A 56,142-nucleotide genomic window follows, 5' to 3' on the forward strand; every position below is an offset into this window, starting at 1 on the left:
ATTGACAGGCGGATGCTGGTAGCCCCAGCATCCGTTTTTGTTTGTTGGTTTATGAATACGTGGCCACAGAGTATCATTTGGCACAACGTGAATAGTTTTTGCCTGGATTATAGGAGCGCGACTAATGGACGGCGTTAAACATATTGTCGCAGTGGCCTCGGGAAAAGGTGGGGTTGGTAAATCGACCGTCACCGTTAACCTGGCGCTGGCACTGTCTGCTCAGGGTTATCGTGTGGGCGTACTGGATGCGGATATATATGGCCCAAGCCAGGCGCAAATGCTTGGTGTGAAGGAGGGTGTCCGCCCCGAAGCGACTGACAACAACCAGTTTTTACCGTTGAACGCCCATGGCCTTCAAGCCATGTCGATGGCCTTTTTGGTCAATACGCGTGAAGCGATGGTCTGGCGGGGGCCAATGGTGGTGGGGGCTTTTCAGCAAATGCTCACACAAACACAGTGGGATAATCTTGATTTCCTACTGATTGACATGCCCCCAGGCACCGGCGATATACAGCTGACACTGGCGCAAAAAGTGCCAGTAACGGGGGCGGTTATTGTGACCACCCCGCAAGATATCGCGCTGTTGGATGCGCGTAAAGGTATCGAAATGTTCCGCAAGGTGAATGTTCCGGTGCTTGGTGTGGTTGAAAACATGAGCCTTTACCACTGTGAAAACTGTGGTCATGAGGCCGCAATTTTTGGTACAGGAGGAGGGGATAGCATTGCCGAAGAGTACCAGACAACCGTACTGGGACGGCTGCCATTGACGTTGTCCATTCGAGAGCTGGCAGACTCGGGTACTCCAAGCGTTATCTCAGAGCCTGATAGCTCGGTAAGCCAAGCGTTTGCAGAGATTGCCAGGCAAGTTGCCCAGTCAGTAAATGGCAGCGAAAGCGATGGGCCCACTATTTCTTTTAGCGAGTGATGAAGTAACACATGAGTATCAAATCAGATAAGTGGATTCGTCGCATGGCACAAAGTGATGCCATGATTGAACCGTTTGAAGCAGAGCAGGTTCGCTATGTTAATGATCAGCGAGTGATCTCTTACGGCACATCCAGCTATGGCTACGATGTCCGCTGTGCCGATGAATTTAAAGTGTTTACCAACATTCATTCGGCCATTGTTGATCCTAAAGCGTTTGACGAAAAAAGCTTTGTGGACGTAAAAGGTGATGTTTGCATTATTCCGCCTAACTCGTTTGCGTTAGCTAGAACGGTTGAGTATTTTCGTATTCCGCGCAGCGTGCTGACTATTTGCCTGGGCAAATCAACCTATGCGCGTTGCGGTATTATCGTGAACGTCACGCCGCTTGAGCCGGAGTGGGAAGGGCATGTAACGCTTGAGTTCTCTAACACGACCAATTTGCCAGCCAAGATTTATGCTCACGAAGGTGTGGCGCAAATGCTGTTTTTAGAGTCCGACGAGGAGTGCGAAACGTCGTATAAAGACCGAGGCGGGAAATACATGGGGCAGCGTGGTGTTACGTTGCCGCGCACGTAATCGATACGCCTGTTAAGTAGCCCTAAAAGTAAGGCCTTACGGTTTCCCGTAAGGCCTTACTTTCTATTTACTGTGCGCGTTTCTGCGAACAGTAACCGACAGGTCGATCAACTACACGTCGCTGTCTTCATCCAACTCTTCATCAAGCTCTTCAGCGGCATCGGCATGAGAAAGACGCATACCATGTTCAGGCAGAAGATGACCGTCCATTTTGGCGCCTTCTGCGCTGTACTGTAGCCGCCCCTCTAAAAACCACTGTACGGCGATTGGGTAAATCAGGTGCTCGCGGGCGTGGACCTTCTCTTTAAGCGTCTCTGCGTTATCCTCAGGAGTGACCGCTAATTCTGCTTGCAGAACTACGGGGCCGCCATCCAGCTCTTCGGTAACAAAATGCACGCTGCAACCATGGCTGGTTACTTTGTCGGCCAGCGCCCGTGCATGGGTATTTAACCCTTGGTACTCGGGCAGCAGTGAGGGGTGAATATTCAGCATCCGACCCAAAAAGCGTTGTACAAAGCGCGGCGTTAAAATACGCATAAAGCCAGCCAGCACAATCACGTCGGGTTCATGACGCTCAATCACCTTAATCAGCGCGCCGTCGTAAGCCTCGCGGTTGTCATATTCACGATGAGGCAGGGCGACGGCCTCGATGCCGGCCTCGTGGGCGCGCTTCAAACCATAAGCGTCAGCCACGTTGGAGATCACCGCCACAATCTCGCCGCCTAAACGGTCATGCGACTGCGCATCAATCAACGCTTGAAGATTACTGCCACTGCCTGAAATCAGCACAACGACCCGCCGTGGCCCGGTAGGTTCTGGTGTCATGTCGGTAATCGTGTCGCTGGGATATTCGGTACCACTCATGCTGACAGGTTCTCCAGCACCACCGCTTCTTCCTGACGTTGGGTAATATGCCCGATATGATAAACCGTTTCGCCTTGAGCTTGAAGGTGGGCCATGGCCTGGTCAGCTTCAGCCGCAGGAATCACCAGTACCATACCGATGCCGCAGTTAAGCACGCGGTGCATTTCGACTTCGTTAACATTGCCTTGGGCCTGAAGCCAATCGAAAACCGCGGGGCGCTGCCACGTATTAATATCAATATGTGCTGCTAGCGTATCAGGCAGTACGCGCGGAATGTTTTCCAGCAGGCCGCCGCCGGTAATATGGGAAAGCGCATGCACCGGAATAGAGGTGCCGCGCATTAGTGAAAGTAATGATTTGACGTAGATACGAGTCGGCGCCAGTAATGCATCACCCAGTGGGGCATTATCTACCTGGGTGTCGAGAGAGGCATTGCTGACGTCAAGGATCTTACGAATCAGGGAGTAGCCATTGGAGTGAGGGCCTGAGGAGGCAAGCCCAAGAAGAACATCGCCTTCTGCCACTTTACTACCATCAAGAATTTCGGATTTTTCCACCACACCAACGCAAAAACCGGCTAGATCATAGTCGCTGCCTTCGTACATGCCCGGCATTTCGGCGGTTTCACCACCCACCAGAGCGCAGCCTGCCAGCTCACACCCCGCACCAATACCCGTGACAACATCTGCCGCGATATCCACATCCAGCTTGCCCGTGGCATAGTAGTCAAGGAATAACAGCGGCTCAGCACCTGCAACAATCAAATCATTAACGCACATGGCCACCAGGTCGATGCCGATAGTGTCATGTTTGCCAAGGTCCATGGCGAGACGTAGCTTGGTGCCTACGCCATCGGTGCCAGACACCAGTACAGGCTGCTTGTAACCTGCTGGCAGCTCGCATAGTGCGCCAAAGCCGCCTAACCCGCCCATTACTTCGGGGCGTGTGGTACGTTTGGCAACGTGTTTAATGCGGTCAACTAGGGCATTTCCGGCATCAATATCGACACCTGCATCTTTATAGCTGAGTGAAGGAGTAGCCGGAGAAGTGGAAGTCTCGGTCATGACAGTTCCTGTGAAGCCTATAGCAGTACGGGGTAGTGCTGGCGAAATGGCCAGTGCTGGGCAATAACTGCAGAAGATTGTAACACCCAGCGGCGTGGGTCGCATCGCCGGTATACATGTTGGGTCAGTGTTCCTCCAACTTTTGTTATTATTAAGCGTACAAAGCGCTATTGATGGATCCAGGAAGGAGAGTCATGTAATGCGAAATTCATGGTTAGGGGTTGGCCTGCTCGCGATTTTCATTGGGCTGGTGTATGTACTTAATTCGGTGTTGATGCCCTTTATTGCCAGCATGGTATTAGCCTATTTAGCTGACCCGCTGACTAACTACTTTCAGCGGCTTGGAATGAAACGACCTTTCGCCGTGAGCCTGGTATTTCTGGTGCTGCTTATTGTATTAACGGCGAGTCTATTGATTTTTATTCCGCTGGTGATTCAACAAATCAAGCAGCTAGGGGAAGTGATGCCTGACATGTTCATGTGGATTGAGAATGTGCTGGCGCCACAGGTTCAGGAGTGGACGGGCTACGATTTGCGTGCCGAGTTAATCAATGTGCGTGAAGTATTGGTGGAAAACTGGCGTGATGCGGGAGGGTATTTGGCTCAAGCGCTAGGCCAAATTGGCCGCTCAGGTATGGCCTTTATGACATGGATTACTTATATCGCTTTGATTCCTGTCGTGACGTTTTATTTACTCCTCGACTGGAAGCGGATGCTGCGCAATCTTGCAAGCCTGGTGCCAAGGCAATGGGCTGATGATACGTTTCGCTTAGCACGGCGTTGCGATGAAGTGCTGTCCTCTTTTTTACGCGGCCAGCTTTTGGTGATGTTGTGCCTGGGCGTTATTTACGCGACCGGTCTTACTGTGATGGGGCTTAATTTTGGTTTGTTGATAGGGTTTGTGGCCGGTCTGGTAAGTTTCGTACCCTTTTTGGGGTTTATTGTTGGCATTGCCGTCGCCTTAATTGTTGCATTATTTCAATTCGGTACGTGGTGGGCGGTGCTCGGTGTGATCGTGGTATTTAGTATCGGTCAAGCTGCAGAAAGTGTCATACTGCAGCCCAAACTATTGGGCGATAAAATTGGTTTGCATCCTGTCGCCGTTATTTTTGCTGTACTGGCGGGTGGAAATTTATTTGGGTTTACCGGTGTGCTGTTAGCGTTACCCGTTGCAGCTGTTTTTATGGTGCTGCTTAGAGAGCTTAATGATCGTTATAAACACAGCACCTTTTATAATGCAGAACAAGGCTCGCTAACGCCTTTAAATCACCATAATGAGCTGGGGCGTCACGACGAAAGGGAGTCACCATGAGCCGAGTGCCGGCACAGCTGCCGTTAGGAGTAGGGTTGCGCGATGATGCAACCTTCAATAACTATTACGCTTCAGGCGCGAATGCTCCACTGGTTGAACATCTGACACAACAATTTCAGCCGAATGCAGAGCCGTTTATCTATTTATGGGGTGCGCAAGGCAGCGGCAAAAGCCACCTGCTTCAGGCCGCCTGCCATGCGGCTTCCGATGCGGATATGCGGGCCTTGTATTTACCGTTAGCTGACCTGGGGCATTTTCCGCCCCTGATGCTTGAAGATATAGAGCGATTGGATTTAGTCGCGATTGATGATCTTGAGTATGTCGTTGGCCGCAAACGGTGGGAAGAAGCCCTGTTTCATGCGTTTAATCGCCTGCGCGATGCTGGCAAACAGCTTGTTATCGCCTCTAACACACCTCCGCGCCAGCTTGAGGTTGTGCTTCCGGATCTTGCTTCACGCCTTACCTGGGGAGTGACGTTTCATTTACACCCTTTGGATGACGAAAGCCGTTTGGCCGCGCTTAGGCTGCGCGCCAATGTCAGGGGAATGCAGCTACCCGATGACGTAGGGCGCTATATTTTGCACCGCGGACCTCGCGAATTAGGCGATTTATGTAAGGCGATTGAAACTCTGGATCAGGCTTCCTTGTCGGCTAAGCGTAAACTGACAATCCCGTTTGTTAAGTCTGCACTTGGCTGGTAAGCAAAAGCCCGCTGAGTGGATCAGCGGGCATCTAATGATTAAGTGTTCAGAACTTAAAAAAAATCAGGTCGTTTGACGCATCTTGCCAGCAGCAGCTTGTGCTTGTTTCACGTTTTCTTCGGTTAGTTTTTGGCTTTTCTTGAAATAATCTTGCTGAAGCGAAACCACTTTATCGGCATCGCCTTTCACACGTTCCGCTAGCTGCTTAACAACCTGCTGTTGGCCTTCCATATAATTACGCAATCCTTGCGGATCTTTAACGCTGGTTAGCTGGCGCAATTGATTAATACCCGTCTCAGCATAAGCCTGGTTTGCTTCCACCTGAGCGTTCAGCATCTTTTCGGCATAATCAATCGTTAGCGCAGCATAAGCGCGTGCAGGGGCCATAAAGACGTTATCAAACTGCTGGTTCATTTCATTTGTGTTGAATGCATTCATTATGAAACTCCTGCCTGAACAATAAAAATGTCATTAGTTTAGCGTTTCTGCAGTGCAGCATAGCAGTCGTTTTTGTGCGCTGCAATATAAAGAGGCAGGCTTAATGTGAGCATGATGGGACATGACGGTTTACCTGGCCGGTTGGAGCGTCTAGTTTGAATAACGGCAGCGGTTGAGAAGGGATTTGCCCACGTGATCGCTTGTAGATAAGGTTGATTACCACTCAAAGGAGAGAATCATATGGATACTCGTATCGAGCGCGATAGCATGGGTGAGCTTGAAGTGCCTTCTTCCGCGCTTTATGGCGCTCAAACGCAGCGGGCCATTAATAATTTTCCGGTGTCTCACACCCCTATGCCCCCCGCGTTTATCCATTCCGTAGCGCGGATAAAGCTGGCTGCAGCGCGGGCTAACCAGCAATTGGGCCTGTTGGATGATGCTAGAGCCAAGGCTATTCAAAACGCAGCACAGGCTGTAATTAACGGGCAGCACGACGACCAGTTCCCGATCGACGTTTTTCAAACGGGCTCGGGCACTTCTACCAATATGAACGTGAATGAAGTATTGGCTACCTTGGCAAGCCGTGAAGGTGTCGATGTGACGCCTAATGATCACGTGAATATGGGGCAATCAAGTAATGACGTTATCCCAACCGCCATACATGTGTCAGCAGCGATTGCGGTTAATGAGTCTCTCAAGCCAGCACTTGAGCATCTAAAGACCTGTATTGATCAGCGTGCCGAGGAGCTAAAAGATGTTGTCAAAACGGGACGCACCCATTTAATGGATGCGATGCCGTTACGTATGGACCAGGAACTCGGGGCCTGGTCGAGTCAATTAGGGCAGGCTATTGAGCGATTCGACAGCGCGATGAGCAGGCTATGCCGCTTGGCGCAGGGTGGGACAGCGGTTGGTACGGGTATTAATGCACCTGAGGGATTCGCTGAGCAGGTAGCCAAAGAGCTAAGCGAGCAAACCGGGCTTAATTTTGCACCCAACGATAGTTTTTTTGCCAGTCTTTCATCTCAGGATGCCGCCGTTGAACTATCCGGGCAGTTAAAAGGCCTCGCGTGCGTCATTATGAAGATTGCCAACGACTTACGCTGGATGAACTCAGGCCCCTTGGCTGGGCTCGGCGAAATTGAGCTTGAGGCGCTTCAGCCGGGTAGCTCCATCATGCCGGGCAAAGTTAACCCTGTGATTCCTGAGTCGGCAGCGCAGGCGTCAGCCCAGGTGATTGGGTTTGATGCCGCCATTACCGTGGCAGGCCAGAGTGGTAATTTTCAGTTGAACGTCATGCTGCCACTGGTGGCAACGAATTTGCTCATGGCGATTACGCTAATGAGTAATACGTCACGGCTACTGGCGGATAGAGCAATTGCAACGTTCAAGGTGCGAGAAGATAACTTGCAAGTCCCCTTGGCTCGAAATCCTATTCTGGTGACCGCACTTAATGTCGTGATTGGCTATAATGCCGCGGCGGCAGTGGCTAAAAAAGCCTACCAGGCAGGTAGGCCTATCATTGATGTTGCTGAGGAAGAGACGGATCTGGACCGTAAAACGCTGGAACGCCTTTTGGATCCAAGCGTATTGACCCAGGGAGGCGTTCCGGAGTAACCCGTCGATCAGGTTAGTTGCTTCTCGGTTTTGCCTTTTTGAATCGTTTCGCTGGCTTTTTGATGCTCTTCGCTGTCTGCTTCGGGTCGCTCCTGCTCATTTTGGCGAGAGGGCTGATAGCATAGGGTGGCGAGAATAGGAAAGTGGTCAGACCCAAAGGCATCAAGGCGCTGCATGTTGACCAGGGTGAAGTGGTTGGTTACAAAAATGTGATCAAGAGGCCAGCGTAATAAGGGGTTCTTGGCGTGGAAGGTGCTAAACATGCCCCGTCCGCGCCTGGGGTCAAGCATGCCGCTAACCCTGCAAAATAGTCGAGTGGTACGTGACCAGGCGACGTCATTCAGATCGCCGGCGACCAGGGTGGGCTGGGACGTTTGATGTACCTCTTGGCCCACCCATAAAAGTTCGGCATCACGCCATAACGACTTTTCGCTTTCTGATGGCGCAGGTGGGCGAGGGTGGACGGCATATAGGCGAATATAATCGCCGCTTTCAAGCTGCACTTGGGTGTGAATGGAAGGGATATCCTCCTGAATTAGCCACTTAACGGAGGTGTCTTTCAGCGGCAAGCGCGAATAAAGATGCATGCCGTACAAGTTATCTAAAGGCACTTTAACGTTATATTTCCAGCGTTCTGCTAGCACGGGGTCGAGCTTATCCTGCCACCACTGATCTGACTCAAGGGTTAAAATGATATCCGGCTGGTGTTGCTGGATCATCCCCAATAATCCTTCCGTGTGCCGATTAGGCGTCAGCACATTGGCAATTAAAAGCGTAATGTGCTGTTTGCTGGAAGACTGTTTGGATGCGTTTTTAACGTCCACTGGCCATAGCCGAGTCCAAGGCAAGATATATTGGCTTTGTAAAGCGACGGTGATGAGAACGATAATCCAAGTCGCGGTACGCCAATTGCTAGGCGATAGAAAGACGAGAGCGGATACCCCACAAAGCAGCGACAGAGTTGCTATTTGAACGCGAGGAAATTCAAAGCAGCGGACCCACCACCAGCGAAGAGGGATGCGTGCAATCAGTGTTGCAAGCAGAGGTATTAACGCTATGCACGCAAGGAGGGGGGTAAGGAGAGGGGCGAGCATTATTGGTTTCCTGCTTTAGAAAGAGGGGTGGACGGTTTAAAACGCTGAAAATTTAAATACTCACTTACGTAGCGATTTTATAGCGAGATGGGCGTGAGTGGGTTGTTCAGAAAGAAAAAATTAGCTTGCAATGCAGTGATAAATAAGTAGAATACGCATCCGTTGCACGACAGGACCATAGCTCAGTTGGTTAGAGCGCCACGTTGACATCGTGGAGGTCGGCGGTTCAAATCCGCCTGGTCCTACCATCATCGCAACCTTTTCTATTTAGGACCATAGCTCAGTTGGTTAGAGCGCCACGTTGACATCGTGGAGGTCGGCGGTTCAAATCCGCCTGGTCCTACCAAATTGTTAGCCCCGTGCTTTTTAAAGCACGGGGTTTTTTTTGTTTAGCGTCGTTCTCATGCCGTGCACGTTTATTGCGCGCAGCATTGCTATTCAGACACAGCTTACCTTGTCGGGTGTAACGCCCAGTGATCAGGAGGTTGGTACGCTGTGTCTTTTTGCGTGAGATGGTATCTGTCACGATAACGTCATGCTTCATAAAGTACAATATTTGTATAGCTATCGGCGTGGCGCTATGCGGGAATTCGCGCTGTGATGAACAACTCTCTCCATGAACATGATTCAAGGATGAAGATATGTATCTTAATTTATTGCCCCGTTGGGCCTCAGATTTTGGTGGCTTAAAGTTAGGCCGTAAATCTGCAAATAAACCGCCGCTAGTGAGCGATAATCGTGAGAGTGTGGAGCTTGATGAATATTTTCATACGGCTCAAGAGCTAGGGTTGAGCCGCTATAAGGCAGAAGAAATATTCAATCAAACGCTAAGAAAAGCGCGCCGCCGCTCTGAGCTATCCATGAGCGACGTTATTTTTCGCGCTTACTGCACCATTCATCTACATGCTTACCACTAGCGGGTCGGTAGATCTGTTTGGCGCTGAAAAGTCGCTATTAGCGCTTCGATTCCTGCCTGATCGTCTGCGGTAAAGCGCGCAGGTAGTGGGCTGTCCAGGTCTAGAACGCCCCATAGAAAGCCTTCTATCACGATGGGAATGACCAGCTCGGAACGTGAGTCGGCATCGCAGGCAATATGGTCTGCGACGGCGTGTACATCATCGACCCGCTGTGTCTGCTGCTGGCGCGCTGCGGCTCCGCATACGCCTTTGCTAAAAGGGATGGGGTGGCAGGCGGGCTTGCCCTGAAAAGGCCCTAACCCTAGGGTCTCGGGTTGACGCTGAAGATAAAACCCCACCCAGTTTAGGTCAGGTACTTCCTGCTGAATAAACGCGCACATTTGAGCGCTGTTGGTAAGCCAGTCGCGTGTATCAAGCAGGGCTTCGAGCTGGCGGTTGAGTAGCGCGTAATTAATGGTTGGCATCATTATCTCATCATAAACGCATCAGGCCGACGCTAAGGCCGGCCTGATGAGGTGCTTGCTGAAGGGGTTATTCAGTCCAGCCCGGCACGGCAGCGCCTTTAAACAGCTCTTCTGCTTTGGCTGCTACTTCGTCGCGCTGATAGGCATCCACTAGTTGGCGAATATCTTCACGCTCTTCATCACCGCCGCGTACGGCAATAAGGTTCACGTAGGGAGACTCAGGCCCTTCTTTGATCAGGGCATCGTCAAGCTTCAAGCCAGCTGGCTGGGCGAACGTGTTGTTGATAAACGCCATGTCGACATCGCGCAATACACGGGGCAACTGGGCAGCTTCAATTTCACGGAAGCGGAAGTTGCGCGGATTCTCGGCGATATCGATCGGCGTGGCTTCCAGATACTCCGGGTCGTTTAGTGTGATCAGGCCTTCGTTATGCATCAAAATCAACGCACGACCTTCATTGGAAGGGTCGTTGGGCAGTGCAATCTGCGCGCCGTCGGGCAGATCTTCAATGCTATCGAATTTTTCTGAATAAGCACCGATCGGATAAACAAAGGTATAGCCTGCAACGGCAAGGTCATAGCCGCGATCGCTGACCATGGCATTCAAGTAAGGGGCGTGCTGGTAGGCGTTGGCATCAAGGCTACCGTCGGCCAGCGCAACGTTGGGCGTTACGTAGTCGGTAAATTCGATAATTTCGACATTAAGGTCATACTCTTCTTTGGCAATCCGCGCCGCCACTTCCATGACTTCAGTTTCGGGGCCAGCAACGGTACCCATTTTCAGCGTGCGGGTTTCTGCGTTTGCAACGTTAACGGCCAGTGCCAAGGCTGTCAGGCTACCAATTATTAGTTTTTGCATGATAAGTCTCCTAATACGTTGTATCGTCATTTTTTAATAATATTGGAATAAGAAAAATAATTCTAATGTTTTTTTGTTATAAGAGAGCGTGGCCAGTTGCGACCACTATTTGCGATCACTTTTGCGCACCAGATAGTCGCCCAGGCTTTGAAAGCCTTGCACCATGACCACTAAAATAATCACGGTAATCAGCATAATAGTGGGGTTAAAACGGTTGTATCCATAACGGATGCCCAGGTCCCCCAAGCCGCCACCACCTACCGCACCCGCCATAGCGGAGTAACTGACTAGCGTTACCAGCGTAATGGTTAAGCCTGTAATGATGCCGCCTCGCGCCTCTGGTACAAGTACCTTGCGAATAATCTGCCACGGGGTTGCGCCCATGGACTGAGCAGATTCTACCAGGCCCGGTGACACCTCATTGAGTGCGCCCTCTATCAGACGCGCCACAAAAGGGATGGCCGCAATGGTTAGGGGAACTGATGCGGCGTTGATGCCTATCGACGTGCCTACCAGCATACGTGTGAACGGGATGATGGCTACCATCAAAATAATGAAAGGAATCGAGCGGCCAATATTAGTAATAATGCTCAATACCTGATTAAGCACTGGCTGGGCTAGAATTTGCCTTGGCCGTGTCGCGTACAACAATACGCCTAATGGTAGGCCGAGCAGTGTCGAAATGACGCCAGAGATGGCCACCATATACAGCGTATCCAGCGTGGCCTGTAAAATAAGGTCAAACATTGCGCTGGACATAACCAAGTACCTCGACTTCTAACTGGTGAGACTGAAGATAATCCATTGCCTGTTGCGTCTGCTCTGTCGTGCCAAGCAGTTCTGCAATCATAAGCCCTAAGGTGCGGTCCTGAATGGACTCGACTTTGGCCTGTAAAATGCTGACATCCACATTGCACTCGCGGGCCAGGCGGGAGATAAGCGGTGTTGAGACGGCATCGCCAGAAAACGTTAGACGTACGACGGGGTGAGTGGTCTCTCCTGGCGTATCGCTTAAGCGTTCGATCAGCTCTTTAGGGGGGCTAAGCTGGAGAAAATCGTTCAAAAATTCGCGGCCAAGCTGAGTGCTGGGGGCCGTGAAAAAGTCGCCGACTTCTGCGTCTTCCACTAGTGTGCCGTTGGAAATAAGGCTTACGCGGTGGCAAATTGACTTAACCACTTCCATTTCATGGGTAATCAACAAAATAGTGATACCCAACTGGTGATTAATATCACGCAGCAACTCAAGAATAGAGCCGGTAGTTTGTGGATCTAATGCCGATGTTGCTTCATCACACAGCAGCACATTGGGTTGGCTGGCTAGAGCGCGGGCGATAGCAACACGCTGCTTTTGGCCACCCGAGAGCTGCGCGGGATACTGTTTGGCTTTGTCCGCCAGCCCGACCATTTCCAGTAGCGGGAGTACGCGGTGTTGAATGGCGCTACGTTTTTCACCCATCAGTTCAAGCGGCAGAGCAACGTTATCAAACACGTTCCGCGTAGTAAGCAAGTTGAAGTGCTGGAAAATCATGCCAATGCGGTGACGTGCCTGGTTTAGGGCGCCGCCGTTTAAGCGAGTCATCTCTTGGCCATCCACGGTCACGCTGCCACTGGTTGGCCGCTCAAGTAAGTTAACGCAACGGATTAGCGTGGATTTTCCAGCGCCGGATAGGCCGATAACGCCGTGAATAGCGCCTCTAGGTACGTGCAAATTAACATCTTTCAAGGCGTGAACGGCGTTATTGCCGCTGCCATAAGTTTTACTGACGTTGCTAAGTTCAATCATAGCGTCTGCCTTAATAGGAGGCCAAAGACGGAGTGCAAGGGAGCAAGCGTAGGGCGAGGAATAAAAAAAAGGCCACCCTTTCGGGTGGCCATCAACGCTGGACACACCCTTTTAGCTGCACTTCACCAAACCTGTGGCTTGGTGGGCGCCCGCAATATGGGTACAAATCGGCGCCATTACATGGGCCGAAAGTCTAAGCAGCCCCTTCCTCTTTGTCAATTGAAACCGGCTGTTTTACGCGTGTGGCCGCTTGATTAGGCGCAGTCGTGCGTTTTTAAACGTTTTTAGGCGTACTGCACTTTGCTTTGCGTCCATCAAGGCATTTGATTAGCGTCACGCATGCTGCTCATCATACTTTCCCGGGTGCGGTGTGCGCATTGTTAACTTCTCACGGATAAACTTGCGCCGGGTTGATTTCGTGTTTGAATAGGCGCTTTCACAGTGACGTAGTAAGGGTGGATTATGTTTACCGGCATCGTACAGGGCACCGCAAGTATAGTAGAGGTGCATAAACTTGACGCGTTTCGAACCCATGTAGTGGCATTGCCACCCGAAATGCGTGAGGGGTTGGAAATTGGTGCGTCAGTGGCCCATAACGGCGTGTGTTTAACAGTTACTGCTATTGAAGGCGATAACGTTAGCTTTGATTTGATGCGCGAAACCCTGCGCTTGACTAATCTTGGTGCACTTGAACCGGGTGGGCGCGTCAATATAGAGCGTGCTGCACGGTTTGGCGACGAGATTGGGGGGCATTCGATGTCCGGCCATATTATCTGTATGGCCAACGTCGTCGCGATAGAAGAAGCTCCCAATAACCGTCGGCTTTGGTTTTCTCTACCCGACACGATTGGCCGCTTTGTGTTTGAAAAGGGGTATGTCGGTGTTGATGGTATCAGTCTGACGGTCGGAGATGTGCGTCGCGCGGCAGATGATAGTGGCATTGAGTTCAGTGTGAATCTGATACCCGAAACGCTCTCACGCACCATGCTCAAAGAGCGTCTGCCTGGCGATAAGGTCAATATTGAAATTGATCCGCAAACACAGGTGATTGTCGAAACGGTCGAGCGCGTGCTGGCCAAACGATTATAAGAAAGCAGCGGGTGGTTGGCTGACCTGCTGGTTCGCTGATGGCCTGAAGATTGCTAGCGTTAGTGTCAGTGGAGGTGGCTCCGCTTAAACCGGCTGTGCGTTAGGTACTCGCATCGCGCGGGAGCTTTCGGTAATATGTGCGGCTTTTCTCGCTCCAAGGGGACGCATACTGCGTTTGCGCGAAGGATAAAACATACATGAAACTTCTGGATAAGTATTTCAAGCTCACTGAGCTAAATACGAATGTGAAAACAGAGGTGGTCGCCGGGATCACAACGTTCCTGACGATGGCTTATATCATTTTCGTAAACCCTAGCATCCTGTCGGAAGCGGGTATGGATTACGGTGCCGTCTTTGTCGCGACGTGCGTGGCGGCAGCGATTGGCTGCTTCGTGATGGGGATTTGGGCTAATTACCCCATTGCGCAAGCACCGGGGATGGGGCTTAACGCCTTCTTCACTTACGGCGTGGTGCTAGGTATGGGATATACCTGGGAAGCCGCGCTTGGTGCGGTCTTCTTCTCGGGTTTGATATTCTTCGTACTGAGTGTTTTTAAAGTCCGTGAGTGGATTATCAACTCGATACCACTCTCGCTACGCTTAGGGATTGCGGCAGGGATAGGGCTTTTTCTGGCCATGATTGCGCTTAAAAACGCAGGTATTGTGGTGGCTAATCCGGCGACTCTGGTCGCGATGGGAGATCTTTCACAGCCAGCGGCTCTTTATTCATTGCTGGGCTTTTTTGTGATTACCGCGTTGGCGTACCTGCGGGTCAAGGGCGCGGTATTAATTGGCATCCTGGGCATTACTCTCATTTCGATGCTGTTGGGCCATAATGCATACAACGGTGTGATGTCGATGCCGCCCTCTATCGCGCCTACCTTTATGGCGATGGATCTGGTGGGCGCCCTTGATGTGGCGATGCTCAGCGTTATTTTTGCGTTCCTGTTTGTTGATCTGTTCGATACATCCGGCACGCTGGTAGGGGTTGCTCATCGGGGTAATCTACTCGACAAGGATGGCAAACTGCCTCGTATCGGGCGCGCCATGATGGCCGATAGCACAGCATCGATGGCAGGCGCGGCACTCGGTACCTCAACCACCACGAGCTATATCGAATCAACGGCGGGCATTGCATCGGGTGGGCGAACAGGCCTAACAGCCGTCGTGGTCGGTGTACTGTTTTTAATCAGTCTTTTCTTTGCGCCGTTAGCAGGCTCTATCCCGGCTTATGCCACTGCCGGTGCGCTGCTGTACGTTGCGGTACTAATGGCGGGCAGTTTATCCCATGCGAACTGGGAAGACCCAACCGATGCTGCTCCGGTATTAATTGCAGCATTGGCAATGCCGCTGACGTTTTCAATTGCTGACGGTATTGCCTTGGGCTTTATTAGCTTTGTAGGAATTAAAACGCTTTCAGGCCGGTTTAGCGACCTGAATCCTGCTGTCGTGATTCTGGCCTTGCTGTTTGCAGCGAAGTTTCTATTCCTGGGTTAATTACCCAGGCTATTTATTATTAATCTATGAGAGACGCGATGAGCATCTACGGTGACTACATTAAGTCGGTTATTCGCACCGTTCCTGATTGGCCTGAGCAGGGGGTGAACTTTCGTGATATCACTCCGTTATTACAAAACAGTGCGGCGTTTCGCAAACTAATTGATAGTTTCGTGCATCGCTATCAGGAAATGAACCTGGATGCCATCGCCGCGATTGATGCGCGTGGTTTCATTATCGGTGCACCGCTCGCCTATGAGCTAGGTTGTAGCTTTGTACCGGTTCGCAAAAAAGGCAAACTGCCTTTTAAAACGATCAGTGAAACCTACAAGCTGGAATACGGTCATTCGGAAGTAGAACTACATTCTGACGCTTTTCAGGAAGGTGACCGGATCCTGCTGATGGATGACCTGATTGCCACCGGTGGCACTATGCTGGCCGCCGCCAACCTTATTCAGCGTTCTGGCGGGCATGTCGTAGAAACCGCCACTATTATTGACCTACCCGAGTTGGGCGGTTCTCAGAAAATTCGCGATGCTGGCTTCAGCGTATTCGCGGTATGTTCTTTCAACGAAGACGAGTAACGCCTCTCATGAGCAGCGAACGCTATCACCAACACTTCATTATTTCCTGGGACCAGCTGCACCGAGATGTGCGTCAGCTTTGCCACCAAATGATGGAGCGGGACTTCAAGGGTATTGTGGCGATTACCCGTGGCGGGTTAATCCCAGCGGCACTTATTGCACGTGAGCTTAACGTGCGCCTGATTGATACGATCTGTATTAAAAGCTATGACCATATGGATCAGGGCGGTCTGAATATCATGAAGGGCGTTGACCATGATGGCGAAGGTTGGCTGTTGGTCGATGATCTGGTGGATACCGGTAAAACCGCGCGTGCGGTACGTGAAATGATGCCTAAAGCGCATTTTGTCACTATCTATGCCAAGCCAGAAGGGCGCCCTTTGGTTGACCAATATCTCACTGAAGTGGCTCAGCAGTGCTGGATTCAATTCCCTTGGGATATGGGAGTTGCCTATGTTGAGCCTCTCGTTGATCAAGTTAAAAGGACTTATGACTAATCCATTAACGAACGACTGGGGCCGGTGGCTCGGTGATGAATTTCAAGCCGACTATATGAAGGCGTTGAAACAGTTCTTGGCTCAGGAAAAAGCGGCTAAAAAGGTTATTTACCCTCACTCTTCTGATTGGTTTCGTGCGTTTGAACTGACGCCATTGGAAGAGGTGAAAGTCGTTATTCTAGGTCAGGACCCGTACCACGGCCCCCGTCAAGCGCATGGGTTAAGCTTTTCTGTTCAGCCGGGGGTGAAAATCCCCCCGTCGCTTGCCAATATTTATAAAGAACTGGCAAACGATGTGGGCGTTAAACCGGTGCCGCATGGCAGCCTGGTTAGCTGGGCCAAACAAGGCGTTTTGCTGTTAAACACGGCGTTAACCGTTGAGCAAGGCAATGCCGCGTCGCATCGCGGCAAAGGTTGGGAGCCGTTTACCGATCGAGCAATCGAAACGGTAAGTCAGCATGCTCCGCCGTGCGTGTTTTTGTTATGGGGTAGTCATGCGCGCCAGAAAAAAGCGCTGATTGATCAGCGGCGCCATTTAGTGCTGGAGTCGCCCCATCCTTCGCCGCTGTCTGCCCATCGGGGCTTTTTTGGCAATCACCAGTTTTCTCAAGCGAACCAGTTCCTGATGGGGCAAGGACGTTCGCCCGTTGAATGGCAACTGCCCGAAAGCGCTTAACCTGATGGACAGATGCAGGTAGAATGCGCGCAATTTTGTATGCCTGAAGATGCGGCCTGAGTCGTTATCCTGATATCACACTGCAGTGAGGAAGCCCCATGAGTGTCTACGCCATTAACCATCCGCTTGTTCAACATAAGCTGGGACTGATGCGCGAAGTTGATTTGAGCACCAAGAGCTTTCGTGAACTGGCAGGTGAAGTGGCCAAGCTCTTGACTTACGAGGCCACGAAAGGCCTGGAGCTTGAGGATCACGAAATTCAAGGTTGGAACGGCGAGCCTATCGCCACGCGCCGACTTAAAGGTAAAAAAGTAACGGTTGTGCCCATTCTGCGGGCTGGTTTAGGCATGTTGGAAGGCGTTACGGATTTGATTCCCAGTGCGCGCGTCAGCGTTGTCGGCCTTTATCGCGATGAAGAAACGCTGCAGCCTGTGCCGTATTTTGCGAAATTCGCTAACGATATTGAAGAGCGCATGGCGCTGGTGATTGACCCGATGTTGGCAACCGGTGGTTCCATGATCGCCACGCTGGACATGCTGCGTGAGCGCGGCTGTGAACATATGAAAATCATTGTTCTTGTCGCTGCTCCCGAAGGCATCAAGCGTGTGCAGGATGCTTACCCAGACGTGGAAATTTATACGGCCTCGGTAGACGATCGACTCGATGAGAATAGTTATATCGTGCCGGGATTGGGAGATGCCGGCGATAAGATATTTGGAACGCGTTAAGCGTTTTTCCTAACGGTGCCCCTTACGCTTCGCGTTGGGGGCATTTTTTTGCCTTTTCGATATAAATTGATTCCTGGGAGTTGAGTGATGAGTAATGCTGGCAGCCGGTCCGAGTCTTGGTCGAAGGTACTGCTGACCGGAGCACAAATGCTGTTTGTCGCATTTGGCGCGTTGGTACTGGTTCCACTGTTAACGGGCTTGGATCCAAGTGTTGCACTTTTTACTGCCGGTGCGGGAACGTTAATATTTCATGCGGTTACCAAGCAGTCGGTGCCGGTATTTTTGGCATCCTCGTTTGCGTTTATCGCGCCTATTCAGGGGTCTATTGCCAGTTTCGGTGTTTCCGCGACGCTTGGCGGTTTAATGGTAGCCGGTCTTGTGTATGTCATTATTTCCCAGATCATACGCGTACGCGGTATCGGTTGGCTAAATCGTTTGTTACCGGCGGTGGTGGTTGGCCCGGTCATCATGGTGATTGGCCTGGCGTTAGCGCCGGTGGCCGTTAGCATGGCAACCGGGGAAACCAGCGACAATATCAGCTATGGTCAAGCGATCTTTTTATCCATGGCCAGCCTGCTGGTGACGCTGGTATTAGCGGTATTTGGGCGTGGCCTGCTGCGTTTGATTCCCATTATGGGGGGTATTGTTACCGGTTACGCACTCTCCCTGGTGATGGGGGTTGTCGATTTTACACCGGTACATGAAGCGGCCTGGCTTGGAATACCCAATTTTACGGCGCCTAGCTTTCATTGGGCGGCTATTTTATTCATGATTCCTGTGGCCATTGCGCCTGCGGTTGAGCATATCGGAGATATGGTGGCGATTGGTTCGGTAACGCGTAAAAATTATCTCGAAAAACCGGGCCTGCACCGTACATTGCTGGGCGATGGTTTGGCGACTATGGCGGCGGCACTGTTTGGCGGCCCACCCAACACGACGTATTCCGAAGTAACCGGTGCCGTAACACTGACGCGGGCGTTTAACCCTGTTTATATGATTGTCGCGGCGATTATCGCCATTCTGCTGGCCTTTATTTCCAAGCTGGGTGCACTGTTGCAAACGATTCCAGGTCCGGTAATGGGCGGCATTATGACGCTGCTGTTTGGCTCGATTGCTGTCGTCGGAATGAATACGCTAGTACGTGCGGGTCAGTCGCTAACTGCGCCACGCAATCTGGTGGTGGTGTCGTTGATTTTAGTGTTTGGTATTGGCGGCATGCAATTTGGGGGAGGCCAATTTACCCTGCAGGGCGTAAGCTTGGCGGCTCTCGTAGGTATTGTATTGAATTGGCTATTGCCTCGTGAGCGCGAAGGGGAGTAACAGCTCCCACGTCCTTATCAGGATTCATTACCAGGGAAGGAGACATGTATATGGTAAGTAATGTAGCCACTGCATTTCCCGTACTCGGCGTTGTCGCTTGGAGTGGAACGGGAAAAACGACGCTACTAACGCAGTTGCTGCCACGGTTGCGCCAGGCAGGGCTAAAGGTAGCTGTCATAAAGCATGCCCATCACAGTTTTGAAGTGGATAAACCCGGTAAAGATAGCTATGAGCTGCGTAGCGCCGGGGCGGCACCGATGCTGGTCGCCTCACGGGAACGCTTTGCGCTAATGCAGGAAACGCCGGGTCAGGATGAGCCAGACCTGGCAGCGTTGCTGGCGATGATGGCTTACCATGAGCCAGACCTTGTTATCGTCGAAGGATTCAAAGCATGGCCCATTCCCAAGCTCGTACTGTATCGTAAGGGAATTGGAGAGCCGTCTATTCTTCATGATGCGACGATTCAGGCGGTGGCACTTGATGATCAACCACCGGTTGAGCTTGGCTCCCGGATTACCCCGCTAAACCTTAATGATATCGATGCAATTACTCACTGGGTGCGTACGTGGGCTAGCACTCAACCCAATGGCACATTTTTAAAACATAGGTGATAAACATGCAGCTAACCCACCTCAATACGCGTGGTGAAGCTAATATGGTCGATGTGGGTGATAAGCACGAAACACGTCGTGAGGCCGTCGCCTCGGGGCGGATTTTAATGCAGCCAGAAACGCTGAAGCTGCTAAGTGATGGCGAGTTACCCAAGGGCGATGTCATTGCAACGGCCCGGATTGCCGGTATTCAGGCCGCGAAGCGTACCCATGAATTAATCCCTTTATGTCATTCGTTGGCGCTTTCCAAAGTCTCCATTGAATTTGATATCGACCCTGCGCAGGGCTGTGTCCACGTGACGGCACTGTGTCGATTAAATGGGCGTACGGGTGTTGAGATGGAGGCGCTTACCGCGGTGTCGGTCGCGTGTTTAACGCTCTACGATATGTGTAAAGCCGTCGATAAGGATATGTGTATCGACGCTGTTCAGCTTGAAAGCAAACGCGGTGGCGTACGTGGCGATTATCAGCGCAGTGCTCGCCCGCAAGCCCCTATTGTGACGGGGGAGGGGACGGCAGGCGAAGTGACATTAGGCGAACGCTGCGCCTCGCCCTGTGTTCGGGTGAAGTTTTTAGCCGAGCTGCGTGAACGTGTCGGTGTGAGTGATACGGTGCTTGATCTGGACCAGGTGCCGAGCCGTGATATTGCGGGTTTGAAGGCTGCGCTGAGCCAGCGTGATACGCGATTTAGCGTGCTCACCGACCAGCGGACGCTGTGTGCGATTAACCAGGTGATGGCCAACGATAGCGCACGGATTACTGACGAGGATGAAGTCGCCTTTTTTCCACCCGTGACAGGGGGCTAAACGATGAATATCCAGGTCCGAGTCCAGTCAGCGCCTTTTTCATTAGGCGATGGCTATGCGTCGACGCTCGCCCAGCGAACCGATATTGGCGCGGTTGTCAGTTTTACAGGGTTGGTTCGGGACTTTAACGAGTCGCCTGATGTCACCGGGCTTACCCTGGAACATTACCCCGGCATGACAGAGCGTACGCTGGAGCAGATAGGCGAACAGGCGTGGCAGAGCTGGGCGCTTCAAGCGGTTTATATTGTTCATCGGGTGGGCTACCTGGCGCCGGGGGATCCCATCGTTAGGGTGCTGGTGGCGAGCGCCCACCGGCGCGAAGCATTTGAAGCATGTGACTTTATTATGGATTTTTTAAAAACCCAAGCGCCGTTCTGGAAAAAGGAGCATTCCACCAAGGGTGAGTATTGGGTGAAAGAGCGCGCTACCGATTGGCAAGATGCCGAGCGCTGGTCATAAGGCTATTACAGTACCCGCCTAGCGAGTACGCTGCGTTCTACAAGATTCGGTTACGCCTCGTTGCGTTTATAGAGGCGCTTCCGCGGCCATTATTTGTAAGTGGACCTCGGGCATGTGCTGCATGTGGTCCGCCAACCAATGAATCAAGCGTGGCTGTAGCGCAAGGCGCAAATCAGCCAGCGTATCCGCTTTAATCTCCTCCAACTGATTGTCCAGCCATTCGCTAAAGCTATCTTCGTCGAGCGGGCTGGCGCTGCTGCTATCCAGCATCAAGCGACCGATGCGCCACCATCCGGTATCGCTGGCCGCGACAGGCAGAGCGAGAAATAAACTGCCTCGGCGCGTCGTGGTTTTGGTGGCCTCCAGGCCCGGATGCGGTACAACGCTATTTTGATTAACGATACAGGGCGGTTGAGGGTGGCAGGCTTCGCAGTGCAGTCCCAAGTGGTCCATAACGATCATGTCGCCATTAACGGGTGCTAAAGGTGCGCTGATGCCCAAGGAGTCTGCAATAGCTTGGTGGGCCTGCTGGTGGCGCGCTTCGCCGTGCACGGGGATCAAATATTTGGGCCTGATCCACTGGTAGAATGTGATGAGTTCTTCTTGCGCAGGGTGGCCTGTGGCGTGCAGCTCTGGATGATTAACCTCATCAAAGATCGTGACCCCAAGTTGGACCAAGCGTTTTTTGAGCTGCTCAATGGGGCGCTCATTGCCGGGGATAGCTTTGGCAGAAAAAATGACGTTATCGCCAGGCTCAAGGTCAATAAACGGATGGCGCCCTTGGGCGAGTCGTTGCAGTGCTGCACGAGGCTCACCTTGGCTACCTGTGGCGATAATCACCACTTCATCGGGGGGCAAATAGCCCAAATCATGGGGGGGGACAAGCGCTGGGAAGTCATCCATGTAGCCAAGCCCGCGTGCAATGCTCACCATGCGCTCCATGGATCGCCCCATCAAACTGACCCGACGGCCGCATTGATGAGCCGCCCGGCCAATGGCCAGTACGCGTGCCAGGTTGCTTGCAAAACAGGAGACCACGACGCGGCCCTTGCATTCCTTCAGGCTTTTAGCCAGCGCTTTAGCCACATCGCCTTCACTGCTGGAGTGGCCAGGCAGAGGGGCATTGGTTGAATCACCTACTACTAAATCAATCGGGGCAAGCGCTCGAAAGTGCGCCGCGTTAATGGGCGTGCCAATCAGCGGCTCTGGGTCCAGCTTCCAATCCCCTGTGTGCATTATGCGGTAATCGCCCGTCACGATGACCAGCGCGCAGCTTTCAGGGATCGAATGGGTAACCGGCAAATAGCGCACCGAAAAGGGCGCCGTTTCCATTGCTTCGCCCGGCTCGATGATCTTAATCGCGGCGCTACTTAGCTGGTGTTCAGCGAATTTCGCGCGTAAGAGGCCTGCCGCAAGTGGGGTGGCATAGATAGGGCAGTTCCACTTGGGCCATAACCAGGCAACCGCGCCAATGTGATCTTCATGTCCATGCGTTATAAATAACGCTTGGGGCGTTATGTTCAGTGCCTCGGCGGTGCCCAGGTTAGGTACCTGAAGGGGCGAGTTAGGCAAATCCTGGCGAATCATCATGCCGCAGTCGACCGCGATCCAGTGATCGTCGTATCCATACAGCGTTAGATTCATGCCGATTTCACCACACCCACCCAGCGGCAGTAGGCGCAGAGGCGGGCGGCGGCGAGGACGAAGTTGAACGCGTGGTGGATGCATCGGTTATGAAAAGCCTAAAAAGTAATGCCTTAACTATACGGGAAGGCAGGGGCGGCTAACAATGACCCCCGACATTAGATAACGGTGCTTCGTTAATAGGGTTCCGGTACACTAGGCAGCCGTTATTTACGGCGTCGCTATTTAGCCGCTGTTTGCGGCGCCGTTGCACTATGCCAATAGACGATGCCAATAGTGGTTTGTCATTTGTATTTCGTAGGTCGTCAAGAGTACTTCACATGTCTCATTATTACCGTTTAGTCGTTTCCTGCCCCGATCAGGTGGGTATTGTTGCCCGTGTGTCTGGATTTATTGCTCAACAAGGCGGCTCTATCACCGAGGCCAGTCAGCATTCTGACTTGCAAACGGGCCGCTTTTTTATGCGTTATGAGATATTGGCCGATTCGCTTGGCATGTCCGTTGAAACATTACGCAGCGCCTTTGAGCCAATTGCTCAAGAGTTTTCCATGCAGTGGGCGCTAATGGATACTCAAAAGCGTCGGCGCGTCATCCTCATGGTCTCCCGTGAGTCTCACTGCCTGGTGGATTTACTTTACCGTTGGCAGGCAGGTGAGCTGGATTGTGATATCGCCGGTGTGATTTCTAATCACGAAGACATGCGCTCAATCGCTGAGTGGTACGGTATTCCTTATCACCATGTGCCGGTGGACCCGAATAATAAGGAAGAGTCGTTTACTCAGGTGCAGGAACTTATTGATAACGCGCGAGCGGACTGTATTGTATTGGCGCGCTATATGCAGATTCTGCCCCCGTCGTTGTGTGAGCGCTATGCTGGGCAGGTAATTAATATTCACCACAGCTTCTTGCCTTCATTTGCTGGCGCCAAGCCTTACCATCAGGCTTATGAGCGCGGCGTAAAGCTAATTGGCGCGACGTGCCACTACGTGACGGAGGAATTGGATGCCGGGCCGATTATTGAGCAGGATATTCATCGTGTGAGTCATTGCCATACGCCAACCGACCTGGTTCGCTTTGGGCGCGATGTAGAAAAAGCCGTATTGGCGCGAGGCCTGCGCTGGCATCTGGAGGACCGCGTTTTGATCCACGGCAATAAGACCGTTGTCTTTAGCTAAGCGTTTTAAAAACTGTTTAAGCTGAACCAGTAACAAAACAAGGGGGTGGTCATGAAAATGGCCACCCCCTTGATGCTTTTCAAATCCAATTCCACGCAAACGGCTTATTAGCCTAGCGCTTGGCCATTACCGCCACGGATGACGCCTACACCTACGCCTTCAATATCCAGGGATTGGGTTCGCAGGTCGATTTCAATCGGTGCAAAATCAGCGTTTTCCGCAATCAGCATGACCTGATACCCTTGGCGTTGAAAGCGTTTTACAGTGACTTCATCTTCCAGCCGCGCAACGACGATTTGCCCGTCACGTACACGATCAGTGCGGTGCACCGCCAGTAAATCGCCTTCCAGGATGCCCACATCCTTCATGGATAAACCGCGTACCCGCAGGAGGTAGTCGGCTTTAGGGGTGAAATATTCTGCGTGTAGCGGGCAGTAACGGTCGATATGCTCCGCTGCAAGGATCGGGCTGCCAGCGGCCACTTCACCGATGACTGGCAAGCCCATCGGCGGAAGATCATTGCTGTTGGCTGCAACGGTGGCGGGTAATTCGCTAACGTCCTGAACTTCCTGGTTGGGGAGGCGAATCCCCCGCGACGTATTGCGAATAATCCGGATAACGCCTTTACGCTCAAGAGCACGTAAATGCTCTTCAGCGGCATTGGGGGATTTAAAGCCCAAGGCCTTGGCAATTTCGGCGCGGGTGGGAGGGTAGCCGAATTCACCCATGGTTTTTACTATAAAATCAAAAACATGTTGCTGACGTGCTGTGAGTGGCCGCGACATACCAAACTCCATAAACAATAAAAGACAGTCGGTATCTGTCTGCTTGATCAGTATGTGTTTAAGTATACAGTATGTTGCTCTATCCAGTACATGGTTAAAAAAGCAGCTTGTTAAAACACTGTCTGTGAGCGGTAAGACGTTTGAATTAACGCTAATGTGCAGGGTAGCCAATTAAAAAAATCGGTGAATAAGGGTGATTGAGCCTGATTAAGATATGACTTACTATTCTGGCATGTTTTAAACACTCGTTTCTCCGGAGGCCATAATGGCACAATCTGACACGGTGTCACGCATTCTGGATACCGCTGAGGTGCTGTTTGCAGAGCGTGGCTTTGCTGAAACGTCACTGCGTAACATTACCAGTAAAGCGCGAGTAAACCTGGCGGCTGTTAATTATCATTTTGGTTCCAAGAAAGCTCTTATCCAAGCCGTATTCTCGCGCTATCTAGACCCGTTTACTCAGCGTTTTCATGGTGCGCTCGATGAGCTTGAAGCCCACTACGCCGATCGTGCCATCCCCCTGGAAGAGCTACTTGAAACAATGGCCACCACGGTGCTGGCAGTGCCTGCTGAACGGGATAGTTTGAAAGTCTTCATGCGCTTATTGGGATTAGCCTATAGCCAAGCGCAGGGGCATTTACGGCGCCATATTCAAGAGCAATATGGGGATGTGTTTACCCGCTTTACCGGGCTTGTGCGTAAGGCGACCCCTGATTTACCCGATGCCGAGCGTTTTTGGCGGCTGCACTTTATGTTGGGTACGGTCATTTTCACCTTGTCGGGGCTGGATGCGCTACGTGATATCGCCTCCAAGGATTATCAGGAGCAGGTGACTGTGCGTGATTTAGTGCGACGCTTGCGCCCTGTGGTCGTTGCCGCCATGAATGCTCCACTGCCGCAAGAGGTTGAAGGAGCGCAGCATGCGAACGCCCCTGTTAGCTGAGTTGCCACCTAAAAAAGACGGCTGGATCGAAATTGATACCGGCGCACAAATCCTGCGCTGGTGGCAGGGTCAAACACCAGACTTTGAGTGCGCTATCTCTACTGGAGGCGCTGGCGTTGGCCAGCAAGAAGGAAGTGGCCAAACGCCGCATGGCTGGCACTATGTTCGCGCGGCAATTGGCCATGAACAGCCGGTCAATGCGGTATTTAGAGGCAGGCGTTTTACCGGTGAAATTTTCTCAAGTGACTTGGCCGACGCTCATCCGACACGTGACTGGATTTTGACGCGTATTTTATGGCTGTGTGGGTTAGAGCGAGGATTTAACCGTGCAGGCACGGTTGACTCTCAGCGCCGCTATATTTATGTACACGGAACGCCGCCCGATCAACCGATGGGCAAACCTGCTTCACATGGCTGTGTTCGTATGCGCAACGAGGACCTGCTTTATATCTTTGAGCGCGCCGTGCCTGGAACGCCTGTTTGGCTACATGGCAGCCATCTGTAATGGCTTTACGCAGAGGCTTTTTTGACTCTGTGCGTTGATCGTCTAAAATCATCGGCCCTTTTGTTGGATCCCTGCTAATGACTCAACCTATTGGCCCGGTCATGCTCGACCTGGAAGGGCCTGAATTATCCAATGCTGAAAAGCGCTTGCTGCTTGAACCTGCTGTCGGTGGCGTGATTTTGTTTGCCCGTAATGTGGAAGACGCCTACCAGGTGCGCAAGCTGTGTAGCGATATAAGGCGCATACGGGGCGATCTTTTATTGGCGGTTGACCAAGAGGGTGGCCGCGTACAGCGTATCAAAAAAGGGCTTACCCGCTTACCGGCCATGGCCCGGATTGGTGAGCGTTATGCTCAAGACCCTGAAGAAGGCCGCTCTCTCGCCATGGACGCAGGTTGGTTGCTTGGCATGGAAATGGCCGCCTGTGGGCTGGATTTAAGCTTTGCACCAGTGCTTGATGTGGATAGCGGGATTTCTAGCGTCATCGGCGACCGTAGTTTCAGTGGTGACCCTGAGCACGTTGCTCAATTAGGCGCCGCTTTTGTTGAGGGCTTACATCAGGCGGGCATGGGCGCTGTGGGTAAACACTTCCCTGGTCACGGCGGCGTAGCCGCGGATTCCCATGTCGCACTGCCCATTGATGAGCGTTCAATGGAGGCAATTAAACAGCGCGACCTTGTCCCCTTTGAACAGCTAGCCCCCCAGCTTGATGGTATCATGCCCGCGCATGTCATTTATCGAGCATTTGATACACGCCCGGCGGGCTTTTCGCCCAGTTGGTTGGGGATGCTGCGTGAATCGCTGGGCTTTAAAGGCTGTATTTTTTCAGATGATTTAAGTATGGCAGGTGCTCACGAAGCGGGCTCGCCACGCGAGCGTGCCGCTGCTGCACTCGCCGCTGGCTGCGATATGTTGCTGGTGTGTAACGACCGTGCCGCTGCGCTTGAGGTCGTTGAAGCCAGCCAGGGCATCGCCAATAAGCGCCCTGCGAAACTCCGCTATGGCCGTGCACGACCTGATTTGGATGCGCTGAGCGCGCTGGGGCGTTGGCGACGTACGCATGCCAGGCTAGAAGCGCTGGCGGACTTCCCTAACCCCACCTGAATTTTCTTTTCGCAATATTGCTACATTTTTGGGAGTTACCCCATGTCCAAATTGGATAAAGAAGCGCTTGAGTCATTGGACTCAATGCGCCAGCTAATGGAAACAGCAGACTGCTTGATCTCTCAGGAAGAAGTCGAGCGGGCGCTGGATCGCATGGCGGAGGCCATTACTGAAGACCTGGGGGACAAACTGCCGGTTTTTTATTGTGTGATGAACGGTGGCTTGATTACGACCGGGCATCTGCTGACCCGATTGGGGTTTCCGCTGGAAGTGGACTATTTGCATGCCACGCGTTATCGCAACGAGCTGCGCGGTGGCGAGCTTTTCTGGCGTGTGTCGCCTGAAATTCCCATGGCCGGGCGCCACGTCGTCATCGTGGATGACATTTTGGATGAAGGATCGACGCTCGCCGCAATTCTTGCTTACTGTAAAGAAGCTCAGGCAGCCAGCGTTACGACTGCCGTCCTGGTGGATAAGCAACATAACCGCAAAGCGGTGCCGGGCTTGAAAGCTGATTACTGCAGCCTGGAGGTCGCGGACCGCTATGTGTTCGGTTTTGGTATGGACTACAAAGGCTACTGGCGTAACGCCCCGGGTATCTTCGCCCCCAAAGGCATGTAATTTTTAGCGTTGTACATTTAGTGCTGGTTTAGCGGGGGGAGAAGCGCCTCGCTAAGCCTGTCTCGGCAATCATTCGTGTCGAAATTTCTTCTACTGAAAAGCGCGTCGCATCAATAAACGGAATATGCATAATGCGGTAAAGCGCTTCGGCCTGTTCGACTTCCTGCAGACACTGATCCATTGAGCTATAGCGACTGTTCGGCCGACGCTCATTGCGTATGGCGGATAACCTGCGAGCATCAATAGTTAACCCAAACAACTTGCGCTGGTGCGGTGCTAACACCTTGGGCAGCTTGAGCGTGCCGTCTTCGTCAAGGTCGTCCTCGGTAAGTGGGTAGTTAGCCGCTCGAATGCCAAACTGAAGCGCCAAATAAAGCGACGTGGGTGTTTTGCCACAGCGCGATACGCCCACTAAAATAATATCGGCTTTGTCGTATTGATGCGTACGGGCGCCATCGTCGTTATCGAGTGCGAAGTGTACCGAATGAATCCGGTCCATATAGACGTCGTCACTGCCAATCGAGTGAGTTCTTCCCACGCTGTAAGAAGAGTGGGTGCCTAATTCCTGCTCCAAGGGTTTCAAAAAGGTAGAAAAGATATCCACCTTGAAGCCCGGCGCTTGGCGAATTACATCGCGTATCTGCTGGTCAACGATGGTATCGATAATGATCGGTTGTTGCCCATCTTGAGCGGCAGTGGATTCAATAATCCGGGCAAGCGCTTCCGCTTTATCAAGCGTATCGATATAAGGCTTGGTCAGCATGTTGATCTCAATATCGCTGAATTGAGCCAACAGGCTGCGACCCAGGCTCTCGGCCGTAATACCGGTACCATCGGAAATAAAGAAAGCTGTCCGCTTCATAATCACGCCCGTCAATTAAATAATAGATACGCTATTGTGTGCCGAGCGTTCGCTAAGCACAACGCCCCAGGCGACTACATAAACTGCCCGTATACGCCTTATGTTGTAAAAATCCTCCACTCCCTTCGCTATTAGACCAATGGCGAATAGGGTGGCACGGTGATAGGGTGACACGATCAATGATTGGCGATCTAAAAGATTGCATCAACGTCTTAAAGCGAGGGGGTTGCGTGGAAGAGTACATTCTGTGGTTCGATCAGTTAGGTATGGCCGACGTCGAACGCGTGGGTGGTAAAAACGCCTCGCTGGGCGAGATGATTTCCAATCTGTCGGGTGCCGGGGTAACCGTACCGGGTGGATTTGCCACTACGGCTCACGCATATCGTGAATTCCTCTCTCATGAAGGGCTTAACGAGCGCATTAACAGCACGCTATCGCGCCTGGACGTTGATGATGTTAAAGCACTGGCCGAAGCGGGTACTAATATTCGCCAATGGGTCATTGATACGCCGCTGCCGCCCGCTTTTGAAAGTGCGCTGCGTCAGGCCTATGAGCAACTGCAGGAGCAGCACCCTCAGCTGAAAGTAGCGGTGCGCAGCTCGGCAACCGCGGAAGATCTGCCGGATGCCTCTTTTGCGGGCCAGCAGGAAACTTTCCTGAATATCGAAGGTTTCGATAACATCAAACGCGCTGTACACGAGGTGTTTGCCTCGCTGTTTAATGATCGCGCAATCTCCTACCGCGTTCATCGTGGCTATGCACATGAAAACGTCGCGCTGTCAGCGGGTGTCCAAAAAATGGTGCGCTCTGAGACGGGTGCCTCTGGGGTCATGTTTACCCTGGATACCGAATCAGGCTACCGCGATGCTGTCTTTGTGACGGCCTCGTGGGGGCTGGGCGAGACGGTTGTGCAAGGTGCTGTCAACCCTGATGAGTTTTATGTTCATAAGGGCACGTTAGCCGCTGGCCGCCCGGCGGTTTTACGGCGTAACCTGGGTTCCAAGCTCATCAAGATGGTTTACGGCCAGGAAACCAGCGCCGGTAAATCCGTCGACACCGTTGATGTGCCGCTTAATCAGCGTAATCGTTTCTGTATTAGCGACCAGCAGGTGATGGATCTTGCCCGTCAGGCGGTGACGATTGAGCAGCACTACGAGCGCCCCATGGATATTGAGTGGGCGCTTGATGGTGACGACGGTAAGCTTTATATCGTGCAGGCACGCCCTGAAACGGTGGTCTCGCAGCAGGAAGGCGGCAAGTTAGAGCGTTTCCAGCTGCGCGAGAAGGGCCGTACCCTGATTACCGGCCGGGCGATTGGTCAGCGCATTGGCAGCGGCACGGTCAAAGTGGTCATGAGTCCGGAAGATATGGATAAGGTTCTTGACGGTGACATTCTGGTGACCGACATGACGGATCCAGACTGGGAGCCCATTATGAAGCGGGCTTCAGCCATTGTTACCAACCGTGGTGGGCGTACCTGCCATGCGGCGATTATTGCTCGTGAGCTGGGCATTCCGGCGGTGGTTGGGTGTGGTGACGCTACACAGCAGCTCAGAGAAGGCACCGATGTCACCGTTTCCTGTGCCGAAGGTGACACCGGCCACGTTTATGATGGCCTGCTGGATTTTGACTGCAAGGTTTCAAGCGTCGATGCCATGCCTGAAATCCCGTTCAAGATTATGATGAACGTGGGCAACCCTGATCGCGCATTTGGGTTTGCCAGCCTGCCTAACGCAGGCGTAGGGCTTGCCCGGCTTGAGTTCATCATCAATCGCATGATTGGCGTTCACCCTAAGGCACTGCTGGATTACGCAACGCTGCCCGCTGATTTGCAGCAGGTAATTGACCTTCGTACCGCAGGCTATACCGACCCGGTAACTTTCTACGTGGACAAGCTGGTGGAAGGCATCTCCACGTTGGCAGCGGCCTTTTACCCTCAGCGGGTTATCGTGCGTTTGTCTGATTTCAAGTCCAACGAGTACGAAAACCTGATTGGCGGTAAGCTTTACGAGCCGGGCGAAGAGAATCCCATGTTGGGCTTCCGTGGGGCTTCGCGGTATATCTCGGACGCTTTCCGGCCCTGCTTCGAGCTTGAGTGTCGCGCCTTAAAATACGTACGCGACGAGATGGGGCTTGATAACGTCGAAATCATGGTGCCCTTTGTACGCACCACTGATGAAGCCAAGCAGGTGGTTGATCTGTTGGCAGAAAACGGCTTGAAGCGCGGCGATGAAAGCGGGCTGAAAGTGATCATGATGTGCGAGTTACCTGCTAATGCATTGTTGGCTGAAGAATTTCTTGAACACTTCGACGGCTTCTCAATCGGCTCTAACGATCTTACGCAGTTAACGCTGGGGCTGGACCGTGACTCAGGCATCGTGGCGCATCTGTTTGATGAGCGTAATGCGGCGGTGAAAAAGTTGTTGGCAATGGCTATTCAGGCTTGTAAAGCCCAAGGCAAATATGTGGGTATTTGTGGGCAAGGGCCCTCAGATCACCCTGAATTGGCTAAGTGGTTGATGGAGCAGGGGATTGATTCGGTATCCCTCAATCCTGATGCAGTACTTGAGACGTGGTTTATGTTGGCAGGCGAGACAATCACCTAACGTCGATCTGTAAACCGCTATTTTGCGCCCGGCCATTGTGCCGGGCGCATGCGTTTTATAGGCTATTCTGTTGTGTGGTTACTTACTTGATATTTCCTAGGATGCGAGAGGGCAGTGTAATGTCCCCAAAAAGGATTAAATTAGCACTATCAGGATTGCTGTTAGTGCCGGTCTATAGCTTTGGGTTTAGCTATGAAACCCCCTCTATAACGCCAGAAGTTGGGTCGGGGTATGAGGAAAAACCCGGCTGGGAGGCGGAGTCGTTTGCAGTTGCGGCGGCTAACCCGTTGGCAACGGATGCAGGCTACCAGGTGTTGGCAAATGGTGGCAATGCCATTGACGCTGCTATCGCTGTGCAAATGGTATTAACACTGGTCGAGCCTCAATCCAGCGGCATTGGCGGTGGCGCTTTTTTAATGTTCTATGATGGCTCAAACGTTCAGGCTTACGATGGCCGAGAGACAGCGCCTGGTGCGGTGACAGGGGAGCTGTTCATGGAAAATGGCGAGCCGCTGCCCTTTGCAGATGCGGTAGCTAGTGGACTTTCTGTTGGTGTGCCAGGCACGGTGCGAATGTTGGAACAGGCGCATAAAGAGCACGGCCAGTTGGCTTGGGAGGCGCTTTTTGAACCCGCTATTACGCTTGCCGAGGAAGGGTTTGCTGTTAGTCAACGGCTGCACACCAGCCTTGCCAATGATGAAGCGTTACGTAGTGACCCGCTCGCCGAGAGCTTCTATTACCAGCCTAACGGCGAGCCGTTAGCGGTTGGCGACACGTTAAAAAATCCGGCGTTGGCGAGCATATTGCGTCAAATTGCGACCAACGGCAGCGCGGCCTTTTATGAGGGCGACATTGCTGAGGATTTAGTAAATCGTGTACAGAACCACCCGGTGCGGCCAGGCAGCATGACCCTTGAGGATGTTGGCGGCTACCAGACAATTGAGCGGGAACCGCTGTGTACGCCATGGCAACAGTGGGAAGTGTGCGGATTCCCTCCGCCTTCGTCTGGGCATATTACCATTATGCAAATACTGGGCCTTTTAGATCAGCAGCCGTTGTTGGAAGCACCCTTGGATAACGGCGTATCCAGCAGTGGTTGGCTGCATCAGTTTTTGGAGGCTTCTCGGCTGGCCTTCGCTGATCGCGGACGTTATATCGCGGACCCTGAGTTCGTAGAGGCGCCGGGTGGGGACTGGTCATTAATGCTGGCGCCTGACTATCTTTCAGAGCGTAGTAAGTTAATTGGCGACACCAGCATGGGCGATAGTGCGGAGCCAGGAAACCCTGGTGAGCTTGACGTTAGCTTTGCCTCACAGCCGGATCAGCCGGAATATGGCACTAGCCATATCAGTATTATTGATGCTGAAGGCAATGCCGTGGCGATGACCACGTCTATTGAGCAGGCGTTTGGTTCGCGCATCCTTGCCGATGGAGGAACCGGGCTGCCGGGTGGGTACCTGCTTAATAACGAGTTGACCGACTTTTCGTTTACCCCAGAGGTGGACGGCGAGCTGGTTGCTAATCGGGTTGAGCCTGGCAAGCGTCCGCGTTCAAGCATGAGCCCAACACTCGTCTTCGATAAAGAGTCGGGCGAACTGGTGGCAAGCCTGGGATCGCCGGGTGGTGCGGCTATTATTCATTACACCGCCCGCACGTTAGTGGCGATGCGTGATTGGGGGATGAGTGCACAAGAAGCGCTCAATTTGCCTCACGCCATTACCATGGGAGGCGATGTTTATTTGGAAGAGGGAGGCTTCCCCGAAGCGACCCTGGAAGTGCTTGAGGAGTACGGTCATACCATCAGTGAAAGAGAGCTAACCAGTGGGCTTCAGGCTATCCGTAGGCTGGAGGATGGGACGCTGTTTGGCGGTGCCGACCCGCGTCGCGAAGGCGTTGTTATGGGCGATTGATCCCACTTGGCTTTACGAAATGAGCTGTCAGTGGCGTGTTTAAGTACACGTCACTGACGTAGCCAATTGCGCAGCTTCACCAACAGAAGTTCCCCATCGCTTAACGCTCGCCGCTCTTCAATCAATTCACGTAAACGCTCGGGATAGTCGGTAATAATCGCATCAACCCCTAAATCGATCAGTGTGGACATTCTTGCCCGGTCATTAACTGTCCAGGCATGTATCTCATAGCCATAAAGCGCTGCAAGACGCACTTCCTCTGCTGTAATGCGGTTATGGCGAAGTCCCAGGGCATCGAAGCTTCGACGGTCCAGTGTGCCTGGCAGGATTAATTGTGCCAGCAGTGTGACGCGTAGTTCAGGCGCCTGGCGTTTAATGTGGGCAGTCAGTGCTGGCGTCATCGTGGCTACCCGCATCTCCAGCATTGCATTGGGAAAGCCGCACTCGCCATACGCTGTTATAGGATGACTGCTTTTAGCCCAGCAGGCATAGCGCATATCAGTTTCAGCACGCAGCAGGGCAATGACTGCATCAGCAAGTGCTTGTTCCTCGCCGGGCAGCGCTTTCATGTCGATCATCAACCCGGCATGGCCACGCACGCGTTCGAGTACCTCATCTAGGCCTGCGATAGGCTCGTTTTGAAAAGCATCACCGAACCAACTGCCTATGTCGTACTGACTAAGCTCTTCACGTGTTAAGTCGCCGAATTCTCTGTTATCACCGGTTAATCTTGCCAGGCTCCGGTCATGGTAAATCATGACCTGCCCATCGGCGGATAAGCGAACATCCAGCTCTACGGCGTCAGCCTTATCGACGATGGCCTGGTCAACCGCGGCCAGGGTGTTTTCGGGGGCGACCATTGAACTACCACGGTGCGCGAACACCTTTACATTGTCGCGTAGCTCAAAACTATTCAGGATCCACCAGGCTTGTAAGGCGGCCAGTAGCAATACGCTAAGTTCAACCGCCCAGGCAAATCGGCCCGGGAGGACGATTTTTGATGGAGGAGCAGGGCGCATCTTGTGATGCGCTAACTGAAGGTACAAACAAGCAGAAAGCAGTGCGTTAGCCGCAATACCGATAAAGGTAACGGCGAGGGTTAGTAGCAGATAGCCTGTTAAATAGGCAAACATGATGGGAATTAGAAACGCATTGTGTTCTGGTAACCACCAAAGGAGCGGCGTCACCAGTGCATCAAAGGCGATGGTGGTGATAACAGGTAGCGCAATAATGAGCAGTAGCAGGATGAGCACGGCCGCGCCAATGGAGCGGTGCCAGCCTTTGGTTAAATGAAAACTGCGCGTCAAGGCGTGTAACGGGCTGCAGTTATCAAGCGCCACTAACGGAAGCGCCAACAGCCAACGCAGATAAAGCCAGGCCGCTAAGCTTAGCCAGGCCACTACAAGCGGCAACGCGCAGGCAATAAAGTACCAAAGCACTGGCGGCATGACGCGCTGTAAATAGTAAGGGTCCAGGCCGCTTAGCCAAACACTATAAAGCCATGCAAGTGCGGCCATGAAAGGGGCCAGCAGTAAAAGGTGCGTGCCTACCTGTAACACGACTAATCCTGCCAGTGCGGGGAGGCGACGAACGCTTAACCAGAGTGCATCAAAGGCTAACCGGTAATGATTGCCTCGAGGCCGAACGGCGACCTGGAGCATACCAGCCTGTTGCCAGTAAAGAATGAGAAAGGTGAAAACCAGGCCGACCAGCATGCAAGCTAGGCCCAGCGGGCTAAACAGCAGGCTGATCAGCTCGTCATTGGTAATCACTGTACGCTTTAATTGAGCGAGCAGACCTTGGGTTATCCACCCAATCACGGGTAATAACAGGGCAGAGGCAAGTAAGGTAAAAAACAAATGATAGGCGATCAAGGGGCGTAGATGATCGCGCAGTGTCTTCATTAAGGCCGAGCCAAGATGTGTCAGTGGCTGCATTGTCTTTTTAAATCATAAGGATGAACTAACAGAGTGGCAGCATCCGGAAGCCCTCGCAAGTCGCCGACATCTTGCGGTAATAAAAACGCCCCACAACGAGAGGGTTGTGGGGCGTTCGGTCATCGTCTCAGAATTAACGAAACTTCATTAAGTCTGTGATGGTGCGAGCATCGGCGATAGGGTGGTTACGCTTCTTGAGCAACCGGAATCACGTTTGAGGCGATTTTCTGATACTCCTCAATTTCGTGGAAGTTCATATAACGATAGATCTCTCCTGCCATGGCGTCAAATTCACTCATGTAACGCTGATACTCTTCAACGCTTGGCAGGCGACCTTCCACCGCGGCAACCGCGGCGAGTTCCGCCGAGGCAAGGTACACGTTGGCACCATCGCCCAGACGGTTCGGGAAGTTACGTGTAGACGTAGACACAACGGTGCTTTTTGCCGCAACGCGTGCCTGGTTACCCATACACAGCGAGCATCCCGGCATTTCCATACGCGCACCGGCACGACCATAAATGCCGTAGTAACCCTCTTCGGTCAGCTGGTGCTGATCCATTTTGGTCGGCGGTGCCAGCCACAGGCGAGTTTTGAGGCTGCCTGCAGGCTGCTTTTCAAGTAGTTTACCCGCTGCGCGGAAATGACCAATGTTGGTCATGCACGAGCCGATAAATACTTCATCAATCTTTTCGCCCGCAACGTCTGACAGCAAACGAGCGTCGTCAGGATCGTTAGGCGCGCAAAGCACAGGCTCTTTAATCTCGGACAGGTCAATTTCGATGACTTCGGCGTATTCGGCGTCCGCATCGGCACGCATCAGGCTCGGGTCGGCAAGCCACGCTTCCATACCCTCGATACGACGGCTGATAGTACGCTCATCGCCATAGCCGTTGGCAATCATCCACTTCAGCAGTGTGATGTTGGATTTCAAGTACTCGGTCACACTCTCATCAGACAGCGTAATAGTACAGCCAGCGGCAGAGCGCTCAGCAGAGGCGTCGGAAAGCTCAAACGCCTGCTCGACCGTTAAGTCTTCAAGGCCTTCAATTTCCAGTACGCGGCCAGAGAACGCATTCTTCTTGTTGGCCTTGTCAACGGTCAGAAGACCTTGCTTGATGCCGTAAAGCGGAATGGCGTGAACCAGGTCACGCAGGGTAACGCCAGGCTGGCGCTTGCCTTTAAAGCGTACCAGTACGGATTCCGGCATATCCAGCGGCATAACGCCGGTGGCAGCAGCGAAAGCTACCAGGCCAGAACCAGCCGGGAACGAGATGCCGAGCGGGAAGCGAGTGTGCGAGTCGCCACCGGTACCTACTGTATCTGGCAGCAGCATGCGGTTCAGCCAGCTGTGGATGATGCCGTCGCCAGGACGCAGCGATACACCGCCGCGGTTCATAATGAAGTCAGGCAGCGTGTGGTGAGTGTCTACGTCCACCGGCTTCGGATAGGCCGCCGTGTGGCAGAATGACTGCATGACCAGGTCCGCTTGGAAGCCCAGGCATGCCAGGTCTTTCAGCTCGTCACGTGTCATCGGGCCAGTGGTATCCTGGGAGCCGACGGTGGACATTTTGGGCTCGCAGTACATCCCCGGACGAACGCCTTCCAGGCCGCACGCCTTACCGACCATTTTCTGCGCCAGGGTAAAGCCCTTGCCGGTGTCTTTGGGCTGTTCCGGGAGGCGGAATACATCAGAAGGCTCAAGGCCAAGGGACTCACGTGCTTTGCCCGTCAGGCCGCGGCCGATGATCAGAGGAATACGGCCGCCAGCGCGTACTTCGTCAAGGATCAACTGCGTTTTCAACGCAAACGTGGTGAGCACTTCATCAGTGCCGTGCTTGCATACCTTGCCTTCGTAGGGGTAGACGTCAATGACATCGCCCATTTCCAGCTTTGATACGTCCAGTTCAATCGGGAGTGCGCCAGAATCTTCCATGGTGTTAAAGAAGATCGGAGCAATTTTGCTACCAAAACAGAAGCCGCCAGCGCGCTTGTTGGGAACGTAAGGGATATCGTCACCAAAGAACCACAGCACGGAGTTAGTGGCTGATTTACGTGAAGAGCCCGTACCCACAACATCACCGACATAAGCAACCGGGAAGCCTTTGGCTTTGACTTCTTCAATTTGCTTGAGCGGACCCATGGAGCCCGGTACTTCAGGCACAATGCCGTCACGCTCGTTTTTGAGCATGGCATTAGCGTGCAGCGGGATATCGGGGCGCGACCAGGCATCGGGTGCTGGTGACAGATCATCCGTGTTGGTTTCACCCGGCACCTTAAAGACGGTTAGGGTGATTTTTTCTTCTAAAGCAGGCTTGGAGAGGTACCACTCTGCTTCTGCCCAGGACTGAATAACGTCTTTGGCAACGCTGTTACCCTTTTTGGCGCGCTCTTCAACATCATGAAAGGCATCAAACATCAGCAGGGTATGCTTGAGCTGTTCGCCGGCTTCACGCGCTAACTCTTCGTTATCCAATAGCTCTACCATGGAGACGATGTTGTAACCGCCTTGCATGGTGCCCAGCAGCTTAACCGCGTGGATTTTATCGATCAGCGGAGAGGTTGCTTCGCCCTTGGCGATGGCAGTAAGAAAGCCCGCTTTCACATAAGCGGCTTCATCGACGCCCGGCGGAACCCGGTTGGTGATCAGGTCAAGAACAAATTCCTCTTCACCCGCCGGTGGGGTTTTTAGCAGCTCAATTAAGGCGGCAACTTGCTCGGCGTTTAGAGGCTTGGGTGGTACGCCTTCAGCGGCGCGTTCCTCGACATGTTGGCGATATGCTTCAAGCACGTTGGGGCCCTCTCATCTGCTTTATGGTGGCGAACACACATTTTCACGGTGTTTGAGCGTGCGCTCGGACACATGACATACGCTTGGAAACAGCGTCTGGTTGGATGGCATGGATTCTACGGCAAACTGTCGACAATGTTAAGAAGAAGGCGATAGGCAGGTGTTGTACTTTGTGTTGATACACAAAAAATACCGCTTTAAAGACCTGTGTTTTGGCCGTTTGAGGCACTTTCTGGCAGGGTGTGGTGGGCCCGAGCACGCTAAAGGTGTGATTGCGGTTGCGCCGCGTTACCATGGCTTGGACGCTATAGCGTTACGGTTGCTTTCCAAGTTGAACTAACCTCACAGCGAAGCGTAGAGCGCCATTGTTGTTACTAATTAGCTATTACTATTAGCGGTGGCCAGCAATACGTATCCAAGAGACATGGCATGGCGTCGTTCTTGCGGACCAGGAACGAGGTGAACGCTATCGGCGTTTAAATATTGTACAATTATGAAAAAATGCTCGGAAGAACGTTATGTCAATGCAATTGCCGGAATTAACACCCGCAGACCATAAGCTTCAAGCAGATGACTTGTTGCCCGAAAGTTTAAATGAATTTCTTGCCTGCATAACGCCCGACAGCTGGCTTAAATGGGCGCTAGATAACCCCGAAATACTGCTCGTTGACCACGCTCAGTGTGAGAAAAAGGCCGCCTCGACGGCCATGAGCTTGCTGTATCGTTATGTAGACCAACCTCTTTTATTGAGCAAAATGTCTCAACTCGCCCGCGAAGAATTGCTGCACTTTGAGCAAGTTGTGGGCTTAATGGAGAAGCGCGGCGTTGAATACAAGCATTTAACCGCTTCCCGATACGCTGAGGGCCTGCGACGTCATGTGCGCAGCAATGATCCAGAGCGTCTTATTGATATCCTCATTATCGGCGCCTTAATAGAAGCACGCAGCTGCGAGCGTTTTGCTCGCTTGATTCCTTACCTGGATGAAGAGTTGGCTAAATTTTATCGCACGCTGGTTAAGTCCGAAGGGCGTCATTTTGAAGACTATCTACTGCTTGCGCAGCAACAAACTAACGCTTCCATTGATGAAAGAATTGCTTTTTTTGTGGCCCGGGAAGCAGAGCTGATAACGTCACCCGATACGGCTTTTCGTTTTCATAGTGGTGTACCCGCTTAATACACCACTAGCCCAGGCAGGATATGTATCATGCGCGATACTCGTGAGACTGATCAGCTAATCCTCTTTGGTCATTTTTCCCTCTCTCAGGGGGATGGTGTACTAACCCACTTTAGCTATGACAAAGTCAAAGCGCTGTTAGTCTACTTACTGCTTCACCGCCAGCCGGTGAACCGCTCGGTGCTCGCCGAGCTGTTATGGCCTGACCAAGGGCTTTCATCAGGCAGAACTAACTTGCGCCATGCTCTGCACTGCCTGCGTCATTCGCTCGGGGATAACGCTGATCACGTCTTGAAAGTGTCGCGCCAAACCATCGCTTTTAACCTGCCAGCGACTTGGTGCATCGATTTACATGAACTGCAGCAACTGCTGGAAGGCCCCCGCGAGCTAGCAACGCTCGAAGCGGTGCTGACCTGCTATCAAGGGGACCTCGTTGAGGAGCTCCAGCTAACCAGCTGTAGCGAATTTCAGCGGTGGCTCGTACAAGTGCGCAACGAATGGCGTCAGCGCGTCATTCGCTTTGCTGAGCAGGTCCTGGAAGCCCATGAGGATGCGCCAGATGTAATGCTTGAAGGCCTGGTAAGCCGCTTTTCTGGCTATGCACCTTTTCATGAGCGCCTGGTACGCCAGCTTGCCGAGCAGAACCAAATCGCTGCTGCTCACGAGCAATACAATGGTTATTTACAGCTATTAGCACTTTCGGGGCAACAGCCTGAGCCCAGTTTTTTACAGCTCGCAAGCTATTGGTCGGATGGGCCGCATGATCCTCGTGCCATGTCCCCTCAGGGCGCTTTTTCGCGCGTATTGGCAGCGGACAGCAAGCCGCTGCGCGACGATGAAATCGAGCTGCGCCAGCTCTCCGTGATGGCGATTCGGCTGCGCTTGAAGGGCGATTGGCAGGAGCGTGCGGCAGTGCGTAGCTGTCTGGGCCTGCAGCTGGAGTTACTGCGTTGGTTAGAGCAGCAGTGTCATCATCTGGGAGGGTTCTGGTTACCAGGGGCTACCGGAGGACTCGGGCTTGCCTGTTTTGGTACCCATGGACCCGCACACCAGCTTGCGGAGCTGGTAGCGCTTTACGAACACTGTCAACACGCGCTGCCGCAAGAGTCGGCGCGTCACTGGGAAGGGGAAGGTGAGCCGCCTTCCTTTGAGCTTGCCGCCGGGTTAAATAGCGGGCGGGTCGTCTATTTGGCAGAGCGTCAGCTGGCGGACCCGCTTGGTCAGGTGACGCAAGTTGCCTTGGAGCTAATGAGTGCGGCAGAGGGCAGTGAGCTGGTCATTTCTCAGGAGGCCAGCCAGCACATGCCCCCCGCGCTTGATCTACAGCCACGACTGGTGTCTCGGCTGGTGGCAAGCGATGGGCGTATTCGCCTGCGCGCGCTGGTCCTGGGGCAAAACGAAGGGGGGCGTGATGCGCTCCCGCCGAGCCTGGTGGGGCGGGAGGCCCCGCTGCGTACGCTCCGCGATGCTTTGGCGCGGGCGGGAATTGGGCTGCGCCAAAGCGTGCTTGTCCGAGGTGCTTCGGGGATGGGGAAATCTGCGCTCATGGTGGGGTTTCGCCAGCTTGAATTAAGTCGCGATGCCGCGATTTGTTGGCAGCCAACGACGCGATTATCCGTACTTGAACCTTACGGCATTGCCCGCAGCCTGGTGGCCTGGTATCTAAATGCGTCACCTGCGCTGGATACCTTGCATGCCATGCAAACAACGCTGGGCTTGGGGCTTTTAGAAAAGAGCCGACAGCACCTGCTTGAAGAAGCGCTTGGGGTTAGGGACGTTCAAGAGGTGGCGCAGCTTGCGCAAAACGGCGAGGCGGCGGAGCTGGTCGTACAGTTGTTGCATCGCTTGATTGAGCAGAAAACCAGTGAACGTACGCTGGTGCTAATGATTGATGATCTTCAATGGATTGATGAGCCCTCTTTTAAAGTGCTGGCAGGCCTTCAGGCGCGCTTGCCTATCAATACGGCGTTTATGCTGATTGCCAGTCATCATGGCCGTGAACCCTTGCCGGTTAAGCTTCACTGGGACCAGCAGATCACGTTGGGTAAGTTGGACGTTCAGCAATCGTCACGCCTGCTTTCCCAGCTGTCACGCCGCTATCGCATACATTTAAGCCCCCGGCTGCGTAACCAGATCATAGAGCGGTGCGATGGCGTGCCGCTTTACATGCAGGAAATTTGCCGACGTCTGGACATGGACCGTCGTGAAGGGCGTAGTATCCAATTTGATGAGCTGCCGAAAGGGCTGCTGGGCTTGCTAGCCAGCCGTATTGATCAGTTGGAGGCCGACCGTGCTATTGCCCACGTAGCGGCAGTGCTTGGCAAACGTTTCCGGCTGGATTTTTTGTTGGAGTGCAGCGGCTGGGAGCCCGCTCGATTAACGCAAGCGCTTGAGCATATGCGTCAGCTCGAGATCATTGAACCCGTTAATAAAGAACTCGGTGAGCAAGAGTGTCAGTTTAGCCATCAGCTTCTTCAGGAAGCCGCCTATCTCTCCTGCCCGCGCGATGTACGCGTCAAACTGCATCAGCAGGTCGTCACGCTAATTGAAGAGCGTTTCCCCATGTGGATTAGCCGCCATCCTGGCGACTTTGCTGCACACTTGCGTAGAAGCGGTCATTACGCACGCGGCGCACGCTATTTTGAGCTTTCTGCTCGCGAGGCGCTAAAGGTCAGTGCTAACCGAACGGCGTTGCGGATGGCCGACGCAGGGTTGGCAAGCTTGCGCCATGTTGAGCATGAGATAGAGCGCGAGGTTAGTCTGCTTACGGTACGTGGCCAGGCCGCATTTTCCCTGGAAGGACACGGCTCACCCATCGCTCATGAAAGTTTTGTTCGCGCCCGAGAGCTACTGCGTGAGTCCGGCAGTGATATGCTGGATGACCCTGAAGAGCTTGAGCAGGTCTTTCTGGTTAAGTGGGGGCTCTGGGTAGGGCGCAGCCAGCGCTATGCGCATGCCGATGCGTTTGCGCTTGCCTCGACGCTTGCGGATATCGCGGAGCGACTGGAAGACCCGCGCTATCGCCGTTTAGCAGATTATGCACGCGCTCAATGCGAGTACTGGGCAGGACGTATCCAGCAGGCCCACGATCATCTGGATGAAATTGATCCGCTCAATGCACAAATGATGATTGAGTGGCTGCCGTTCTCTGATCACCCGCAGGTAACGGCAGCGTGTTTTCAAGGCTGGGCGCTCTGTTTACGGGGCGACTATCAGCGTGCAGAGCGGCAAGTATCGGCGGCGCTTCGGTTGGCGGAAAAAATTGGCCACCCGGGAACGCTGGCAATGTCGCTGTTATTCGCGGCTTCCCTCTATCGTCAGTTAGGGCATGTGCACCTGGCGGCGCGCCAGGCTGAGAGGGCGGCAGCCATGACCGTCACGCCCGACTTGCAATTATGGCAAATCTCGGCCCAAGCGGTGTTGGGATGGCAGCGCGCGTTAGCAGGGGATCAAGGAGGGCTTGCACAAATACGCGAAAGCCTTGAGCGGATGACCGAGCTTAAAGGGAGCGACCGCTACCAGCGCCCCTCATTATGGTATATCGATGCCTGTATTGAGCTGGGTGAGCTTGATGCCGCAGAAGACTATTTGGATCAATGCCTTGTGATCGCCCGCGAGCGTACCACGCTATTTTTGCCTGAGCTAGCGACGCTGTTGGCGAGCGTTCGGCATCAGCTTGGACATCCTGCGAACGAGGTTAGGGCGCTTGCCGAGATGGCCATCAGCCAATCCCGAGAGAATGGGAACCGCCACCAGGAGCTGGCGGCGCTTGAACTATGGTTGATGCACATTGAGCCGGGCGACCCTACTGCCAAAGAGTTGTTCCGACATTTGCTGAATGATGTTAGCCATAGCGATGCGCCGGTGCTGGTGCGTTGGGTGAGCCTGCTGGATCGTCGTTTGACCCAGCCTGCGGGTGTAGAAGGTTAGGGGTTATCCCGTTGCTGTTTCGAGGTATGCAAGGGTGGCGAGTGCCTGATCACGGTGCTCGCCACAAACGCTGGCATCAAAGTTAAAGTTGGCGCATACGGTGGGGCGGCTTGCATCGCCAAAAAGCCGACATAGATTCTGCTCATCCAACTGAATGCAGCGAACCCCAGCAGGCTTGCCTTGAGGCATCCCTGGAATCGGTGAGCTGATGGACGGCGCTATACAGCAAGCTCCGCAACCTGCCCGGCAGCCAGCGCTTTGCTTAACGATAATACCTGCCTCGCTCATGGCGTAAATTCCGCAAAGGCGCCTTTGTTAATCCCCTCGAATGCTTGAACGCGTGTGGCGTGGCCGCTTTCATCGGCGATGCTACGTGCCAGCCAGATGGCGATATTCTCAACGGTAGTGGGGCCCGGCAATACCGCACAGCGGTCTGCTGGCAGGCGAATGGAAAAGTCTCCCTGGGCGGCTTGGTAACGATAGGTCAAGAACACATCGTCCTGGTGTTCAATATCCGCTTGCTCAAGTAGGTAGCGGTTATCCAGCCAGTGCGCCCAGCGAGCTTCCAGCTCAGGTTGACGCGTGCCCGATTGCCAAATAGAGAGTCTGGAGCGGTGGCCGTGGGCAATACGTTGGCAGTTTCCCTGGTGCCGTTTAAGGCCATGGCTATAGCCATAGGCTGCTCCGGTCGTAGCTTCATCGCTTAACGTTAGCGTGACACGGTCAACATTGACGGGGCGCTGTGCGGTCAACTCGGCACTTAAATACGCTGCTACCTCTTCAAGCGTAATAGATGCCCAGGGAAGCAGGCTAAAGGCTTCGGCAGGCCCACGAACCTCCAGGGGATAAGGCGTTTCGGTGCGAACGCAGAGGCCTTCCTCGCAATCAGTAATGCTTACACCGGGCGCCTGCGTGGGCACCAGAAGCGTATGGTCGAGGCCGCTGTCCAGGGTGTGTTTGATCCAGGGCTTTACCTCGCCAAAATCAAATAGCATGCCGTCTTCACCCAAGGCGCCTTCAAGGAGTGCATCTACTTGCCAGCTGCAGCCGATGAGTCCGTGTGTCGGGCACCAAACAGAGACATCCATATGGGTTAACTGATTTACAAAGAGAGCCATTAGTCAAACCCTGCGATTTTGTGAATTTGAAGCGTAAGGCGCCATTGTGGGTTAGCCATACAGTAATCCGTTGCCTGGGCGATGGTATCGGACTGTTGCCCTAACGGGCTTACATCCATGGGCTGCAAAAAGAAGTGAGTAAACGCAAGGTCCTCAAAGACCGGGGGCAATGCGTCAGCTTGCGGATAAACAAGTTTTAATTCATTTCCCTGCGTAATGGCCAAAGGGTTACTACCTTTGGGGCTAACGCATAACCAATCAATACCGGGAGGGGGCCGCAACGTACCGTTCGTTTCAACGGCTACTTCAAAGCCCTGCTGGTGTAGCTTGTCAATTAACGGTGTATCCAGTTGGAGCAGAGGCTCACCGCCGGTAAACACCACATACGGGGTGGCATTCGCGCTACCTTTTGGCCAGAGCGCATTAATATGCGCAGCCAGCTCGGCCGCTGTTGAGAACTGTCCGCCGTTCTGTCCGTCAGTACCGATAAAATCGGTATCGCAAAAGGTGCATTTTGCATGAGCGCGATCCACTTCACGGCCTGACCACAAATTACAGCCACTAAAACGGCAAAAAACGCTGGCACGACCCGCTTGTGCGCCTTCGCCCTGTAGCGTGTAAAAGGCTTCTTTAACGTGGTACATCAGCGATTCACCTGAGCTGTCGCATCGTAAGCCAAAGGGTCGAGCACATTGTTAGCGGCAAAGGCCTCCAAGCGCTCTCGGCAGCTGCCGCACTGACCACACGCTAACGCACGTCCTTCATAACAGGTCCAGGTATGCTGGTAATCAAGCCCCATGGACAGGCCATCGCGTAAAATATCCGCTTTTGATGAGTAGAGGTAAGGGGCATGCAGCGTAACGTGCTCAAAGTTGGCAATACCCGCCACGTGATTCATGGCATCGACAAACTCGGGGCGGCAATCCGGGTATAAAACATGGTCACCGCCATGGGCGCCATAATCCACGCGCCCAGCGCCTATATTGACCGCTTTGGCAATCGCCAGGGACAGTAAAATCATATTGCGATTGGGAACGACAGTGGCGCGCAAATTATCATCTGCGTAGTCACCCGTCGGCATGGCCTGGTCGGCGTTGGTCAGTGCGGAGTTATCGATCAAACCGTGAATGGCTCGAATGTCGACTACCTGGTGAGGAATACCCAACTGACGGCACACGTGCGTAGCCACATCCAACTCGCGTGCGTGACGTTGGCCATAGTCAAAAGATAGTGCGTGAACCTCCAGACCTTCACGCAGTGCGCGGTGAAGCACCGTATAGGAGTCCATGCCGCCGGAATAGATAACCACCGTCGCTGTCGGTGACGTAGAAGGGAGAGAAAACGTACTGGACATAAATAGTGCTCGCTGTCGGAGAATTTTTCGTGCGCGATAAGGCTGCACGGAGTGCCGGGGTCCGGTCCGGGAGGGCGGCAGTTTACGCAATGAGAACGTATCTGACCAGCCGTAGTCTGAATGATCGTCTCTCCTTGTTCGCCATTCCCGATAAATTGAGCAGCATGCTACGCTCATCGTTTTGCTAAGCTTATCGTTTCCGGCGGTTACAGATGGTGTTTCGGTTTACAGGTAGCTTAGCGGTTAACAGTTAGTTTTCAGCGGTTCGAGGGGATCATGGCCACCATAGAGCACAGTGAAATTGTTAAAGCATCACCTGAGCGCGTATTTGAGCTATTGCGCCGCGTGGAAGATTTTGCTGATTATTCTGATTTAATACGTTCCATTGATGTATTGGGGGGCGACCGCTATCGTTGGCATGTCCGTGCAGTAGGTATGGACTGGGCATTTGACGTGGAAGTGACAGAGATTCAGGCGCCCCATACGCTGGCTTGGGAGTCGCTTGATGGGGTGAAAAATCAGGGGCGCTACCGGCTGCGTGAAGTGCCAGAAGGAACGGAAGTATCGCTTACGCTTGGTTATGAAATTCATAATCGCTTTATGGAAAAAGCCGTTAATAAAGCAGCGAAGCCGCTCGTAGGTAAAGTGAGCCGGCAAATTCTTGAGCGTGTTGAGGCCAGGCTGAATGCGTAATGCCTTTCGTCTTGTGTGGCGTTTGGCGATAGCCGTTGGCATGATAGCCATACTGGCGTGTATGTGGTTTTGGCACTCGCCGGATTTAATGGCGGTCAGGCATACCGTTGACGAATGGACACATCATCCCGCAGTAGTGGTTGGGGTGGTTGTCCTTATGGCCGTTACCCTGGCTGCCGGGTTGCCCGGGAGTATTGGCTTTTGGCTAATTGCGCCCTTTTACCCACCTGTCGTTGCCACCATTATGCTGACACTTGGAAGTGTGGCGGGCGCATTCGGTGGCCATCAGTTAGCAGCACGTACCCGTAGCGCATGGCAACCTAAAGGGCTAACCCTAAAAGTCATGCAAACGCTTCAGGACAGGGGAGATCTATTAACCCAGTGCGCACTTCGTGTCTTGCCGGGTTTTCCTCACGCGGTGATCAACTTTGCAGCTGGGCTGTGCCGTGTGCCACTGTCGATTTTTCTTCTTGCGGCAACGCTAGGCCTATCGATTAAGTGGGGCGTATACAGCAGCGCTATTCATGGGGCGCTTGAAGCGATAGAGGAAGAAAATGCACTTCAGTTTGAGGTGCTGCTACCGCTTGTTGCTCTTACGGTACTATTGCTTGTTGGTGCTTGGGTCAAGCGCCGCTCGAAAGCGGCGCCAGCGCGTTAACTCCCTTGGTGCATGGCAACGTCCAACTCGTCGACTAGCTCGGCCCAGTCAGCGTCGTCTTCAATGGCTTCACGAAGAAATTCCGCTTGGCCTTCATTCCAACAGGGCGCATCGGAAAGCACCATCTCTTTGGGCAAAGGGCGATGGCGCTTGATGAAAACTTCAATCGACTCAGCGTCTGATGGCAGGCCCAGTTGTTCGAAAAGATCACTAAAAAGATGTACCGGTTTTTCCATAATTACGGGCTCCGTCAACTGGTTAGCATTGATTAAACATAGCGTAAATTACGGATATCACCATGCTTATTAGCGTTCGCCGACTAATGAAGCGAGAAAGCGTTGCCGCTGTGTCTCTACATCAAGCGGTTGAGCTAAAAGATGGACCAGTTTGGTAAAGGTGGCTTCTGGTGTCATGGCATCGCCTGAGAGCACGCCTGCATCTGTTAACCCCTCGCCCGCAGCGTATGCTCCCATATGAACGCTGCCTTCAGGGCAAAGGCTTATCGCCGCTAGCAATTTCCCCTCACCGGCCGCGCTAGCCAGTACATTCAATAGGGCTGGATCGTTAGGCAGATTGCCCGCTCCCCACAACTGGATAACAGCGCCTTTAACGCGTGAATCTCCAAGCCAGGCTTCCAGTTGCCAAGCGGCCAAACCGGGCCAGAGCGCGATACGAACCACTTCGCCTTTATCCAACCCTTGGTAGCTGGGGAGTTCAAAGCGTGGCGCGCCACGCTGTTGAGAGGCAAGCCCACGGCTTGGGTAGTAAACAAAGTCATTGCCTACTCGCTCACCAAGTAGCGGGTAACCTGGAGAGGTGAAGGCTGTTAGTGCGTCACTGTGCAGCTTTATAGCTCGTACGCCACGCAATAACCGGTTTGCAAAATAAATAGCGACTTCCTGAAGCTCGGCGTTTGCCGCAAACCGCAGCGCGCCATGAATATTATCAAGAGCATCACTGTTGGGTGCTTCCAGGGGGCGCATTGCGCCGGTTACAACGACGGGGCGCTCTAGGCCTTGCAATTGATAGGCAAGGCTAGCGGCCGTCCAGCTAAGCGTATCGGTACCATGAATCACGACAAAACCCCGGTAATCCGTTAACCGGGTGGCGATGTCACTGGCTAACTGCTGCCACTGAAGTGGGGTCGCCGCGCTGGAATCAATCAGCGTGGTATAACTAATAACATCATAAGCAGGAAGCGATTGCTGTTGGGCAATGGGGAGCTTGCCAAGCGCGGTCGCCATGCGTTGGGCAAAGTTCGCGCCGGGAGTCAGCCCATTGGCACTTTGCTGCATGCCGATGGTGCCGCCCGTATAAATAACCAAAATGCGTTCGTGGGTGGGAGCCGTTGCGGTTAAAGGTGAGAAGCTACTCATCACGGATTTCCTGGCGTAAATATTTGAAGGCCAAGCACTAAAACTCCTGTTTGATTCCAGTGCAGGTTAGTAACGGTGAACCAGAAGCTTGCCGCTTTGATCGTCCAGCTGGCGCGTGCGGCCAGCCAACAGGGCGAATCCACAGCAAACACCTACCAACGAGATCAAAAGCCAGGCAATTTGGTCTGCATGAACGCCGGATTGGAGCAGCAAGCCGACACTAAAAGGCCCAATAGCGGCAATGGTATATCCTCCGCCTTGTACCAGGCCGGAAAGTTGTCCTGCAAGGCGTGATGTCGCTGTTCTTAATACCAGCAGGCTGAGGGCCAGGCTAAAACTGCCGCCTTGGCCAAGGCCTAACAAGATGGCGCCAGGCCATTTCCAGGCTAAGGGCGCTATAAGTAGCAGCCAAAGCCCTAGAGCCGTACTAAACAGTACGAGTAAGAGCGCTGGGCGCTGGTCTGACCCCATGCGGGCAAGCCAGGGTGCCCCCAAGGCTGAAACGAGTTGACACATGATCGAAATAGCCATTGTCCAACCCGCGCTGGCCTCATCATAGCCACGATCGACAAGCAGCGTTGGCAGCCATCCAAAAACGATATATGCCATGGATGATTGAATGCCCATGAACAGCATTACTTGCCACGTGAGCGGTTTGCGTAACAGTTTAAGAAGTCCCGAAGATGGCGGCTGAGGCATACCATGAGAGGAAGTCGAGGGCATTTGCCATTGCCAGAGAATCAGAGCAAATAGCGCCAGTAACGACCAGCTCATCAAACTTGCCTGCCAGCTGCCCAGCCACACTGTCAGCGGCACGCTAAATCCTGCTCCCAACGCGCCTCCCAGGCAGAGCGCCATCGTGTAGAGGCCCGTCAAAAGATCAGCACTTTCGGGTAGCTCGCGTTTCACCAGTGCGGGCAGTAAAGTGCCGCTAATGCCTATGGCGGCGCCCGCCATTGCGGAGCCTATAAACAGGACGCCGGGCAACGGTAAACCGCGCAGAATCAAACCTGCAGCCAAGAGTAGTAGCGCAGCACTAAGCGCCCGCTCGCTGCCTAGCCGTTTTGCTAAAAGCGGCGCAACAGGAGCAGCCAGGCCTAAAAACAGCACGGGGAGTGTTGTCAGTACGCCCGCTGCCGCGGGTGAGAGCCCGGCAGCTTCCTGAAGACGCGTCAGCAAGGGGGCCACTGAGGAAAGGGCAGGGCGTAAATTTAGCCCCACCACAACCATCAGTAAAATAAAGGTAACGGAACGTCGAGACAACATTGTGCGGCCTACTTGAGGTAAGGGCGTAAATCGCCGCGGACTGCATCCAGTAGCGTGATGAAGTGATAATCCTGTGGTGTTTCCATGGAGTCCACACGGACACTAGTGCGCATACCTTGATTGATATCCAGCTTATCGAAAATCTCAAGTGTCACTTTCTGAGCAGGTTTATCACCTGGCGCCAGAATGCCATCTTCAAGGGTAAAGGTTTCGATTAACGTGGCGCGCACGCGGGTGCTGTTGTCTTCGCTGAGTACACGGCGAATAAACAGCCAGCCTTCGCAAGGTAGCGCTACATTATCGTCACGCTCGCGTAGGAACAGCGTCCGGTAGCAAGCGCCTTCGTTAGCGGCTTTCTCCGCCATGCTGCGGTAGGCTTGTATGACCTGCTTTGAAGAGGCGCGTGCATCTTCCAAGCGTTGCACGATTCCCTGGTGTTCACGACTAAGCTGTTCTTGGCGTTGAAAACTGAGCCACTGCCGATATTCATTAATAAGTTGAGAAGATGACATGATCGCTCCCTGATAATGTAGTAGCCAACGTAGTGGAATATGCGAGGGCATAACCTTCGCATATTCCTTGTTAGCAGGCTAGCGGCGTGCGCGCCGACGGCGCTCGCCGCTGGCATTTCCATTATCGCTAGTTGGTTTGCGTCGAGCTTGAGGTTGGCGCTGGCGACGACCATTCTCAATGGGCTCTGGTTTGATCGTGGGGTCTGGCTCAAACCCAGGTTCTATATGTTTGGGTAGGTTTTGCTTGATCAGCCGTTCGATATTGCCCAGCAAACCGTGCTCGTCCACACACACTAGTGATACCGCTTCACCATTGCTACCCGCTCGGCCTGTCCGGCCAATGCGGTGGACATAGTCTTCCGCCACATTGGGCAGGTCGAAGTTAACCACGTGGGGAAGCTCGCTAATATCCAGCCCACGTGCGGCGATATCCGTCGCGACTAATACTTGCAAGTCACCACTTTTAAAAGCCCCCAGCGCACGGGTACGAGCGCCCTGACTTTTGTTGCCATGAATAGCCATGGCAGGGATATCCTGTTTTGAAAGCTGTTCGGCAAGCCGGTTGGCGCCATGTTTGGTACGGGTGAAAACCAGCACTTGGAACCAGCCGTGGCGCTGAATCAAATGCGCCAACAGCTCACGCTTTTTTTCGCGGTCTACGCGATAAACCGCTTGGAGAATTTTCTCGGCGGTTGTGTTGCGTGGAGCCACTTCAATAAGGGCGGGGTTATTGAGTAACTGCTGCGCCAGCGTCTGAATTTCATTTGAAAATGTGGCGGAAAATAGCAGGTTTTGGCGCTGTTTGGGCACTAGGCGTAGTACACGTTTAATATCGTGAATAAAGCCCATATCCAACATGCGGTCGGCTTCATCAAGCACTAGAATTTCGATGGCTGAAAGGTCAACGTGGCCCTGCTGCTGAAGGTCCAATAGGCGGCCGGGGGTGGCAATCAGTACGTCCAGGCCTGCTTTAAGTGCATCGACCTGGGGCTGTTGGCCTACACCACCAAAAATAGTGTGCGAGCGTAAAGAGAGATGCTTCCCATAGGTGGATACACTTTCACCTACCTGAGCAGCAAGCTCCCGAGTAGGCGTCAATACCAGCGCACGCACCTGGCGTTTGCCTGGCCGTTTTCCACCGGAAAGACGCTGTAGCATGGGTAGGGTAAAGCCGGCCGTTTTACCCGTGCCCGTTTGGGCGCTTGCGAGCAAGTCGCGACCTTCTAATACGACAGGAATAGCCTTTAATTGGATCGGAGTAGGCTGGGTGTAGCCTTGCGCCGTAACGGCGTGTAATAAATCTTCTTGCAGACCAAGTTCAGAAAAGCTCATGCGTTCTCCGCAGCCACCTAACAAGGCAACAGCTGCTTAAAAGCGTTGTTGCTAGGCGTAATTTTTCAAAAGACGAGAATGGTTATCCTCGCGACAGCAAAGCTTGCCAAGCCGCGATGATCGTTGATTAGCCACGTATGACCATAACGAAAAAAAGTGGTCAGTATGGAAGAGACGGGCATTTGACTGTGGGTGTTACGCTATCGCAACACTCAAAATATACCCGTCAGTGTAACATGAAGATTACCTCAGACGGGCATACTTGTGGTGATTGGTTGGCGGGCTCTCAAGCGCTTTGGTTATTTCATCCCGCTTAAACCGGCTAATGGAAATAGTTACCCTGACGTATTTGATCGGCAATTTGTCTCGCAACATCCTCCCAGCTAGCGCTTAGGGCACGTACCAGGGCGGGGTAGCCGTCCTCATCCAGTATTGTTTGCGCAGAAAAACTCTTCATGGCCAACAGTTCATCACTTGGGCTGCGTAGCTGCCACTGCCCGGCCACCACCGCTAAACCATCGTAGCGGCCTTGAAATTGATCAACATCAAGCCGCAGGGTGAGCGCTTCAGGTTGGCTACTGTCATCACGGACTACGCGAATAAGCGGTAGCTCTTGCGACAACTGTGTCCGTAAGCTGCGTGCAAGCTGTCGGTCAATGCTTTCGGCCCATTGGTGCTCTCGCGCCTGGTTAAGCGTAATGTCATCCAATTGCATAACGATGCCATCGACATCGAGATAGTGAGCAAGGCGTGGCGAGCGCAGCTGTAGCGTGCCTTGGGGGCTACTTGGTGTATTGGCCAGCCCGTTACTGGGTAGCATATAGCGCGCCGGGGGCGTCACACTGCTTGCGCAAGCAGCCAGCATGAGTGATAGGGACATTAGCAATAAGGATTTTAAAACGAGTATACGCATAATATTCCCCTGTTTAGCGCGGTGCGCGCGGTATAGGATCTTGAGTATCCAGATTATCAAACAGCAGCGCCCGCGGATTATCGTTCAGTGTGCGGGTTAGTGGTTGAAGATCGCGCATTAATCGATCCAGGCGCTCGATGGCCGACGTCAGGTCCTGGTAAGCCGGTGAGGTAGGCGATACGCCCTGGAGGGTGCTTTGAAGCTCGTTAAGCGTAGCATTGAGGTTGCCGCCTACTGCACGAGTTTCAGGGTCGCTTAGCAGCTGGTTGAGCGACTCGCTGACACCGCGGACCTCATTAAGCATGCTTTCAGAGGCTTGTAAGCTACTGTCCATGCCCGCCAGTAAGGGCTCCACTTCAAGCGCGTTCAGCTTGTCGAGTAGATCGGTAATTTGGGATTGGATTTGGGAAAAACCACCCGACACCGTGGGGAAAACCGTGCGGCCAGAGAAAGTCGACGCAATGTAGTCCTCGTCGGTGTCTCGCTGAAAGTTCAGATCCACAAATAAAGCGCCGGTTAGCAGGTTACCGTTTTTAAGCGACGCACGAAGGCCAAGCGTAAACATGCGGTTAAAGCGCTCTTCCCACTCTTCCAAATCAATATCCGAATTCTCGATGCCAAGCCGCTGGGGCTCAAGGCGAATGAGTACGGGGATGGCGAAGCTTGCGCGTGAGCTCGGCTGTGGTGATGTAAAGTTCCAGGGGACAGCGGCCACGGTGCCTATGCGAACACCTCGAAACTCGACGGGCGCACCGCGTGAAAGGCCGCGAACGGTGTCATCCACTAACAGAACGTATTCCAGGTACTGATTGAAGGTACCCTCGCGAGCATCATCCTCATCCCCGTACAGATTAAAGCGGGCGCCCGCTTCTACAGGGCGTCCCATTGGTAAGTCTTCGGGCACCCCAAACGTGACACCTCCGCCTAACAGGGTTTCAAGTGATTCAACGTTAACCCGAAAGCCATTTGAATCAAGGCGCAGGTCAATGCCGCTCGAGGACCAGAAGCGGGTGCTGTCGGTCACCAGCAGTGCATAGGGCTCTTCGATAAATACCTGGTGATGCATGGTGCGTGATTCGGGGTCGAAACTTGCTTCTTCAACGCGGCCCACCGTATAGCCCTGGTAGGAAACCGGGTCGCCGACACGCAACGAATTGCCGAGTTGACTAATGAGATTGATATTGATGCCGGCCATGCCGGCCGTGGCGACAGGGGGGACGTCGCTTACCGGAAAGTTACGTCGCTGTTCTTCGGAGCTGCCTGGCTCAAGCTGTATATAAGCGCCAGACAGGACAGTACTTAGGCCGCTAATCCCTTCACGCCCGATACGAGGCTTTACCACCCAAAAGCGGCTATCTTCACGCAACAAGGCTTCAGCCTGAGGCTGAATGCGTGCTGTAATCACAGCACTGCTTAGGTCTTCAGAGAGCTGGACATTTTGCACGAGGCCGATTTCAACGTTGCGGCTGCGGATGGAGGTATTTCCCGCTTCGATACCTTCGGCGTTGTTCATGGTTAATGTGATAAGTGTGCCGCGGCTGGTGTAATTATCGTACACCAGCCATAGCCCAATAATGATAGCCACAAAAGGCACAATCCAAATAGGGGAGATGCGTGATTGCGGCGAAGGCCTGGCTTTGTTCATGTCAGGCTCTTGCTTGTTAGCTATGGGGGTGTCGTTACCCATTAATGGCTCCCAGAGTGGCTATTATTTGATGTGGGCGCTGCCTTGGTAGGAGCATCCCATATTAAGCGGGGGTCAAACGTCATAGCGGCTAGCATTGTCAATACCACGACCGAGCCAAACGCTAGCGCGGCAGGACCTGGTGTGATCGACATAAGTGAGCCAGCGCGTATCAAGGCAACCAGAATAGCCACTACAAAAACATCAACCATCGACCATCGTCCGATAAATTCGGTAATGCGATAAAGCCGCGTGCGGCTGATGGTATTGGGTTGGCTGTTGCCTCGAACGACAATGCATAGCCATGAAAGCGCCAGCAAATAATACTGGCAACGAAAATAACGGTGGCGACTGGCCATGAGCCCATCTGAATCAGTTCAACGACGCCTCCTATGATGGTCGAAGAACCGCTATGCCCCAGGCTCGTCGTGGTCATAATAGGGTAAACATTCGCAGGGATATACATGACAGTCGCTGCGCCTAGCAGTGCCCAGGTGCGTTGTAAGCTATAGGGGAGTCGGGAGTGAAGTTTCTCATGACATCGAATGCAGCGAGATTTATGTCCTGGGGTGAGTGAATTGACAAGCCCACAGGTTGGACAGCCTGTTAGGCGCTGACTAGCGGCGGTTGCTCCTGTTTGGGTGCCCTCTGGCGCCAAGGGTTCTCCTTCGAGGGAAAACCACATCCAGTCGGCATCAATGGACTGGATGGTCATTAATAAAAGTACCGCAAAGACGCAAAAACCCCAGAAGGAGATACCCAACTCAATTTGCGCCATACCGGCTATTTTAATTAGGCTTACTAGTGCCCCTATAATAAAGACATCCGCCATCATCCAGGGCGTCAAGTGGGCAAGTGAGCGGGCAATATCGCGACTATAGGCGAGTGGCTTGCCGTGTAAAAGCCCCAGCTGCAGCCAAATCACGCTAAGCAGATAAAGGGTCGGCAGCACAACGATGGTCATGATGACGATAATGGCCACGACCGGTTGGTGAAAGGCAATTAACGTGGTGGCCGTTTGTGACAGCTCTATGCGATTGCCGACGCCACTAACGCTGAAGCTTACAAACGGAAACGAAATAGCCACGATTAATGCAATTAATGCCGCAATGGCAAGTGCCATACTGCGCTGAGCGGGGTAGCGGTGGCGTTTTACGAGTACATGTGAGCAGCGCGGGCAGCTGGCCTTTTCGCCCGAGCGTAAGGGTGGCAGCGCGGATACCCAGTCGCACTCATGGCAGGCGCGTAAACGTCGACGCTGAACGCGAGACTCAGGTGGCTGCCGATCCACTAGAGGCGCATTAACGGAAAGTGAGGAACGCTTTAATAAACGGAAGTGGGGCAAAGGGGACACTCTCACTGCGAATGCGATGTAAACCGAATGAACACCGGGCCTTTTTTATATCAAACCCAAATAGATCCATGCTGGCATAACCCGATGCTTGACCCGACTGAAGGGTTAGTCAAGGATGCAGCCGCGATAGTGCCTAATATTCTGCCATAAGGAAATAAAATGTTGCTTCCACTTGTAGCTGTAGCGATGGGACTGGTGTTGCTCATCTGGAGTGCTGAGAAATTTATTGATGGCGCAGCTGCAACGTCACGTTGGCTCGGTCTTTCGCCTTTATTGATTGGTATGTTGGTCATTGGATTCGGTACCTCAGCCCCTGAGATGATGGTGTCAGTATTGGCAGCCTTGCAGGGGAATCCCGGGCTTGCAGTAGGGAATGCCTATGGTTCCAATATTGCCAATATTGGTTTGGTATTGGGTTTTGTTGCGCTCATTGCACCGTTAGCTGTGCACTCCAGCGTCATCCGCAAAGAGATGCCGGTTTTAATTCTGGTCACACTGATCACTGGGATTATGCTCTGGGATGGTTGGGTGTCTCGCTGGGAAGCGGCCCTTTTATTGGTAGCCCTCGTCATATTTATCGGCGTAAGCATCTTTCGTTCAAAAAAGCAAAAGGACGATGCGCTGGTTGAGGAAGTCGCTGAGACGCTGGACAGTAATCCCATGTCGCGTGGTAAAGCGATTATGTGGACGTTGGTTGGGTTGGTGTTTTTGGTTGCAAGCTCGCGTATGTTGGTTTGGGGAGCGGTAGAAATTGCGCAACGTTTTGGCGTGAGTGACTTGATTATCGGGCTAACCGTCGTAGCCGTTGGTACATCACTGCCCGAGCTTGCTTCTTCGATTAGCGCACTGCGCCGTAAAGAGCACGATATGGTGCTGGGTAACGTTGTTGGTTCTAACTTGTTTAATAGCCTTGCTGTAGTGGGGCTTGCGGGGGTTATTGCACCTATTGATGCTGGGCGGGAAGTGCTGGTGCGTGATTGGAGCATTATGACCTGCATGACCCTGCTAATGGTTC

The 56,142-nt window shown here is 53.1% G+C and carries 52 protein-coding genes, 2 tRNA genes and 1 pseudogene (1 of these 55 only partly in view); 30 read left to right on the forward strand and 25 right to left on the reverse strand.

The annotated features are described in order from the left end of the window. The first annotated feature begins 124 nt into the window (after positions 1 to 124). Together apbC and dcd are read left to right on the forward strand one after the other, a co-directional pair. Positions 125 to 925 carry an iron-sulfur cluster carrier protein ApbC gene (gene apbC, locus ACT3TC_RS13605; RefSeq protein ID WP_172118419.1) on the forward strand — a complete coding sequence of 267 codons (801 nt, stop codon included), beginning with the start codon at positions 125 to 127 and terminating at the stop codon, positions 923 to 925. Positions 926 to 936: 11 nt separating this feature from the next. Next, the gene (gene dcd / locus ACT3TC_RS13610) at positions 937 to 1,503 is read left to right on the forward strand and encodes a dCTP deaminase (RefSeq protein ID WP_172118420.1); all 567 of its coding nucleotides are present in this window, start codon (positions 937 to 939) and stop codon (positions 1,501 to 1,503) included. A 111-nt stretch (positions 1,504 to 1,614) separates the two neighbouring features. Here the strand turns inward: dcd and purN are convergent, their stop codons facing one another. Next, complete coding sequence (purN, locus tag ACT3TC_RS13615) at positions 1,615 to 2,367, reverse strand: phosphoribosylglycinamide formyltransferase (protein ID WP_441679129.1); 753 nt, start codon at positions 2,365 to 2,367, stop codon at positions 1,615 to 1,617. Continuing rightward, a complete protein-coding gene (gene purM, locus ACT3TC_RS13620) occupies positions 2,364 to 3,431 on the reverse strand; it encodes a phosphoribosylformylglycinamidine cyclo-ligase (RefSeq protein ID WP_444640390.1) in 1,068 nt (355 codons plus the stop codon). Before purM ends, purN begins: the two co-directional genes overlap by 4 nt. Before the next feature lie 199 nt (positions 3,432 to 3,630). Here purM and ACT3TC_RS13625 point away from each other — a divergent pair, with 199 nt between their 5' ends. Then, entirely contained in the window at positions 3,631 to 4,743 is a 1,113-nt protein-coding gene (locus ACT3TC_RS13625; RefSeq protein ID WP_193054645.1) for an AI-2E family transporter, read from the forward strand. Beyond that, positions 4,740 to 5,444, forward strand: a complete 705-nt coding sequence (gene hda / locus ACT3TC_RS13630) for a DnaA regulatory inactivator Hda (protein WP_172118424.1) — start codon at positions 4,740 to 4,742, stop codon at positions 5,442 to 5,444. The genes ACT3TC_RS13625 and hda overlap by 4 nt, the downstream gene beginning before the upstream one ends. A gap of 63 nt (positions 5,445 to 5,507) precedes the next feature. Here hda and ACT3TC_RS13635 read toward each other — a convergent pair whose 3' ends face one another. Further along, positions 5,508 to 5,882 carry a phasin family protein gene (locus ACT3TC_RS13635; protein ID WP_087107407.1) on the reverse strand — a complete coding sequence of 125 codons (375 nt, stop codon included), beginning with the start codon at positions 5,880 to 5,882 and terminating at the stop codon, positions 5,508 to 5,510. Positions 5,883 to 6,122: 240 nt separating this feature from the next. Here ACT3TC_RS13635 and ACT3TC_RS13640 point away from each other — a divergent pair, with 240 nt between their 5' ends. Then, positions 6,123 to 7,499 carry a class II fumarate hydratase gene (locus ACT3TC_RS13640; RefSeq protein ID WP_444640391.1) on the forward strand — a complete coding sequence of 459 codons (1,377 nt, stop codon included), beginning with the start codon at positions 6,123 to 6,125 and terminating at the stop codon, positions 7,497 to 7,499. 8 nt (positions 7,500 to 7,507) lie between these two features. On the opposite strand, the gene ACT3TC_RS13645 is transcribed toward ACT3TC_RS13640, so the two are convergent. Further along, on the reverse strand, positions 7,508 to 8,593 hold the full coding sequence (locus ACT3TC_RS13645; protein ID WP_444640392.1) for an endonuclease/exonuclease/phosphatase family protein: 1,086 nt from the start codon (positions 8,591 to 8,593) through the stop codon (positions 7,508 to 7,510). A 171-nt stretch (positions 8,594 to 8,764) separates the two neighbouring features. Here ACT3TC_RS13645 and ACT3TC_RS13650 point away from each other — a divergent pair. The 3 genes from ACT3TC_RS13650 to ACT3TC_RS13660 all read left to right on the forward strand — a co-directional run bounded on the left by ACT3TC_RS13650 (position 8,765) and on the right by ACT3TC_RS13660 (position 9,510). Beyond that, positions 8,765 to 8,841 (forward strand) — tRNA-Val (locus tag ACT3TC_RS13650). Positions 8,842 to 8,862: 21 nt separating this feature from the next. Then, a tRNA-Val gene (locus ACT3TC_RS13655) sits at positions 8,863 to 8,939 on the forward strand. Between the two features lie 295 nt (positions 8,940 to 9,234). Next, complete coding sequence (locus tag ACT3TC_RS13660; protein ID WP_444640393.1) at positions 9,235 to 9,510, forward strand: hypothetical protein; 276 nt, start codon at positions 9,235 to 9,237, stop codon at positions 9,508 to 9,510. Here ACT3TC_RS13660 and ACT3TC_RS13665 read toward each other — a convergent pair. The 4 genes from ACT3TC_RS13665 to ACT3TC_RS13680 all read right to left on the reverse strand — a co-directional run bounded on the left by ACT3TC_RS13665 (position 9,507) and on the right by ACT3TC_RS13680 (position 12,616). After that, entirely contained in the window at positions 9,507 to 9,974 is a 468-nt protein-coding gene (locus ACT3TC_RS13665; protein WP_172118429.1) for a GAF domain-containing protein, read from the reverse strand. The two genes, ACT3TC_RS13660 and ACT3TC_RS13665, sit on opposite strands and share 4 nt — an antisense overlap. Before the next feature lie 67 nt (positions 9,975 to 10,041). Then, positions 10,042 to 10,833: a MetQ/NlpA family ABC transporter substrate-binding protein gene (locus tag ACT3TC_RS13670; RefSeq protein ID WP_172118430.1), complete on the reverse strand. Its 792-nt coding sequence runs from the start codon at positions 10,831 to 10,833 to the stop codon at positions 10,042 to 10,044. A 105-nt stretch (positions 10,834 to 10,938) separates the two neighbouring features. Beyond that, the gene (locus tag ACT3TC_RS13675; protein ID WP_087107396.1) at positions 10,939 to 11,592 is read right to left on the reverse strand and encodes a methionine ABC transporter permease; all 654 of its coding nucleotides are present in this window, start codon (positions 11,590 to 11,592) and stop codon (positions 10,939 to 10,941) included. Beyond that, complete coding sequence (locus ACT3TC_RS13680) at positions 11,573 to 12,616, reverse strand: methionine ABC transporter ATP-binding protein (protein WP_444621887.1); 1,044 nt, start codon at positions 12,614 to 12,616, stop codon at positions 11,573 to 11,575. Before ACT3TC_RS13680 ends, ACT3TC_RS13675 begins: the two co-directional genes overlap by 20 nt. Before the next feature lie 462 nt (positions 12,617 to 13,078). On the opposite strand from ACT3TC_RS13680, the gene ACT3TC_RS13685 reads away from it, so the two are divergent. The 10 genes from ACT3TC_RS13685 (at position 13,079) to moaE (ending at position 20,882) form a co-directional block, all read left to right on the forward strand. Next, positions 13,079 to 13,705: a riboflavin synthase subunit alpha gene (locus ACT3TC_RS13685; RefSeq protein WP_444640394.1), complete on the forward strand. Its 627-nt coding sequence runs from the start codon at positions 13,079 to 13,081 to the stop codon at positions 13,703 to 13,705. A gap of 197 nt (positions 13,706 to 13,902) precedes the next feature. Further along, a complete protein-coding gene (locus ACT3TC_RS13690; RefSeq protein ID WP_172118433.1) occupies positions 13,903 to 15,201 on the forward strand; it encodes an NCS2 family permease in 1,299 nt (432 codons plus the stop codon). Between the two features lie 38 nt (positions 15,202 to 15,239). Then, positions 15,240 to 15,785: an adenine phosphoribosyltransferase gene (locus ACT3TC_RS13695; protein WP_172118434.1), complete on the forward strand. Its 546-nt coding sequence runs from the start codon at positions 15,240 to 15,242 to the stop codon at positions 15,783 to 15,785. A gap of 8 nt (positions 15,786 to 15,793) precedes the next feature. Further along, positions 15,794 to 16,282, forward strand: a complete 489-nt coding sequence (gene gpt / locus ACT3TC_RS13700; protein WP_087107385.1) for a xanthine phosphoribosyltransferase — start codon at positions 15,794 to 15,796, stop codon at positions 16,280 to 16,282. Continuing rightward, positions 16,275 to 16,958, forward strand: a complete 684-nt coding sequence (ung, locus tag ACT3TC_RS13705) for a uracil-DNA glycosylase (protein ID WP_444640395.1) — start codon at positions 16,275 to 16,277, stop codon at positions 16,956 to 16,958. Before gpt ends, ung begins: the two co-directional genes overlap by 8 nt. 98 nt (positions 16,959 to 17,056) lie before the next feature. Next, positions 17,057 to 17,686, forward strand: a complete 630-nt coding sequence (upp, locus tag ACT3TC_RS13710) for a uracil phosphoribosyltransferase (protein WP_087107382.1) — start codon at positions 17,057 to 17,059, stop codon at positions 17,684 to 17,686. 87 nt (positions 17,687 to 17,773) lie between these two features. Next, the gene (locus ACT3TC_RS13715) at positions 17,774 to 19,006 is read left to right on the forward strand and encodes a uracil-xanthine permease family protein (protein ID WP_444640396.1); all 1,233 of its coding nucleotides are present in this window, start codon (positions 17,774 to 17,776) and stop codon (positions 19,004 to 19,006) included. Between the two features lie 50 nt (positions 19,007 to 19,056). Beyond that, positions 19,057 to 19,617 carry a molybdopterin-guanine dinucleotide biosynthesis protein B gene (gene mobB / locus ACT3TC_RS13720; protein WP_444640397.1) on the forward strand — a complete coding sequence of 187 codons (561 nt, stop codon included), beginning with the start codon at positions 19,057 to 19,059 and terminating at the stop codon, positions 19,615 to 19,617. Between the two features lie 5 nt (positions 19,618 to 19,622). Continuing rightward, entirely contained in the window at positions 19,623 to 20,423 is an 801-nt protein-coding gene (moaC, locus tag ACT3TC_RS13725) for a cyclic pyranopterin monophosphate synthase MoaC (RefSeq protein ID WP_172118439.1), read from the forward strand. A 3-nt stretch (positions 20,424 to 20,426) separates the two neighbouring features. Further along, on the forward strand, positions 20,427 to 20,882 hold the full coding sequence (gene moaE / locus ACT3TC_RS13730) for a molybdopterin synthase catalytic subunit MoaE (RefSeq protein WP_444640398.1): 456 nt from the start codon (positions 20,427 to 20,429) through the stop codon (positions 20,880 to 20,882). Positions 20,883 to 20,948: 66 nt separating this feature from the next. Here moaE and ACT3TC_RS13735 read toward each other — a convergent pair whose 3' ends face one another. Beyond that, positions 20,949 to 22,526, reverse strand: a complete 1,578-nt coding sequence (locus tag ACT3TC_RS13735; RefSeq protein ID WP_444640416.1) for a ribonuclease J — start codon at positions 22,524 to 22,526, stop codon at positions 20,949 to 20,951. Positions 22,527 to 22,846: 320 nt separating this feature from the next. Here ACT3TC_RS13735 and purU point away from each other — a divergent pair, with 320 nt between their 5' ends. After that, positions 22,847 to 23,701, forward strand: coding sequence for a formyltetrahydrofolate deformylase (gene purU / locus ACT3TC_RS13740; protein ID WP_172118441.1), 855 nt, complete (start codon positions 22,847 to 22,849; stop codon positions 23,699 to 23,701). A gap of 107 nt (positions 23,702 to 23,808) precedes the next feature. Here the strand turns inward: purU and lexA are convergent, their stop codons facing one another. Next, positions 23,809 to 24,486 carry a transcriptional repressor LexA gene (gene lexA, locus ACT3TC_RS13745; protein WP_444640399.1) on the reverse strand — a complete coding sequence of 226 codons (678 nt, stop codon included), beginning with the start codon at positions 24,484 to 24,486 and terminating at the stop codon, positions 23,809 to 23,811. Between the two features lie 265 nt (positions 24,487 to 24,751). On the opposite strand from lexA, the gene ACT3TC_RS13750 reads away from it, so the two are divergent. The 4 genes from ACT3TC_RS13750 (at position 24,752) to ACT3TC_RS13765 (ending at position 27,658) form a co-directional block, all read left to right on the forward strand. Beyond that, positions 24,752 to 25,429, forward strand: a complete 678-nt coding sequence (locus ACT3TC_RS13750) for a TetR/AcrR family transcriptional regulator (RefSeq protein ID WP_172118443.1) — start codon at positions 24,752 to 24,754, stop codon at positions 25,427 to 25,429. Then, complete coding sequence (locus ACT3TC_RS13755; RefSeq protein WP_444640400.1) at positions 25,407 to 25,934, forward strand: L,D-transpeptidase family protein; 528 nt, start codon at positions 25,407 to 25,409, stop codon at positions 25,932 to 25,934. The genes ACT3TC_RS13750 and ACT3TC_RS13755 overlap by 23 nt, the downstream gene beginning before the upstream one ends. A gap of 77 nt (positions 25,935 to 26,011) precedes the next feature. After that, positions 26,012 to 27,037, forward strand: coding sequence for a beta-N-acetylhexosaminidase (gene nagZ, locus ACT3TC_RS13760; protein WP_172118445.1), 1,026 nt, complete (start codon positions 26,012 to 26,014; stop codon positions 27,035 to 27,037). A 42-nt stretch (positions 27,038 to 27,079) separates the two neighbouring features. Continuing rightward, the gene (locus ACT3TC_RS13765; protein ID WP_087107361.1) at positions 27,080 to 27,658 is read left to right on the forward strand and encodes a hypoxanthine-guanine phosphoribosyltransferase; all 579 of its coding nucleotides are present in this window, start codon (positions 27,080 to 27,082) and stop codon (positions 27,656 to 27,658) included. A gap of 28 nt (positions 27,659 to 27,686) precedes the next feature. On the opposite strand, the gene ppsR is transcribed toward ACT3TC_RS13765, so the two are convergent. Further along, positions 27,687 to 28,520 (reverse strand): posphoenolpyruvate synthetase regulatory kinase/phosphorylase PpsR, encoded by an 834-nt coding sequence (gene ppsR / locus ACT3TC_RS13770; protein ID WP_172118447.1) that lies wholly within the window; start codon positions 28,518 to 28,520, stop codon positions 27,687 to 27,689. Between the two features lie 230 nt (positions 28,521 to 28,750). On the opposite strand from ppsR, the gene ppsA reads away from it, so the two are divergent. Next, positions 28,751 to 31,126, forward strand: a complete 2,376-nt coding sequence (ppsA, locus tag ACT3TC_RS13775; protein ID WP_444640401.1) for a phosphoenolpyruvate synthase — start codon at positions 28,751 to 28,753, stop codon at positions 31,124 to 31,126. A 119-nt stretch (positions 31,127 to 31,245) separates the two neighbouring features. After that, complete coding sequence (ggt, locus tag ACT3TC_RS13780; protein WP_193054660.1) at positions 31,246 to 33,036, forward strand: gamma-glutamyltransferase; 1,791 nt, start codon at positions 31,246 to 31,248, stop codon at positions 33,034 to 33,036. Between the two features lie 50 nt (positions 33,037 to 33,086). On the opposite strand, the gene ACT3TC_RS13785 is transcribed toward ggt, so the two are convergent. Continuing rightward, a complete protein-coding gene (locus ACT3TC_RS13785) occupies positions 33,087 to 34,973 on the reverse strand; it encodes a glycerophosphodiester phosphodiesterase family protein (RefSeq protein ID WP_444640402.1) in 1,887 nt (628 codons plus the stop codon). Positions 34,974 to 35,158: 185 nt separating this feature from the next. Beyond that, positions 35,159 to 37,762, reverse strand: a complete 2,604-nt coding sequence (gene acnB, locus ACT3TC_RS13790) for a bifunctional aconitate hydratase 2/2-methylisocitrate dehydratase (RefSeq protein WP_193054662.1) — start codon at positions 37,760 to 37,762, stop codon at positions 35,159 to 35,161. Positions 37,763 to 38,280: 518 nt separating this feature from the next. On the opposite strand from acnB, the gene ACT3TC_RS13795 reads away from it, so the two are divergent. Both ACT3TC_RS13795 and ACT3TC_RS13800 read left to right on the forward strand, forming a co-directional pair. After that, positions 38,281 to 38,937: a tRNA-(ms[2]io[6]A)-hydroxylase gene (locus ACT3TC_RS13795; protein WP_087107350.1), complete on the forward strand. Its 657-nt coding sequence runs from the start codon at positions 38,281 to 38,283 to the stop codon at positions 38,935 to 38,937. A gap of 30 nt (positions 38,938 to 38,967) precedes the next feature. Continuing rightward, the gene (locus ACT3TC_RS13800; RefSeq protein WP_444640403.1) at positions 38,968 to 42,867 is read left to right on the forward strand and encodes an AAA family ATPase; all 3,900 of its coding nucleotides are present in this window, start codon (positions 38,968 to 38,970) and stop codon (positions 42,865 to 42,867) included. A 3-nt stretch (positions 42,868 to 42,870) separates the two neighbouring features. Here the strand turns inward: ACT3TC_RS13800 and ACT3TC_RS13805 are convergent, their stop codons facing one another. The 4 genes from ACT3TC_RS13805 to queC are packed head-to-tail and all read right to left on the reverse strand — an operon-like array spanning position 42,871 to position 45,339. Next, positions 42,871 to 43,155: a YkgJ family cysteine cluster protein gene (locus ACT3TC_RS13805; RefSeq protein WP_444640404.1), complete on the reverse strand. Its 285-nt coding sequence runs from the start codon at positions 43,153 to 43,155 to the stop codon at positions 42,871 to 42,873. Next, on the reverse strand, positions 43,152 to 43,985 hold the full coding sequence (locus tag ACT3TC_RS13810) for a 6-carboxytetrahydropterin synthase (RefSeq protein ID WP_444640405.1): 834 nt from the start codon (positions 43,983 to 43,985) through the stop codon (positions 43,152 to 43,154). Before ACT3TC_RS13810 ends, ACT3TC_RS13805 begins: the two co-directional genes overlap by 4 nt. Then, a complete protein-coding gene (gene queE, locus ACT3TC_RS13815) occupies positions 43,985 to 44,629 on the reverse strand; it encodes a 7-carboxy-7-deazaguanine synthase (RefSeq protein ID WP_444640406.1) in 645 nt (214 codons plus the stop codon). Before queE ends, ACT3TC_RS13810 begins: the two co-directional genes overlap by 1 nt. After that, positions 44,629 to 45,339, reverse strand: coding sequence for a 7-cyano-7-deazaguanine synthase QueC (gene queC / locus ACT3TC_RS13820; RefSeq protein WP_441679152.1), 711 nt, complete (start codon positions 45,337 to 45,339; stop codon positions 44,629 to 44,631). Before queC ends, queE begins: the two co-directional genes overlap by 1 nt. 276 nt (positions 45,340 to 45,615) lie before the next feature. On the opposite strand from queC, the gene ACT3TC_RS13825 reads away from it, so the two are divergent. Continuing rightward, positions 45,616 to 46,032, forward strand: a complete 417-nt coding sequence (locus tag ACT3TC_RS13825; RefSeq protein ID WP_441679153.1) for an SRPBCC family protein — start codon at positions 45,616 to 45,618, stop codon at positions 46,030 to 46,032. Next, positions 46,025 to 46,690, forward strand: a complete 666-nt coding sequence (locus ACT3TC_RS13830) for a VTT domain-containing protein (RefSeq protein ID WP_441679154.1) — start codon at positions 46,025 to 46,027, stop codon at positions 46,688 to 46,690. The genes ACT3TC_RS13825 and ACT3TC_RS13830 overlap by 8 nt, the downstream gene beginning before the upstream one ends. Here ACT3TC_RS13830 and ACT3TC_RS13835 read toward each other — a convergent pair. The 8 genes and pseudogenes from ACT3TC_RS13835 to ACT3TC_RS13870 all read right to left on the reverse strand — a co-directional run bounded on the left by ACT3TC_RS13835 (position 46,687) and on the right by ACT3TC_RS13870 (position 55,118). Beyond that, positions 46,687 to 46,926, reverse strand: a complete 240-nt coding sequence (locus ACT3TC_RS13835) for a DUF2789 domain-containing protein (protein ID WP_172118460.1) — start codon at positions 46,924 to 46,926, stop codon at positions 46,687 to 46,689. The two genes, ACT3TC_RS13830 and ACT3TC_RS13835, sit on opposite strands and share 4 nt — an antisense overlap. Before the next feature lie 69 nt (positions 46,927 to 46,995). Further along, positions 46,996 to 48,066, reverse strand: coding sequence for an asparaginase (locus tag ACT3TC_RS13840; RefSeq protein ID WP_193054668.1), 1,071 nt, complete (start codon positions 48,064 to 48,066; stop codon positions 46,996 to 46,998). A gap of 66 nt (positions 48,067 to 48,132) precedes the next feature. Next, positions 48,133 to 49,332, reverse strand: coding sequence for an MFS transporter (locus ACT3TC_RS13845; RefSeq protein WP_444640407.1), 1,200 nt, complete (start codon positions 49,330 to 49,332; stop codon positions 48,133 to 48,135). Between the two features lie 8 nt (positions 49,333 to 49,340). Continuing rightward, the gene (locus tag ACT3TC_RS13850) at positions 49,341 to 49,844 is read right to left on the reverse strand and encodes a hypothetical protein (RefSeq protein ID WP_444640408.1); all 504 of its coding nucleotides are present in this window, start codon (positions 49,842 to 49,844) and stop codon (positions 49,341 to 49,343) included. Positions 49,845 to 49,922: 78 nt separating this feature from the next. Then, on the reverse strand, positions 49,923 to 51,176 hold the full coding sequence (locus ACT3TC_RS13855; protein WP_444631631.1) for a DEAD/DEAH box helicase: 1,254 nt from the start codon (positions 51,174 to 51,176) through the stop codon (positions 49,923 to 49,925). A 322-nt stretch (positions 51,177 to 51,498) separates the two neighbouring features. After that, entirely contained in the window at positions 51,499 to 52,089 is a 591-nt protein-coding gene (locus tag ACT3TC_RS13860; RefSeq protein WP_444640409.1) for a PqiC family protein, read from the reverse strand. Between the two features lie 13 nt (positions 52,090 to 52,102). After that, entirely contained in the window at positions 52,103 to 53,776 is a 1,674-nt protein-coding gene (gene pqiB, locus ACT3TC_RS13865; protein ID WP_444640410.1) for an intermembrane transport protein PqiB, read from the reverse strand. Then, positions 53,776 to 55,118 (reverse strand): annotated as a pseudogene (locus ACT3TC_RS13870) (PqiA/YebS family transporter subunit). Before ACT3TC_RS13870 ends, pqiB begins: the two are co-directional and overlap by 1 nt. A 168-nt stretch (positions 55,119 to 55,286) precedes the next feature. On the opposite strand from ACT3TC_RS13870, the gene ACT3TC_RS13875 reads away from it, so the two are divergent. After that, on the forward strand, positions 55,287 to 56,142 hold the 5' portion of the coding sequence (locus tag ACT3TC_RS13875) for a calcium/sodium antiporter (RefSeq protein WP_444640411.1). Its footprint extends 119 nt past the window's final position; 856 of the gene's 975 nt are visible here — the first part of the coding sequence; it begins with the start codon at positions 55,287 to 55,289; its stop codon lies off the right edge, out of view.

Origin of the sequence: Halomonas sp. AOP27-A1-41 (genome assembly GCF_052378605.1) — a bacterium.
Classification (GTDB): Bacteria; Pseudomonadota; Gammaproteobacteria; order Pseudomonadales; family Halomonadaceae; genus Vreelandella; species Vreelandella citrativorans.

Bases quoted from the DNA above. Each gene is read 5' to 3' on its own strand.
- ACT3TC_RS13695 (WP_172118434.1), top strand. From the start codon at position 15,240: ATGAGCATCTACGGTGACTACATTAAGTCGGTTATTCGCACCGTTCCT.
- ACT3TC_RS13845 (WP_444640407.1), bottom strand. From the start codon at position 49,332: ATGTTGTCTCGACGTTCCGTTACCTTTATTTTACTGATGGTTGTGGTG.
- ACT3TC_RS13810 (WP_444640405.1), bottom strand. From the start codon at position 43,985: ATGGCTCTCTTTGTAAATCAGTTAACCCATATGGATGTCTCTGTTTGG.
- queC (WP_441679152.1), bottom strand. From the start codon at position 45,339: ATGTCCAGTACGTTTTCTCTCCCTTCTACGTCACCGACAGCGACGGTG.
- lexA (WP_444640399.1), bottom strand. From the start codon at position 24,486: ATGTCGCGGCCACTCACAGCACGTCAGCAACATGTTTTTGATTTTATA.
- ACT3TC_RS13830 (WP_441679154.1), top strand. From the start codon at position 46,025: ATGCGTAATGCCTTTCGTCTTGTGTGGCGTTTGGCGATAGCCGTTGGC.
- hda (WP_172118424.1), top strand. From the start codon at position 4,740: ATGAGCCGAGTGCCGGCACAGCTGCCGTTAGGAGTAGGGTTGCGCGAT.
- ACT3TC_RS13835 (WP_172118460.1), bottom strand. From the start codon at position 46,926: ATGGAAAAACCGGTACATCTTTTTAGTGATCTTTTCGAACAACTGGGC.
- ACT3TC_RS13715 (WP_444640396.1), top strand. From the start codon at position 17,774: ATGAGTAATGCTGGCAGCCGGTCCGAGTCTTGGTCGAAGGTACTGCTG.
- purN (WP_441679129.1), bottom strand. From the start codon at position 2,367: ATGAGTGGTACCGAATATCCCAGCGACACGATTACCGACATGACACCA.
- ggt (WP_193054660.1), top strand. From the start codon at position 31,246: ATGTCCCCAAAAAGGATTAAATTAGCACTATCAGGATTGCTGTTAGTG.
- moaE (WP_444640398.1), top strand. From the start codon at position 20,427: ATGAATATCCAGGTCCGAGTCCAGTCAGCGCCTTTTTCATTAGGCGAT.
- ACT3TC_RS13675 (WP_087107396.1), bottom strand. From the start codon at position 11,592: ATGTCCAGCGCAATGTTTGACCTTATTTTACAGGCCACGCTGGATACG.
- upp (WP_087107382.1), top strand. From the start codon at position 17,057: ATGAGTGTCTACGCCATTAACCATCCGCTTGTTCAACATAAGCTGGGA.
- purU (WP_172118441.1), top strand. From the start codon at position 22,847: ATGTCTCATTATTACCGTTTAGTCGTTTCCTGCCCCGATCAGGTGGGT.
- ACT3TC_RS13840 (WP_193054668.1), bottom strand. From the start codon at position 48,066: ATGAGTAGCTTCTCACCTTTAACCGCAACGGCTCCCACCCACGAACGC.
- ACT3TC_RS13645 (WP_444640392.1), bottom strand. From the start codon at position 8,593: ATGCTCGCCCCTCTCCTTACCCCCCTCCTTGCGTGCATAGCGTTAATA.
- ACT3TC_RS13625 (WP_193054645.1), top strand. From the start codon at position 3,631: ATGCGAAATTCATGGTTAGGGGTTGGCCTGCTCGCGATTTTCATTGGG.
- gpt (WP_087107385.1), top strand. From the start codon at position 15,794: ATGAGCAGCGAACGCTATCACCAACACTTCATTATTTCCTGGGACCAG.
- mobB (WP_444640397.1), top strand. From the start codon at position 19,057: ATGGTAAGTAATGTAGCCACTGCATTTCCCGTACTCGGCGTTGTCGCT.
- ACT3TC_RS13800 (WP_444640403.1), top strand. From the start codon at position 38,968: ATGCGCGATACTCGTGAGACTGATCAGCTAATCCTCTTTGGTCATTTT.
- dcd (WP_172118420.1), top strand. From the start codon at position 937: ATGAGTATCAAATCAGATAAGTGGATTCGTCGCATGGCACAAAGTGAT.
- ACT3TC_RS13685 (WP_444640394.1), top strand. From the start codon at position 13,079: ATGTTTACCGGCATCGTACAGGGCACCGCAAGTATAGTAGAGGTGCAT.
- ACT3TC_RS13680 (WP_444621887.1), bottom strand. From the start codon at position 12,616: ATGATTGAACTTAGCAACGTCAGTAAAACTTATGGCAGCGGCAATAAC.
- apbC (WP_172118419.1), top strand. From the start codon at position 125: ATGGACGGCGTTAAACATATTGTCGCAGTGGCCTCGGGAAAAGGTGGG.
- ACT3TC_RS13805 (WP_444640404.1), bottom strand. From the start codon at position 43,155: ATGAGCGAGGCAGGTATTATCGTTAAGCAAAGCGCTGGCTGCCGGGCA.
- ACT3TC_RS13855 (WP_444631631.1), bottom strand. From the start codon at position 51,176: ATGAGCTTTTCTGAACTTGGTCTGCAAGAAGATTTATTACACGCCGTT.
- ACT3TC_RS13785 (WP_444640402.1), bottom strand. From the start codon at position 34,973: ATGCAGCCACTGACACATCTTGGCTCGGCCTTAATGAAGACACTGCGC.
- queE (WP_444640406.1), bottom strand. From the start codon at position 44,629: ATGTACCACGTTAAAGAAGCCTTTTACACGCTACAGGGCGAAGGCGCA.
- ACT3TC_RS13670 (WP_172118430.1), bottom strand. From the start codon at position 10,833: ATGCAAAAACTAATAATTGGTAGCCTGACAGCCTTGGCACTGGCCGTT.
- purM (WP_444640390.1), bottom strand. From the start codon at position 3,431: ATGACCGAGACTTCCACTTCTCCGGCTACTCCTTCACTCAGCTATAAA.
- ACT3TC_RS13735 (WP_444640416.1), bottom strand. From the start codon at position 22,526: ATGAATCTAACGCTGTATGGATACGACGATCACTGGATCGCGGTCGAC.
- ACT3TC_RS13665 (WP_172118429.1), bottom strand. From the start codon at position 9,974: ATGCCAACCATTAATTACGCGCTACTCAACCGCCAGCTCGAAGCCCTG.
- ACT3TC_RS13690 (WP_172118433.1), top strand. From the start codon at position 13,903: ATGAAACTTCTGGATAAGTATTTCAAGCTCACTGAGCTAAATACGAAT.
- ACT3TC_RS13850 (WP_444640408.1), bottom strand. From the start codon at position 49,844: ATGTCATCTTCTCAACTTATTAATGAATATCGGCAGTGGCTCAGTTTT.
- ACT3TC_RS13660 (WP_444640393.1), top strand. From the start codon at position 9,235: ATGTATCTTAATTTATTGCCCCGTTGGGCCTCAGATTTTGGTGGCTTA.
- ACT3TC_RS13755 (WP_444640400.1), top strand. From the start codon at position 25,407: ATGCGAACGCCCCTGTTAGCTGAGTTGCCACCTAAAAAAGACGGCTGG.
- ppsR (WP_172118447.1), bottom strand. From the start codon at position 28,520: ATGAAGCGGACAGCTTTCTTTATTTCCGATGGTACCGGTATTACGGCC.
- ACT3TC_RS13860 (WP_444640409.1), bottom strand. From the start codon at position 52,089: ATGCGTATACTCGTTTTAAAATCCTTATTGCTAATGTCCCTATCACTC.
- nagZ (WP_172118445.1), top strand. From the start codon at position 26,012: ATGACTCAACCTATTGGCCCGGTCATGCTCGACCTGGAAGGGCCTGAA.
- ACT3TC_RS13640 (WP_444640391.1), top strand. From the start codon at position 6,123: ATGGATACTCGTATCGAGCGCGATAGCATGGGTGAGCTTGAAGTGCCT.
- ACT3TC_RS13635 (WP_087107407.1), bottom strand. From the start codon at position 5,882: ATGAATGCATTCAACACAAATGAAATGAACCAGCAGTTTGATAACGTC.
- ACT3TC_RS13765 (WP_087107361.1), top strand. From the start codon at position 27,080: ATGTCCAAATTGGATAAAGAAGCGCTTGAGTCATTGGACTCAATGCGC.
- ACT3TC_RS13795 (WP_087107350.1), top strand. From the start codon at position 38,281: ATGTCAATGCAATTGCCGGAATTAACACCCGCAGACCATAAGCTTCAA.
- pqiB (WP_444640410.1), bottom strand. From the start codon at position 53,776: ATGGGTAACGACACCCCCATAGCTAACAAGCAAGAGCCTGACATGAAC.
- ACT3TC_RS13750 (WP_172118443.1), top strand. From the start codon at position 24,752: ATGGCACAATCTGACACGGTGTCACGCATTCTGGATACCGCTGAGGTG.
- ACT3TC_RS13825 (WP_441679153.1), top strand. From the start codon at position 45,616: ATGGCCACCATAGAGCACAGTGAAATTGTTAAAGCATCACCTGAGCGC.
- moaC (WP_172118439.1), top strand. From the start codon at position 19,623: ATGCAGCTAACCCACCTCAATACGCGTGGTGAAGCTAATATGGTCGAT.
- ung (WP_444640395.1), top strand. From the start codon at position 16,275: ATGACTAATCCATTAACGAACGACTGGGGCCGGTGGCTCGGTGATGAA.